General features: G+C 49.0%; 48 protein-coding genes (1 of these 48 only partly in view). 39 read left to right on the top strand and 9 right to left on the bottom strand.

Going from position 1 to position 57,671, the window contains the following annotated elements; genetic code table 11:
* The first annotated feature begins 34 nt into the window (after positions 1-34).
* Positions 35-436, top strand: coding sequence for a hypothetical protein (locus ACIFQN_RS29980; RefSeq protein ID WP_429836705.1), 402 nt, complete (start codon positions 35-37; stop codon positions 434-436).
* A 60-nt stretch (positions 437-496) separates the two neighbouring features.
* On the opposite strand, the gene ACIFQN_RS29975 is transcribed toward ACIFQN_RS29980, so the two are convergent.
* Positions 497-1,429, bottom strand: a complete 933-nt coding sequence (locus ACIFQN_RS29975; RefSeq protein ID WP_429836704.1) for an LCP family protein — start codon at positions 1,427-1,429, stop codon at positions 497-499.
* 212 nt (positions 1,430-1,641) lie between these two features.
* On the opposite strand from ACIFQN_RS29975, the gene ACIFQN_RS29970 reads away from it, so the two are divergent.
* The 20 genes from ACIFQN_RS29970 (at position 1,642) to ACIFQN_RS29875 (ending at position 26,051) form a co-directional block, all read left to right on the top strand.
* Positions 1,642-2,379 carry a YveK family protein gene (locus tag ACIFQN_RS29970; RefSeq protein WP_429836703.1) on the top strand — a complete coding sequence of 246 codons (738 nt, stop codon included), beginning with the start codon at positions 1,642-1,644 and terminating at the stop codon, positions 2,377-2,379.
* Complete coding sequence (locus ACIFQN_RS29965; RefSeq protein WP_429836702.1) at positions 2,348-3,040, top strand: CpsD/CapB family tyrosine-protein kinase; 693 nt, start codon at positions 2,348-2,350, stop codon at positions 3,038-3,040. Before ACIFQN_RS29970 ends, ACIFQN_RS29965 begins: the two co-directional genes overlap by 32 nt.
* 9 nt (positions 3,041-3,049) lie before the next feature.
* Positions 3,050-3,817 carry a tyrosine-protein phosphatase gene (locus tag ACIFQN_RS29960; RefSeq protein WP_429836701.1) on the top strand — a complete coding sequence of 256 codons (768 nt, stop codon included), beginning with the start codon at positions 3,050-3,052 and terminating at the stop codon, positions 3,815-3,817.
* Between the two features lie 23 nt (positions 3,818-3,840).
* Positions 3,841-6,165: a nucleotide sugar dehydrogenase gene (locus tag ACIFQN_RS29955; RefSeq protein ID WP_429836700.1), complete on the top strand. Its 2,325-nt coding sequence runs from the start codon at positions 3,841-3,843 to the stop codon at positions 6,163-6,165.
* Positions 6,162-7,490, top strand: coding sequence for a lipopolysaccharide biosynthesis protein (locus ACIFQN_RS29950; RefSeq protein WP_429836699.1), 1,329 nt, complete (start codon positions 6,162-6,164; stop codon positions 7,488-7,490). The genes ACIFQN_RS29955 and ACIFQN_RS29950 overlap by 4 nt, the downstream gene beginning before the upstream one ends.
* A 14-nt stretch (positions 7,491-7,504) precedes the next feature.
* Complete coding sequence (locus ACIFQN_RS29945) at positions 7,505-8,869, top strand: phenylacetate--CoA ligase family protein (RefSeq protein ID WP_429836698.1); 1,365 nt, start codon at positions 7,505-7,507, stop codon at positions 8,867-8,869.
* Positions 8,870-8,883: 14 nt separating this feature from the next.
* Positions 8,884-10,227 carry a phenylacetate--CoA ligase family protein gene (locus ACIFQN_RS29940; RefSeq protein ID WP_429836697.1) on the top strand — a complete coding sequence of 448 codons (1,344 nt, stop codon included), beginning with the start codon at positions 8,884-8,886 and terminating at the stop codon, positions 10,225-10,227.
* Positions 10,228-10,234: 7 nt separating this feature from the next.
* On the top strand, positions 10,235-11,485 hold the full coding sequence (locus tag ACIFQN_RS29935) for an O-antigen ligase family protein (RefSeq protein ID WP_429836696.1): 1,251 nt from the start codon (positions 10,235-10,237) through the stop codon (positions 11,483-11,485).
* Positions 11,448-12,587 carry a glycosyltransferase gene (locus tag ACIFQN_RS29930; RefSeq protein WP_429836695.1) on the top strand — a complete coding sequence of 380 codons (1,140 nt, stop codon included), beginning with the start codon at positions 11,448-11,450 and terminating at the stop codon, positions 12,585-12,587. Before ACIFQN_RS29935 ends, ACIFQN_RS29930 begins: the two co-directional genes overlap by 38 nt.
* The gene (locus ACIFQN_RS29925) at positions 12,584-13,720 is read left to right on the top strand and encodes a glycosyltransferase family 4 protein (protein ID WP_429836694.1); all 1,137 of its coding nucleotides are present in this window, start codon (positions 12,584-12,586) and stop codon (positions 13,718-13,720) included. The genes ACIFQN_RS29930 and ACIFQN_RS29925 overlap by 4 nt, the downstream gene beginning before the upstream one ends.
* A 6-nt stretch (positions 13,721-13,726) precedes the next feature.
* Positions 13,727-15,616: an asparagine synthase (glutamine-hydrolyzing) gene (gene asnB / locus ACIFQN_RS29920; RefSeq protein ID WP_429836693.1), complete on the top strand. Its 1,890-nt coding sequence runs from the start codon at positions 13,727-13,729 to the stop codon at positions 15,614-15,616.
* A gap of 80 nt (positions 15,617-15,696) precedes the next feature.
* Entirely contained in the window at positions 15,697-16,977 is a 1,281-nt protein-coding gene (locus tag ACIFQN_RS29915; RefSeq protein ID WP_429836692.1) for a glycosyltransferase family 4 protein, read from the top strand.
* Entirely contained in the window at positions 16,967-17,866 is a 900-nt protein-coding gene (galU, locus tag ACIFQN_RS29910) for a UTP--glucose-1-phosphate uridylyltransferase GalU (RefSeq protein WP_429836691.1), read from the top strand. The genes ACIFQN_RS29915 and galU overlap by 11 nt, the downstream gene beginning before the upstream one ends.
* Complete coding sequence (locus ACIFQN_RS29905) at positions 17,863-18,456, top strand: sugar transferase (protein WP_429836690.1); 594 nt, start codon at positions 17,863-17,865, stop codon at positions 18,454-18,456. Before galU ends, ACIFQN_RS29905 begins: the two co-directional genes overlap by 4 nt.
* A gap of 44 nt (positions 18,457-18,500) precedes the next feature.
* Positions 18,501-19,664, top strand: coding sequence for a DegT/DnrJ/EryC1/StrS family aminotransferase (locus ACIFQN_RS29900; protein WP_429836689.1), 1,164 nt, complete (start codon positions 18,501-18,503; stop codon positions 19,662-19,664).
* Positions 19,665-19,668: 4 nt separating this feature from the next.
* Positions 19,669-20,934 carry a diaminopimelate decarboxylase gene (locus ACIFQN_RS29895; RefSeq protein ID WP_429836688.1) on the top strand — a complete coding sequence of 422 codons (1,266 nt, stop codon included), beginning with the start codon at positions 19,669-19,671 and terminating at the stop codon, positions 20,932-20,934.
* A gap of 16 nt (positions 20,935-20,950) precedes the next feature.
* On the top strand, positions 20,951-21,910 hold the full coding sequence (locus ACIFQN_RS29890; RefSeq protein WP_429836687.1) for an ATP-grasp domain-containing protein: 960 nt from the start codon (positions 20,951-20,953) through the stop codon (positions 21,908-21,910).
* Positions 21,911-22,012: 102 nt separating this feature from the next.
* A complete protein-coding gene (locus ACIFQN_RS29885) occupies positions 22,013-23,887 on the top strand; it encodes a polysaccharide biosynthesis protein (RefSeq protein ID WP_429836686.1) in 1,875 nt (624 codons plus the stop codon).
* A 200-nt stretch (positions 23,888-24,087) separates the two neighbouring features.
* Positions 24,088-25,566, top strand: coding sequence for a glycosyl hydrolase family 28-related protein (locus ACIFQN_RS29880; RefSeq protein ID WP_429836685.1), 1,479 nt, complete (start codon positions 24,088-24,090; stop codon positions 25,564-25,566).
* Between the two features lie 119 nt (positions 25,567-25,685).
* Positions 25,686-26,051, top strand: coding sequence for a YmaF family protein (locus ACIFQN_RS29875; RefSeq protein ID WP_429836684.1), 366 nt, complete (start codon positions 25,686-25,688; stop codon positions 26,049-26,051).
* Between the two features lie 98 nt (positions 26,052-26,149).
* Here the strand turns inward: ACIFQN_RS29875 and ACIFQN_RS29870 are convergent, their stop codons facing one another.
* A complete protein-coding gene (locus ACIFQN_RS29870) occupies positions 26,150-26,812 on the bottom strand; it encodes a CPBP family intramembrane glutamic endopeptidase (protein WP_429836683.1) in 663 nt (220 codons plus the stop codon).
* A gap of 248 nt (positions 26,813-27,060) precedes the next feature.
* Here ACIFQN_RS29870 and ACIFQN_RS29865 point away from each other — a divergent pair, with 248 nt between their 5' ends.
* The 7 genes from ACIFQN_RS29865 to ACIFQN_RS29835 all read left to right on the top strand — a co-directional run bounded on the left by ACIFQN_RS29865 (position 27,061) and on the right by ACIFQN_RS29835 (position 35,725).
* The gene (locus ACIFQN_RS29865; RefSeq protein WP_429836682.1) at positions 27,061-27,474 is read left to right on the top strand and encodes a VOC family protein; all 414 of its coding nucleotides are present in this window, start codon (positions 27,061-27,063) and stop codon (positions 27,472-27,474) included.
* An 81-nt stretch (positions 27,475-27,555) separates the two neighbouring features.
* Positions 27,556-29,346, top strand: coding sequence for a sigma-54-dependent Fis family transcriptional regulator (locus tag ACIFQN_RS29860; RefSeq protein WP_429836681.1), 1,791 nt, complete (start codon positions 27,556-27,558; stop codon positions 29,344-29,346).
* 121 nt (positions 29,347-29,467) lie between these two features.
* Positions 29,468-30,025, top strand: coding sequence for a signal peptidase I (lepB, locus tag ACIFQN_RS29855; protein WP_429836755.1), 558 nt, complete (start codon positions 29,468-29,470; stop codon positions 30,023-30,025).
* 90 nt (positions 30,026-30,115) lie between these two features.
* Positions 30,116-31,612 carry a helix-turn-helix domain-containing protein gene (locus ACIFQN_RS29850; protein WP_429836680.1) on the top strand — a complete coding sequence of 499 codons (1,497 nt, stop codon included), beginning with the start codon at positions 30,116-30,118 and terminating at the stop codon, positions 31,610-31,612.
* A gap of 161 nt (positions 31,613-31,773) precedes the next feature.
* Positions 31,774-33,444: a urocanate hydratase gene (gene hutU / locus ACIFQN_RS29845; protein WP_429836679.1), complete on the top strand. Its 1,671-nt coding sequence runs from the start codon at positions 31,774-31,776 to the stop codon at positions 33,442-33,444.
* Positions 33,445-33,449: 5 nt separating this feature from the next.
* Positions 33,450-34,724: an imidazolonepropionase gene (hutI, locus tag ACIFQN_RS29840; protein ID WP_429836678.1), complete on the top strand. Its 1,275-nt coding sequence runs from the start codon at positions 33,450-33,452 to the stop codon at positions 34,722-34,724.
* Complete coding sequence (locus ACIFQN_RS29835) at positions 34,721-35,725, top strand: agmatinase family protein (RefSeq protein WP_429836677.1); 1,005 nt, start codon at positions 34,721-34,723, stop codon at positions 35,723-35,725. Before hutI ends, ACIFQN_RS29835 begins: the two co-directional genes overlap by 4 nt.
* 150 nt (positions 35,726-35,875) lie before the next feature.
* Here ACIFQN_RS29835 and ACIFQN_RS29830 read toward each other — a convergent pair whose 3' ends face one another.
* Complete coding sequence (locus ACIFQN_RS29830) at positions 35,876-37,342, bottom strand: protein adenylyltransferase SelO (RefSeq protein WP_429836676.1); 1,467 nt, start codon at positions 37,340-37,342, stop codon at positions 35,876-35,878.
* Positions 37,343-37,585: 243 nt separating this feature from the next.
* Here ACIFQN_RS29830 and ACIFQN_RS29825 point away from each other — a divergent pair, with 243 nt between their 5' ends.
* From ACIFQN_RS29825 to ACIFQN_RS29815, 3 genes are all read left to right on the top strand, one after another.
* Entirely contained in the window at positions 37,586-38,224 is a 639-nt protein-coding gene (locus ACIFQN_RS29825; protein WP_429836675.1) for a pyridoxamine 5'-phosphate oxidase family protein, read from the top strand.
* A gap of 220 nt (positions 38,225-38,444) precedes the next feature.
* Entirely contained in the window at positions 38,445-39,269 is an 825-nt protein-coding gene (locus ACIFQN_RS29820; protein ID WP_429836674.1) for an aldo/keto reductase, read from the top strand.
* A 348-nt stretch (positions 39,270-39,617) separates the two neighbouring features.
* Positions 39,618-40,361 carry an IclR family transcriptional regulator gene (locus ACIFQN_RS29815; RefSeq protein ID WP_429836673.1) on the top strand — a complete coding sequence of 248 codons (744 nt, stop codon included), beginning with the start codon at positions 39,618-39,620 and terminating at the stop codon, positions 40,359-40,361.
* 159 nt (positions 40,362-40,520) lie between these two features.
* Here ACIFQN_RS29815 and ACIFQN_RS29810 read toward each other — a convergent pair whose 3' ends face one another.
* Positions 40,521-41,642, bottom strand: coding sequence for a glycosyltransferase family 1 protein (locus ACIFQN_RS29810; RefSeq protein ID WP_429836672.1), 1,122 nt, complete (start codon positions 41,640-41,642; stop codon positions 40,521-40,523).
* A 165-nt stretch (positions 41,643-41,807) separates the two neighbouring features.
* Between ACIFQN_RS29810 and ACIFQN_RS29805 the strand changes: the two genes are divergently transcribed.
* Positions 41,808-42,440: a TetR/AcrR family transcriptional regulator gene (locus ACIFQN_RS29805; RefSeq protein ID WP_429836754.1), complete on the top strand. Its 633-nt coding sequence runs from the start codon at positions 41,808-41,810 to the stop codon at positions 42,438-42,440.
* A 9-nt stretch (positions 42,441-42,449) separates the two neighbouring features.
* The gene (locus tag ACIFQN_RS29800) at positions 42,450-42,923 is read left to right on the top strand and encodes a DUF4188 domain-containing protein (protein ID WP_429836671.1); all 474 of its coding nucleotides are present in this window, start codon (positions 42,450-42,452) and stop codon (positions 42,921-42,923) included.
* Positions 42,924-42,943: 20 nt separating this feature from the next.
* Here the strand turns inward: ACIFQN_RS29800 and ACIFQN_RS29795 are convergent, their stop codons facing one another.
* Together ACIFQN_RS29795 and ACIFQN_RS29790 are read right to left on the bottom strand one after the other, a co-directional pair.
* Positions 42,944-44,536: an alkaline phosphatase family protein gene (locus tag ACIFQN_RS29795; protein ID WP_429836670.1), complete on the bottom strand. Its 1,593-nt coding sequence runs from the start codon at positions 44,534-44,536 to the stop codon at positions 42,944-42,946.
* Positions 44,537-44,689: 153 nt separating this feature from the next.
* Complete coding sequence (locus ACIFQN_RS29790) at positions 44,690-45,013, bottom strand: DUF3892 domain-containing protein (protein ID WP_429836669.1); 324 nt, start codon at positions 45,011-45,013, stop codon at positions 44,690-44,692.
* Between the two features lie 152 nt (positions 45,014-45,165).
* Between ACIFQN_RS29790 and ACIFQN_RS29785 the strand changes: the two genes are divergently transcribed.
* The 3 genes from ACIFQN_RS29785 to ACIFQN_RS29775 are packed head-to-tail and all read left to right on the top strand — an operon-like array spanning position 45,166 to position 49,482.
* A complete protein-coding gene (locus ACIFQN_RS29785) occupies positions 45,166-45,825 on the top strand; it encodes a TetR/AcrR family transcriptional regulator (protein WP_429836668.1) in 660 nt (219 codons plus the stop codon).
* A gap of 28 nt (positions 45,826-45,853) precedes the next feature.
* Positions 45,854-47,584, top strand: coding sequence for an ABC transporter ATP-binding protein (locus ACIFQN_RS29780; protein WP_429836667.1), 1,731 nt, complete (start codon positions 45,854-45,856; stop codon positions 47,582-47,584).
* A complete protein-coding gene (locus ACIFQN_RS29775) occupies positions 47,581-49,482 on the top strand; it encodes an ABC transporter ATP-binding protein (RefSeq protein WP_429836666.1) in 1,902 nt (633 codons plus the stop codon). Before ACIFQN_RS29780 ends, ACIFQN_RS29775 begins: the two co-directional genes overlap by 4 nt.
* A gap of 192 nt (positions 49,483-49,674) precedes the next feature.
* On the opposite strand, the gene acnA is transcribed toward ACIFQN_RS29775, so the two are convergent.
* Positions 49,675-52,407, bottom strand: coding sequence for an aconitate hydratase AcnA (gene acnA / locus ACIFQN_RS29770; protein WP_429836665.1), 2,733 nt, complete (start codon positions 52,405-52,407; stop codon positions 49,675-49,677).
* A gap of 304 nt (positions 52,408-52,711) precedes the next feature.
* Between acnA and ACIFQN_RS29765 the strand changes: the two genes are divergently transcribed.
* From ACIFQN_RS29765 to ACIFQN_RS29755, 3 genes are read left to right on the top strand one after another with little or no spacing between them, the layout of a single operon-like run.
* Positions 52,712-54,466 (top strand): ABC transporter ATP-binding protein, encoded by a 1,755-nt coding sequence (locus ACIFQN_RS29765; RefSeq protein WP_429836664.1) that lies wholly within the window; start codon positions 52,712-52,714, stop codon positions 54,464-54,466.
* A 4-nt stretch (positions 54,467-54,470) separates the two neighbouring features.
* Positions 54,471-55,145, top strand: a complete 675-nt coding sequence (locus ACIFQN_RS29760; protein ID WP_429836663.1) for a response regulator transcription factor — start codon at positions 54,471-54,473, stop codon at positions 55,143-55,145.
* Positions 55,142-56,227, top strand: coding sequence for a HAMP domain-containing sensor histidine kinase (locus ACIFQN_RS29755; protein ID WP_429836662.1), 1,086 nt, complete (start codon positions 55,142-55,144; stop codon positions 56,225-56,227). The genes ACIFQN_RS29760 and ACIFQN_RS29755 overlap by 4 nt, the downstream gene beginning before the upstream one ends.
* Positions 56,228-56,286: 59 nt before the next feature.
* Here ACIFQN_RS29755 and ACIFQN_RS29750 read toward each other — a convergent pair whose 3' ends face one another.
* Positions 56,287-57,312 carry a ThiF family adenylyltransferase gene (locus ACIFQN_RS29750; RefSeq protein WP_429836661.1) on the bottom strand — a complete coding sequence of 342 codons (1,026 nt, stop codon included), beginning with the start codon at positions 57,310-57,312 and terminating at the stop codon, positions 56,287-56,289.
* A gap of 4 nt (positions 57,313-57,316) precedes the next feature.
* Positions 57,317-57,671: the 3' portion of a molybdenum cofactor biosynthesis protein gene (locus ACIFQN_RS29745; protein WP_429836660.1), read on the bottom strand. The gene runs 353 nt beyond the window's last position; 355 of the gene's 708 nt are visible here — the last part of the coding sequence; its start codon lies beyond the right edge, outside the window — the gene reads right to left on this strand; it ends in the stop codon at positions 57,317-57,319.

The following is a 57,671-nucleotide window of genomic DNA, read 5'->3' as shown; positions in this document are numbered from 1 at the left end:
ATAGGGTAGATTGAGTAGTTAGCAGAAGGGAACGATGATAATGAATCCGTTAGCCAAGAAGTATCAGGAAATTGATGACAAAATCGTATTGTTCAATGAAGAATACTATTTGAGCGTGGAGAAATTCGATATCACGTCATTGCCTTTGGAAGAGAAGGAAACGCTATTTAACCACCTGTATGATTTTGACAGTAAGGATATGGAACTGGAAATTGATGTGTCTGAGGAAGAAAAAGGAATATGGTATTTGCAACTCCTTGTGCCACACGTCCTTACTCTGCCTGATGCGGCAAAAAAGCGTATTGAAAAAGGTGTTGAACAGCTTGCTACGCATCTTGCTAATCAAATGGATAACCTTGCGAAAAAGCGCTTGCAGGGAGAGGAAATCTATGAGTATGTGAAGCGTTACAATCCTGAATTGGAGAGAACTGCCTGATCGTAGGCTCCTCTCCCAAGAAACAGCCGCCCAATCCAAAGAGAGGGAGGCTGTTTTTTTTCACCCATGGTGCACGGGATTAGTGTTGTCCAATTGTTCTTTTAAGAGTGTCTCGATTCGCTTGCGTTCTTCCGGTGTGACTATGTAGTAATACACGCCGTTCATTAACCGATTGGACCCTTTGATCTCCAACACTTGTAAATGTTGCGTGGTTGGTTTGTAATGAAGGGCAAGATCCTTCAATTCGTCAAAAGTCATGTTTGTTTTCACACTGGTTGCAATATTATCAAAGATGCTCTTGATGTTCGTCAACACCTCGGGTTCTTCTCCTTTGTTAATCAATGAGCGGACGACCTGCCGCTGCCTTTCATTTCTGCCTAGGTCACCACGGGGGTCATCGTACCTCATCCGACTGTAGGCAAGTGCCTCTTCCCCGTTCAGAAGCAAGGAGCCTTTCGCAAATGAATGCTCTTCATAGTGGAAGGCTGCTTGGTTCTCTACTTGAACGCCTCCCAAAATATCAATTACTTTCACAAATTCCCTCATGTTCACTTTCACGTAATAATCAATAGGGATCTGTAGAAAAGATTCTACTGTTTTGACGGACATCTCGACTCCGCCGAATGCATAGGCATGGTTAATTTTGTCCATGGTTCCTCTACCAATTAATTCGGTCCGCGTATCACGGGGAATGCTGAATAGTAGAGTAGAGTTTTTTTCAGGATTGATGGTCAATATGATAATCGTGTCAGATCTCCCTTTGTCTCCAGGAGTTTCATCCACTCCCAGTATGAGCAGGGAAAAGGGGTCTTTCTTTTGGGTCGATATCTTTATCTCACGCAACTCCGATTTCTCCAATCTTGTCGCTCGTATAGGCTCGTATGTTTGCTCGATGACAACCTTCACTGAATGATAGAGATACCAGGCATAACCACCCGCCGCCAGGCATATGGCGAGCAGAGTAATGAGCACCCATTTTACCCAAAGCTTCATTTTGTTTTCTCCTCGTTCTTGAAGTAAGCCTGCTTGAGATTACAGGTATGATCCTGAGGGACAAATAATGCGTTCTGATTACTTGTGAATATTCACCTTTTTATGAGACGATCCTCAGTCATACTGGGAGAGGGTTGGCCATATGGTTTTTATTAGGATTTTATTTAGCAATGTGAACATAAACTTGACGACAGATAAGGGGTATCGCCGCTATGGAAACGTTGGATATTTCTGCAATCGGTCGGGTCCTCAGGAAGCGAGCTTGGTTGATTGTCGTTTGTGTAATGGTGGCTGTGGCATGTAGCGGTTATGTAAGTTATTACGTTTTGGTTCCTGAATATGAAGCTACAGCTACCATCGTTGTTCAGAGCAGTGGAACTGCCAGTTTGGAGTCGCTTTACAACGATGTCCGTGCTAACCAGGAACTAATCAAAACGTATGGAGCCATTATCAAAAGCCGGAAAATAGCCGAAGATGTACAAGCACAGCTGCAATTACCGTTGACGACCGAGCAACTGCTGAAAAAGGTGATTGTTCGGGACACCAACGAGTCGCTCGTCACTGCAATCAGCGTAGTGGACCCTGATCAAGAGAAAGCGGTTTTGATTGCAAACAGTTTTGCAAAGGCGTTCCAATCCAATTTGAATTCCATCATGAAGGTGGACAATGTCTCCATTCTGGACGAAGCGCGTCCCGTGGAGTCACCGAGCCCCATCCGTCCAAAGCCTTATATCAACATGGGCATTGCCTTTATTGTTGCGATGCTAGGCAGTGTCGGAATCGTATTTTTCCTGGAGTTTCTCGACAAGAGTCTGCAGTCGGAAGAGCAGGTAGAACAGCTCCTCAACCTTCCTGTGCTGGGAGTGATAACGACTATCGACTATAGAAAGACAAAACCACAAGAGAGAACGGAAAGGAGTGTCCAGTTTGAGGGACAAGAAAACGGTTAGCAAGCTGATTTGCTATAGCAATCCACGGTCGCAGGTTGCCGAGGCGTATCGGACACTTCGAACGAATATTCATTTTTCCGCATCCAATCTGAAAACAATGATTGTTACCAGTGCAGAGCCAGGGGAAGGCAAGACAACGACAATAAGTAATTTAGCGATTGTGTTCGCGCAATCTGGGAAGAAGGTTCTCCTGTTGGACGGTGATTTGCGAAAGCCTTCTGTACATCGTGTGTTTCGACTATCCAATACAACCGGACTCTCCGATTTACTCCTTGGACAGATTGATGATGTTGCAGAGGTCATTCAACGGATAGATGAAATTGGGATTGATATCATCCCGGCCGGAAAGAATCCGGATACCCCGACAGAACTGATTAGTTCACCCCGAATGAGGGAAGTGCTTGTTTGGTTGACCATGAGGTACGACTTGGTTTTGATTGATACGCCACCGCTGCTGCCTGTCACTGATAGTCAGGTGTTTTCGTCTTTTGTGGACGGAGTGCTTTTGATTATTCGAAGTGGAAAAGCAAGACGGGAACATGCAAAAAAAGCAAAGTCGCTGCTCGACCATGTGGGAGCGAAAGTGATCGGTGTCGTTTTGAACGACAAGAAGAGGGGCAGGGAAGATAAGGCCTACTATGAATACACGGAAAAAGAATGAGGGACGGACATGGTGGATATTCACTGTCACATTCTTCCAGGAATAGATGATGGAGCGAAAACGTCAGAGGAAGCGGTTGAAATGGCGAGAATCGCCGTCAGTGATGGAATCACCGACATCATCGCCACTCCTCATACCTACGATGGACTTTATTCGCAGCGGACCGAAAATGTTTTGAAGTCTGTACAAGATCTTCAACAAGCTTTGGGGCGGGAAAAAATTCCTGTCCGTATTCATCCAGGCTCCGAGGTACACGTTCATTCAGAACTAATAGACCACTTGTATTCCGGACAAATTCTTACCCTGGGAAATGGGATGAAGCACGTGTTGTTGGAATTTCCTTCTGTTCATTTCCCTCTATTTTCCAAAAGGGTAGTCAGACAACTTCTGGATCGTGGAATCACTCCCGTCATTGCGCATCCTGAAAGAATAGAGGTGTTTCGTCTCAATCCCTCGTTGCTCCGAGAATGGATAGAGCAAGGAGCCATTGGGCAGGTGACGGCTGGTAGTCTGTTGGGGCTTTTTGGACGTACCGCACGAGGGTGCGCCATTGACTTCGTGCAGCAACATCTGGTACACGTGATTGCCAGTGACAGTCATCATGTGAGGTCCCGTAGGCCAGAATTGTCCCAGGCGTATAAAGCTCTCGCGACAATTATTCCTGAAGAGGAAGTGGAAATGTTTCGGTACAATGCGCAAGCCATTTTACACGGGAAAGCCTTGCAAATCCTTACTCCGCTAACCAAGAGCAAGCAGAAGCGCTGGATTTTCTTTTAATGAAAGGAACAGGGGGCAGATTTATGAAGGTATTGGTTGTGGGTTGCGGATACGTGGGATTGACGACTGGCTGTGTACTAGGGTATCTGGGACACGATGTGATGATGCTCGATGCTGATCCGAAAAAAGTGCAAATGCTACAGCAAGGTAACATCCCAATTTTTGAGCGAGGACTGCAGGAAGTACTTCACCAGGCTGGTGATCGAATTCAATTTACTGCGGATTGGGACGAGGTGGATTTTTCCGTCGATGCCATCATGATCGCCGTGGGTACACCCTCTCTGGACAGTGGGGAGGTGGATTTGTCGTATGTGGAGCAAGCGGTTGTCCAAGTGGCGGGCCGTCTAGAGGCAGATCATCGTCCCTTGCTGGTTATCAAATCAACGGTTCCGATCGGTACAGGCAAGAGGATGAGACAGATCGTCGAACAGGAGCGGGCCAAGAAGGGGAAAGCAGGCAGGGTGATACTTGCATCCATTCCTGAATTTTTACGAGAAGGAGAAGCGTTACATGACACGCTCTATCCGGATCGCATCGTTGTGGGATTGGAGTCACGGGATGGACATTCAGTCATTCAAGACATCTTTTGTCCTCTATTGGAGCAGAGCTTTTTGCCGCTATCCTCTGTTCCTCGGCCAGAGATGCTCTCAAAACCCGAATTATTGCTGACGGACATAGCCAGCGCGGAAATGATCAAGTATGCTTCCAACGCTTTTCTAGCGATGAAAATATCTTTTATTAATGAATTTGCAAATCTGGCTGAAAAAACAGGTGCTGATATTGTGGATGTGGCCTATGGAATCGGATTGGATAAAAGGATTGGACCGCGTTTCCTACAAGCAGGCATTGGCTGGGGAGGAAGCTGTTTCGGAAAAGATACGCAGGCCGTCCTGCAAATGGGAAAGCAGCATCAGTGCGAAATGGTACTGGTAGATGCGGCTGTCCAAGTGAATCAAAGACAGCGGGAATGGGTCTTGCAGAAGCTGAGAGCGCGGTTACGTACCATCGAGGGGCGGACTGTTGGCATCCTAGGTCTGGCTTTTAAACCCAACACAGATGATTTACGGGATGCCCCTTCCTTGGACATCATCAGAAGGCTTGTCGATGAAGGTGCACGAGTGAAGGTATACGATCCTGTGGCCATCGAAAATTGCCAAAGGCAGTTTCCCAACCTGGGGGTGACGTACAGCCTTAGTGCGGAGGACGTGTTTAAGGGTGCTGATGCGATCATCCTCGTCACGGAGTGGGAAGAGTTTCGCCATTTGCCCTATGAGAGATTGGCCATGGATATGAACAATCCGTTGCTCATCGACAGCCGTAACTTTTTGGATCGATCCAGGTTATCCTCATACGGATATGAGGTAGCGGGTATTGGCCGAAAACTGGAGCAGCCGATAGCGCGTGTGTTGGTGACAGGAGGTGCGGGATTTATCGGAAGCCATCTTGTAGACAGTCTACTTGCTGAGGGCTTCGATGTGATGGTCATAGACAATTATGATCCGTTTTACAGCCAGACCCTAAAGGAACGCAACATACGGACACACCAATCATATAGCCATTACCGGTTTGTGGAAGCTGATATTGCCGATCGGGATGCTATGGAGAAGGTCTTTCGGGATTTTCGGCCTGACAAGGTGATTCATTTGGCGGCAAAAGCGGGTGTACGTCCCTCTGTTCAAAATCCACTGGCCTATGTTCAAACAAATGTTGTCGGTACTACGCATCTACTTGACCTGTCCATTGCCTGGGGGGTAAAAAAATTCATTTTTGGATCTAGTAGTTCGGTGTATGGGGTCAATGAGAAGGTCCCGTTCTCTGAGAGGGATGCTATCAATCGGCCAGCATCGCCTTATGCGGCGACCAAGGTAACAGGTGAAGCACTGTGCCAAAGCTATCAAAACTGCTATGGCTTGCCCGTGATTGCATTGCGATTCTTTACGGTATTCGGACCAAGGCAGCGGCCCGATTTGGCCATCCAGACATTTACTCGAAAAATGTTGAATGGCGAACCGATTCAATTGTTCGGAGATGGAACAACCAGCAGAGATTATACCTTTGTGGAAGATATTGTGGCAGGCATCCGTATGGCTATGGACTACGAAAGTGACAACTTTGAGGTTTTCAATCTGGGCAACGACAGGCCGACGTCACTGATGGATTTGGTATGCCTTCTGGAAAAGCTACTGGACAAGAAAGCCCAAATTGATTGGCTGCCAATGCAGACAGGAGATGTACCGATCACGTGGGCTGACTTGGAGAGGAGCAAACGTCTTTTGGGGTATCAGCCGCAGACATCGCTGGAAGCAGGGTTGAAACGGTATCTGGCCTGGTACCAGGAACAGGAATGAGCCGGATTTCCACCTTCGTAACCGGACTTGCGCAAAGGCAGTTTCTCAGGCAAGTGGTCATTCTCATGACAGGAACTGGAATGGCGCAGGCGCTGACGATAGTAGCGGCCCCATTTTTGAGCAGGTTGTACGAACCTTCTGCATTTGGCTTATTCTCACTCTACACTTCTATCGTCAGTGTGCTTGCCGGTGTCTCTGCATGGCGGTATGAAGTGGCAATCGTCTTGCCCGATGAAGAGGAAGAGGCAGGTAGTCTCCTGATTATCGCAATGCTTGCTGTCATTACGATGGCAACTGTCGTTTTTTTGGTTGCTCTCGGATTCGGAATATCGGGCATGGTTCCGTTTCCCCAAGGAGAGATCTTGCACGTAATCGGGTGGATATCTCTCAGTGTGCTAGCAGTGGGCATATACCAAACTCTGACTTATTGGTGTACACGGAGGCAAGCATTCGCTCGGTTGTCGGCGTCACAGGTATTTCGTTCTGCCGGCGTAACAGCGACGCAGGTAACGGGGGGGGTCCTTCATACGGGAGCTTTCGGACTGATTGGAGGGCAAATTTTAGGGCAGGTGTTAGTTTCATTTGTTCTGGGAACACAGGTGTGGAGGGAGGACAGACATCTCTTCCGCCGTTCACTATCAATGCCAGCCATACGGAAAGCGGCGAAACAATATGCTCGGTTTCCTATGTATAGCGCCCCACAAACCCTTTTAAATGCCATTTCTCAAAACATTCCATCCTTTCTGCTTATGAAATCGTATGGAGCTACTGTCGTGGGGTGGTATGCGCTAGCAGTCCGCTTGATTGAAATGCCACTCGGTATTATTGGACAATCGCTTTCCCAGGTTTATTATCAGCGGGCTTCCCAGGGGCAAAGACGGGGAGAGTCGTTGTATGCCTTATGGAAAAGGGCCACACTCGGCCTTGTACTTATAGGTTCTGTACCTGCACTAGCCGTGATCAGTTTTGGCCCCTGGTTGTTTTCGGTGGTGCTGGGCGATTCATGGGATGCAGCGGGGGAGTACGCACGGTGGATTGTCGTCTGGCTCTTTTTCGGTTTCATTAATTCACCGTCCATCGCTACCGCTCAGGTATACGGGCTGCAACGTTTTCTTCTGGGATATGAGATTTGCCTGTTTGTCGCGAGAACGTTGGCTCTTTTATTAGGAGTAGCACACCTGGACGCTCTCGGCAGTATCGCGATTTACTGTTTGACTGGTGCTGCATTCAACCTCTTGCTGATTGTTGCCATCATGCTCTACGGACGCAGGAAGCAAATAGAAACTAAAGTTGTTTCTACCATGAGCAGTCAACCAGTCGACTAAGGGGAGAGATTCACGTGATCAATTTAAAGGAAATCGCCTGGAAAAGGAGGATCTCGCTTCAGGGACCGATCCTGGAGCATGTGAGGACGCTACAGCGAAGGCAATGGCTTCCTTATGACCAGCTCTTAAATCTCCAGCAAAAGAAATTGGCAAGACTATTGCGTCACGCTTACGAGCACGTCCCCTATTTCCGTTCGCGTTTGGAGGAAGCGGGAGTGGTCTCCCCGGAAGGTAGCGTTTTTCTGGATAAGTTCACCAAGCTACCCTTGATGGAAAGGGGAACCTTTTATCCCTTCTATGAAACGCTGAAATCAGATGATTTGGGTCGAAGAAAGTGGTATGAAAACTGGTCGGGAGGCTCAACAGGGGAACCTATCCGGTTGATTCAGGATAACGCCTATTTTCAATGGAACCAAGCAGTGAAAATCATGTACGACCAATGGAGCAGCAGGGAACTTGTTGACAAGCAGATCGTTCTTTGGGCGTCCGAGAGGGATCTCATGGTAGGAAAAGAAACGTGGAAAACATACATGGGGCGCTGGATGCGCAACGAGCAATGGTTGAATACCCGCAAAATGTCTGAGAGCTGCTTACAAAACTATGTGGAGAGAATTAACCGTTTCCGTCCTGTGCAAATACTAGCTTACGTAGAGAGTTTATATGAATTAGCTCGATATGCAGAAGATCGAGGGCTGGCCGTTCATTCTCCCCGTTCCATCATGACGACAGCTAGTATGCTGTATCCGCATATGCGTGGAAAAATTGAACAGGTTTTCCAGGCACCTGTGTTTAATCGGTATGGCTCTCGCGAAATCGGAGCCATTGCCTGTGAATGCGAGCAACATACAGGGCTGCACGTCTCCATGTTCACTCATTATGTGGAGATCGTAGCTCCTGACGGCAGACCGGTTTCACCAGGGGAAACCGGAGAACTGGTCATCACCTCTCTCCACAATTATGCGATGCCAATCATCCGCTATCGAATCGGCGATACGGCAAGTTGGGCGGTAGAATCCTGTTCCTGTGGACGTTCACTACCGATGCTGAAGGAGATAACAGGGAGGGTCAACGATTGTTTCGTCAAACCCAATGGCGAGCTGGTGGATGGCAGGATGTTTGTGATCCTGTTGGGGACACAATCGTTCGTGAAAAAATTTCAGGTTATGCAGAATGAAGTGGGACAGCTTGACATCTCGATCATCCCGATTCAAGAAATGCATGACCCCCATTATTTCTATCAGGACGGTATTGAGAAGATCGTTGCCAAGTGCCGGGACTTAATGGGGGAAGAAGTCCACATTCAACTCCATTTCGTTCAGGATATCCCGACGACAGCCTCTGGAAAGTTCCGGTTTACGATATCCAACGTCAAACGCTAAAAGAGGAGTGCGAAATGAGCCTTAAGCAATTCATGTGGGAGAAACGGTTATCCTTTCAAGGAAAAACGTTGGTTTATCTCGATATGCTACGCAAATGGCAATGGCTGGACAAGGAAAGTTTGCATCAGCTGCAGCAAGAGAGGTTGAAGACGTTGCTTTCACACGCCTTTCACAACACGGCCTATTACCGCGAGATTTTTCGTGAAAGCGAAGTAGTTGATAGGTTCGGTAATATCCACTTGGAGAATTTCGGTAATCTTCCCTTGCTGGATAAGGAGTTGATTCGCTTCCGTTTCGAGGAACTGCTGTCGAGTGATATGTCCGAGCGCAACTGGTACGAAAATACATCGGGTGGATCGACTGGTGTCCCCGTTCGATTTATCCAGGATGAGGAATATTTCTTCTGGAATCAGGCGATCAAAGCATTGGATGATGAGTGGACGGGGCGTGCCATCAACGACAAACAGGTTAGGCTCTGGGGGTCAGAGCGAGACCTGATGGCAGGTCGCGATAGCTTTCGGACTCAGGTGGGGCGTTGGCTGCGCAACGAAAGATGGCTAAACTCACTTCGTATGACTCAAGCGACCATGCGTGAGTATATCGATCAGATCAATCGATTCCGCCCCGTGCAAATCCTCGCCTATGTGGAGAGCTTGTACGAACTTGCCCGCTATAGTGAAAGAGAAAAGATTCCCCTCTATTCACCACGAGCCATCATGACATCCGCAGGTACACTCTATCCCCATATGCGTGAAACCATCGAACGAGTGTTCCAGACAAAAATGTTTAATCGTTATGGCTCGACGGAAGTAGGGGATGTTGCTTGCGAATGCGATCGGCATAAAGGATTGCATGTTTCTACTCCGACTCATTATGTGGAAATATTGCGGCCGGATGGGACCCAAGCAAGACCCGGTGAAGTGGGAGAGATCGTAATCACGCTGCTGGTTAACCAGGTGATGCCGTTCGTTCGCTATCGAATCGGTGACATGGGCGTATGGAGTGCAGATACATGCGATTGTGGACGTGGCTTGCCCCTGTTACAGGAGGTTATCGGCAGGAGAACGGATATGTTCATTGATCAACAGGGACGTTGGATTGATGGCAGGGTTTTTTTATTCATCCTGGATCCCAAGCCGTATATCCAAAAGTTTCAGGTCATACAGGAAAAGAGAGACATGCTTCGTGTATTGATCGTTCCCGTAGATCGTGCCGTGGGATATCAAGCGGAGATGGAATCCATTAGACAAGATATTCAGAAGATCATGACGTGCAATGTCCATTTCGAATTTTGTAATGAAATCGAGCCAAGTCCTTCGGGCAAGTACCTCTATACGATTTCCAACGTCCGACGATGAAGGGAAGATGACAGTGGAACAGGACCGTGAACATGCACGTGTACTGAATTGGCTCGTCTTTTTGTATATCTTCAGTACCATGGTGTTTCCAGCTGTCCCTCTTCTCTCCCGTCTCAGCTTGTTATTCGCCATTGGACTCGGTGTGGTCATTATCATCCGATATTTGCAAGGCAGACCTTTGACGGTGTCGCCTTGGATGGCGTTGCCTCTTCTGTTCATGATTTATGCGCTCGCGTCTATATGGTGGTCGACCGATCCGCAGGTAGCTTTGCAATCTTCAATTAGCCTCGTGTCCACCGTTATAGGGGCGCTGCTGCTCTGGTTAGCATTGCTTTCTGGGGCTTCTTGGAGTGCTGTGGTTGCAGGCAGTCTGTGGAGCGGGACTGCGATTATTGCCTCGACACTTCCAGAGATGTCTGATGCAGGGACGAACATGAGATTGGCAGGTATTCTCGGGAATCCCAATGCGATGGCCATTCACTTGACGACGGTGGCATTTGTTCTGATGGCCGCGCCTCGTCGCCAATGGCAATTAGGTGCCTGTGCTGTGGGATTCATCCTGTTTGCAACTATTTTTTCGGGAAGCATCAAAATGCTTTTGTTCTGGGCAGTATTTTTGGGGTACGCCGCGTATCAATTGCATAGGTGGTCGAGAAGGTCCTACTTGAACAAGGCGCTTCTCATGGGGCTCTATTTTCTTCTGATTATGGTGCCTCTAGTCATTGGCGGCCTCTTGATCGATAATCTGGAATCGATAACGGTCAGCAAACGGTTCGTCGCCTTATTGGAGGGTGAAAACACGAGTGGTACGACTAGACTTGATATGTTGCAGCAAGCACTAGGGCTATGGATGGAGAAACCAATGCATGGCCATGGAATCGACCAGTTCAGGGTACTCGGTTCATATGGAACATACTCTCACAATAATTACGTAGAAATGCTCGCCGATTTTGGTGTTATAGGGACTGCACTCTTTTATCTGACCGATGTGATCATTCTGGTGCTGTGTTTGAAAGGGATTTTCTCGGATAACAAACTTTACAGGCTTGTCTTCATCATAACGATAGCTTCGTTGCTGTGGGATGTTGGATTGGTTAGCTATGTGGAAAAAAGTGCGTGGATTACGGTGAGTCTTTCTTTTTATTTGCTGCAAAGGGCTGACAGGGAGGGACAACAGCGTTTTGTTCGCACAGACAATTTGAGCATGGGAGTAGTGCACAATGCCAGATCGAAAACGAGTGGTGCTTATCGTTCCTAACTTGACTGGAGGTGGAGCGGAACGAGTCGTTGTCCATCTCCTTTGTCATCTGAATCGTGTCCGGATCGAGCCGATCCTCATGGTAGTAGATCTGTTCGGCCCGTATGTTTCCAAGTTGCCGTCCGACATCCAGATTGTGAATCTTAAAGCGAAACGTGTCCGGTATGCGCTGCCCAAGCTCATTCGGCAAATCAACCGACTCGAGCCGGATGCGATCATGTCTACGCTGGATTATATGAATCTGGCGCTGCTGGCAGTGAAACCATTCTTGGCCGGGAACCCTCGTTTGATCGTGAGGGAGGCAAACACACCTTCCAAATCAATCCAGACCCTTTCGTCGCTCGGCCAGAAATGCTTTACCTGGCTGTATCGTCTGCTGTATAAGCGCTCCGATGTGATTGTCACTCAATCTGACGGGATGAGGAAGGATTTGTTGGCCTTTTTGCCGGGGCTCGATCCTAACAAGGTGGTGAGAATTTATAATCCACTCGATGTAGAGACCGTGAAGCGGGAATCCTGCTTGTTTCATCCCTTTGCACACGATGAAAAGAAAATAGCGATCGTCGCAGCAGGGCGGCTAACCTACCAAAAAGGGTTTGATCTGTTACTCCAGGCTTTTGGCAAGGTACGGAGTGTGCACGAAAATGCCCAACTGTACATTCTGGGAGAAGGACCGTTGCTTGAGGAGCTGACTCAATTGGCCGAAGAATTGGAAATTACGGATCACGTGAACTTTGCAGGGTTTCAAAGCAATCCTTATCCCTATTTGAAGCAAGCAGATTTATTTGTCCTCTCCTCACGTTGGGAGGGTTTCCCTAACATCCTTCTGGAGGCCATTGCAAGTGGTTCTCGTGTAGTAGCTACGAGATGTCCCAGTGGGCCAGATGAAATACTGGAAGAAGGTAGATATGGAGTGCTGGTCAAAACCGACTGTGTAGATTCATTGGCGGATGGGATGTTGGCTGCACTTAACAAAGAGGCTGTTTTTGATTCTGGAATACAAAAAGTCCGTCAGTACTCTGCCCCCTATATTGTAGGGCTGTACGAACAAATTTTTACGAATGAAAACGAGCTTAGGGACACTCAGGAGGGATTGGCATGAAAAGAAATGGTTCGAGTGGACGGTTTCTTGCTGTAGGGCCGCTTCCTCCACCGATAGGGGGCGACACCGTATCTTTCTTTCGGATGGTGAACAGCCGCGTGCTGAAGGAGGCAGGATTCGAGCTGGAGATACTCGATACATCGCGCAAAGAGAAGGAGAGCAAGCTAGGGCGACGACTGGATATCCAGGATGTAGCCCATGCCTTATCCTTTTTCATTCATGCCTGGCGGAGAAAGAGGCATGTGGACGGCATATTGATTTGGGCAAACAATCGTTTTGCCTACACGCTGGGCCTACTCCTCATCCTACTGTATCAACACTCCGGCAGGAAAGTCGTGCTCAAATTGTTTGGTGGTGACTTTGAGGAGGATTATGTCAGACTTCCCAAGTGGTACAGGTGGGTGATCAGACGAATTTTTGAAAAGGCACATTATTTGCTCCCGCAAACAAAAGGACTATGTCGATTTTTTATCGATCGGATGGGGATTCCGCAAGAACGGGTGATTCATTTCCCCAATTTCCTCCCGTTTCAGCCGCTACCTCTACATACAAGCAAAGAGAAGGGCTCTGTTTCTGCTGTTTTTGTAGGACAAATCCGGGAGGAAAAGGGCGTTTTTGACATTTTGGAAGCAATGAGGCAGGACCAAACGATGACATGCACCTTTCACGGCCCCATTTTCGCTGGCGATCAAGAGCGTTTCCGACAGTTGCTAGAGGAACTGCCAGGTGCCCGATACGGTGGAATTTTGGATTCTGACCAGGTACTGCAAACGATCGCGGGCTATGATGTTTTGCTGCTGCCTTCCTACCATCTGGGTGAAGGCTATCCGGCCGTTATCGTGGAAGCTTTTTTTGCTTCGGTTCCTGTAATTGCCACCGAATGGCGCATGATACCTGAATTAGTCCTGCAGGAGGAAAATGGGTATCTTGTCTCGGTAAATGCTCCTGACCAGATTGCTGCTTGCATAAAGCGTATGAGCCAAGATCCAGAACTTTATGAACGGATGAGAATGGCTGCGAACCGAGCAGCTAGTCAGTTTACAGAAGAGCGGGTAGTAGGTCACATCCTGCTGCCGTTGTTGCGTCCAAGTGTAGGAGAGAAACAGCCGTCCATACGATTACAAAGGGGGTAAGCAGACATGTGCGGAATTGCAGGAATCGTGACTAAAAATCAGGTTGATACCTTAGTGCATCGCTTGCGTCAGGCAGAACAAATCCAGATTCACCGCGGGCCGGATGCCCAAAGGACTGGCCTTTACCAATCAGGAGAGTGGAGCGTAGGATTGGCACACCAACGCCTATCCATCCTGGACGTAAGTGAGATGGGGACACAGCCAATGGTCTATGGGACAGACCAAGGCATCCTCATTTATAACGGTGAAGTCTACAACTATCAGGAGATTCGCCAAGAGCTAGAGGGTCTGGGCTATCGTTTCTTTAGTGACACGGATACGGAAGTCGTATTGACCGCTCTTCACCAGTGGGGAGTGGATGATGCCTTAGCCCGATTCAACGGGATGTGGGCATTTGCCTGGTTGGATCAGAGAGTACGAAAGCTCTATCTGTGTCGAGACCGATTTGGCGTCAAACCGTTGTACTACGCAATCAGCGATGGGGAGCTGGTTTTTTCATCTGAGTTGAAAACAATCTTGGAGTTGGTCAATCAGCCATTCTCTTTGAATTATCAAAGAATTGGCGAATACATCCAGCAGTCCCTCTTGGCAACGTCCGAAGAAAGTTTTTTTGAAGGGATTCAAAAAATTCCTCCTCATCATACTCTTTGTTTTGATTTGAAGGAAGACAGCCTGTCTGGTACCTTGCGCGCTTTTTGGTCCTTTCCTACCCATGACACCTACAAACAGTCAGACGAATCGGAACTGGTGGAAGAGGTCAGGGGATTATTTACGGATGCTGTCAGGCTCCGAATGAGAAGTGACGTGCCAGTCGGTGTACTGCTGTCCGGTGGTGTGGATTCATCCTCCATCGCTTCAGTCATGGACACATTGACCCAAAGAGATGGAACTCTGCACATGCTGTCGGCAGTTAGTAGGGATTCGCGTTTTGATGAAAGTCCGTTTATCGATATGATGAGCAGGCATCTCAAGCGGCCCGTAGACAAGGTAGTGCTGGATTTTGCGCCAGAACAGGCTTTCGCGTATTTGGAACGAGTGACCTGGTACAACGACGAGCCGATTAGCAGCTTTTCCACGATTGCTCATTATTTGCTTATGGAACAGGCCAAGAAGATGGGAATCACGGTGATCTTGAGCGGGCAGGGGGCAGACGAGCTTTTATGCGGGTATCGCAAGTACCTGGGATTTTATTTGCAATCGCTTCTTCGTCAGGGACAAATTGCTCAGGCCCCCATCGAGTTTTTCCGTTTCTGGAAACAAGGGACCATATTGAATCAGTTTTCTATGTCGGAAGCAAAACGGTATTTGCCTAGTGTGTTGAAACCAAAGGAGATCGAGATCGCGGGAGAGGCGCTACATCAGTATCGATGGATTCCGCTTGGGCTCGCTTCAGGAATGAGTGTGGAAGAGCGTCAAGCCTTGGATATCCGCCACTTTTCCGTACCTGCCCTGACGCATTATGAAGACCGGATGTCGATGGCTTGGTCCCGAGAGGTGCGGCTTCCTTTTCTGGATTATCGGCTGATTGAAAAGCTGTTGCCGCTAACCCCCGCTTTGAAAATGAAGGACGGGTGGACGAAGTATGTATTCCGCAAAGCGATGGAACCGTTGCTACCGAAGCAAATCGCGTGGCGCAAGGATAAACAGGGATTTGTCAATCCACAGAGTGAGTGGCTGAAAAGAGAATTACGGGAGGGTGTGCTGCGTTACTTTCAGGAAGATAGTCTGATTTTTTCTACTGGCATTATTGATCGGAAAAAACTTTTGGCTAAATATGAACAATACTGCAAACAGTCACCGGGAAAAGGGGTCATCTGGTTCCGGGACATCTTTAACCCGCTCGCGCTCGAAATATGGCTCCGCCGTTTTTATCGTTACCGACTGACTGGTTACTAAGTTCTATTACTGGGACAAACGGAATAGATCTGTATTAAGGGGGGGCCAATGGACCTGTTCGTCGGAGGGGGGTGCCAAATATGAAAATTCTGTATATCCATCAGTACTTTACGACTAGGGATGGAGCACAGGGGACGAGATCTTATGAATTCGCCAAACACCTCGTAAAAGAGGGGCATGAAGTGACCATACTTACCGGTGATTCTGCACTCCAATCCCTAGAACCGACAGAGGAGGGGACATTTACCCGGCGGTATCTGATCGATGGAATACACGTGATCGCCGTGCATAACAGTTATTCCAATTACATGAGCTTCTTTCGCAGGGCACTTTCCTTTTTTTACTTTGTCCTGTTTTCATCGATTATCAGTCTTACTTTGAAAAAACAGGATATTGTCCTGGCTACCTCTACACCTCTGACGGTTGTCATTCCCGCACTGCTCATTAAAAAGCTAAAGCGTGTTCCCTTTGTGTTCGAAGTGAGGGATTTATGGCCCGAGGCGCCCATACAAATTGGCGCGATTCGTTCCCCTCTTTTGATCTTTCTGCTACGATTCCTTGAAAAGAAAGCGTATAAAGAAGCGGAACATGTGGTGGCGCTCTCGCCGGGCATGGCAGAAGGGGTACGCCAAACAGGAATCCATCCGGACAAAGTGAGTATGATTCCCAACTGCTCCGATCTGGACTTGTTTTCACCTGATAAGGTGGACCCTTCAATGGTAGCCGAGTTTACTTCACGTCATGGTTTAGAAGGAAAGCTAGTCATTACGCATGGAGGTTCGATGGGCATTGCCAACGGCCTGGAATATGTGGTGGAGGCTGCACGTTTATTGGCTGAACAGCAGGAAACAACGATTGTTTTCGTGCTGGCAGGTGATGGTAAAACAAAGCCTGAGCTAGAGGCGTTTTGCAGAATGCATGCATTGTCCAACGTCATGTTCATTGGTTCCATCCCGCGTAAGGAAATGCCTGTCCTGCTGTCGGCTTCTCATCTGACCATTACTTCCTTTCAAGATTTGCCAATTCTGACTACGAACTCACCAAACAAGTTTTTTGATTCTTTGGCCGCAGGCAAACCCATCATTGTGAATTCTGCGGGATGGACCAAAGAGATCGTGGAGAAGCATGGAGCAGGTTTTTTTGTTGACCCGAAAAAACCGGAGGAATTAGCCAGCCTGCTGATTCAAGTGAAAAATGGCTCTTATGACCTGACAGCTATGGGTGTCCACGCACGCGCTCTGGCACAGGATACGTATGAGCGGATCAAGCTGGCTACGCAGATGGAAGCCATCCTGGGTAAGGCTGTTTCTCGATTGCGTGTGGTGAGTCCAAACAGGAGAGTGTCCCGCAATGAAGGTTAAAAAAGCGATCATCCCGGCGGCAGGTTTGGGCACCCGTTTTTTACCTGCAACCAAGGCACAGCCTAAGGAAATGCTACCCGTCGTGGATAAACCAACCATTCAGTACATTATCGAAGAAGCCGTATCATCGGGAATTGAAGATATCATCATTGTCACAGGCAGAGGCAAACGGGCTATCGAAGACCATTTTGACAAGTCGTACGAATTGGAAGCTACCCTATCGGCCAAGCATAAGCAAGCAGAACTGGAAGAGATCGAGCGGATTACCAATCTAGTAGATATTCATTACATCCGTCAAAAAGAGGCAAAAGGCTTGGGACATGCCGTTTGGTGTGCTAGAAAGTTTATCGGCGATGAGCCTTTTGCCGTCTTGTTGGGTGATGATATCGTTGTGTCGGATAAACCTTGCCTGAAACATTTGATGGAAATGTATGAGCATTTCCACTCTACGATCATTGGTGTCCAAGAGGTTCGAGAGGAAGAGGTACAGCGGTATGGAATCGTGCAAGCAGACTCATTGATCGGGAGTAGAGGGATGTACCACATCCGGGATTTGGTGGAGAAGCCTTCTGTACAGGATGCCCCTTCCCGTTTAGCCATTATGGGCAGATATGTGCTTCGTCCGGAAATTTTCAGTATTTTGGAAATGCAGGAAGTGGGCGCCGGCGGTGAAATTCAGCTAACCGATGCTTTGCGTACCTTATCCAAGCGGCAGGCGGTCATGGCATGTGAATTTGATGGCCGACGCTATGACGTGGGAACCAAGCTCGGCTTTATAGAAGCTACGATTGATTTTGCTCTGAAGCGGCCGGATTTGCGGGAGGATGTGCTGGAGATCCTATCCGAACGTTTGGCCATGTTTCAAAAAGTGGAGCAGGTCGTTCGATGAAAAGGATATTTGATCTGGCTGTTTCGTCTTGCCTGCTCTTCATACTCTCACCAGTTTTTATGGTGCTGTTCCATCTCATTCGAAAAAAAATGGGCACCCCGGTCCTTTTTTCGCAAGAGCGGCCGGGTCTTCATGGCAAACCGTTTGTCATTCATAAATTTCGGACCATGACCAATCAAACCGATGAGAATGGAAAGCTGCTTTCTGACGAGGAAAGAACCACACCGTTCGGCAACTTCTTGCGAAAGTATAGCCTAGATGAGCTTCCGCAATTATGGAATGTACTACGCGGAGAGTTGAGTCTCGTTGGACCTAGGCCATTGCTGATGGAATATTTGCCGCTCTACAATGCAAGACAGGCGAGGCGGCACGTTGTAAAGCCGGGAATTACCGGTTGGGCTCAGGTGCATGGGCGCAATTCTATTTCCTGGGAAGAAAAATTCGAGCTTGATGTGTGGTATGTGGACAATGCTTCCTTTACCTTGGATTTGAAAATTTTGTGGTTGACGGCCTGCAAGGTCTTTCGTCAGGATGAGACGACACGTGAGGGAGCTTTGTTTGTGAAAGACTTTACGGGCAGCGAGCAGTAAGAAGACCGCGATAAAACCATATGCTAGCGGGAGTGGAACAGGGGATGCCCAATCAGCAAAACAAAATCTTTTTGTCCCCGCCCCATATGGGCGAGTGGGAGCAGCCTTTCCTACAGGAAGCGTTTGAATCCAATTGGATCGCTCCTCTGGGGAAGCATGTCGATTCTTTCGAACAGGAAATGGCTGCCTACTTGGGCGTGAGGGGAGCTTTGGCGCTTGCTTCGGGGACTGCAGCAATCCACCTGGCACTTCGCTTGTTGGGGGTTGGGCAGGGTGATGTTGTTTTTTGCTCCAGCTTGACGTTTGTAGCAAGTGTCAATCCCATTCTTTACCAGGGGGCCTCCGTCGTATTGATCGACTCCGAACCGGACACATGGAACATGTCACCCTTGGCATTGGAGAGAGCATTGAGCGAGGCAACAATAATGGATCGATTGCCTAGAGCGGTCATTGTGGTGCATCTCTACGGCCAGAGTGCGCGCATGGAGGAAATCAAAGTGTTGTGCGACCGATATCAGGTTCCGATCGTGGAAGATGCCGCTGAATCGCTAGGGGCAATCCGGCATGGGAAGGCTAGCGGTACTGTTGGGAAGTTTGGGGCACTTTCGTTTAATGGCAATAAAATCATTACGACATCTGGCGGAGGAATGCTTGTCTCAGATGATGTGGAGGCTTTGAAAAAAGCACGTTATTGGGCGACGCAGGCAAGGGACTTGGCCCGCCACTATCAACACAGTGAAATGGGTTACAACTACAGGCTCAGCAATCTCTTAGCGGCAGTAGGAAGAGGGCAACTGCGTGTGCTGGATGATCGCATCCGTGCCCGGCGTTCCGTTTTCGAGAGGTATGAGCAGGCGTTGAGCGGTGAACCTGGGATCAGGTTTATGCCCGAAGCGGAAGGAGGCTTTTCTTCCCGTTGGCTGACGGCATTAACAATTGACGAGGAGAGAAGTGGATTTTCTGTCCTGCGACTTCTGGAAGCGTTGGACGATGAACGGATTGAGGCGCGTCCGGTTTGGAAGCCAATGCATTTGCAGCCGCTTTTTGCCGACTGCGCCTATTATCCGCACCGACCCGAAGAAAGCGTCTCTGATCGACTTTTTGCCAATGGGGTGTGTCTGCCATCTGGTTCCAGCTTGACGGAAGAAGAGCAGCAGCGTGTCATTTCCTGCATACAAAGGTTGTTGCAAAGACGCGGCGAAGGGTGAGGACATGTACGAACAAGAATGGTTAAAACGTTGGTCAGATCAATTTCAGTCCCCGTTTTACGTACTGGATGACAAGCGACTGGAAGATAATTACCAACGGATGGAGCGCGCATTCTCATCCCGTTACGATAGGGTGGTGATTGCCTATTCCTATAAGACAAATTATCTGCCATATCTTTGTCGGAAGCTGCATGAATTAGGCGCTTATGCAGAAGTCGTATCGCGTTTGGAATACGATCTGGCATGTAGCTTAGGAGTCGAGCCCAAAAATATTGTGTTTAATGGCCCTATCAAGCGGGAGGAAGACATTATCCTCGCCTTGGACGGAGAGGGCATCGTGAATCTTGATTCTTTTTCGGAAATTCCCAGTGTGATTCAGTATGCCAAACGGCATGTTCAAAAAGAAGTAAAGATCGGTTTGCGTGCCAATTTTGATCTGTCTGTCAACGGCGAAAGTCCATTGCAGAACGGATATGAAGTAAGCCGTTTTGGTTTCTGTGTGGAAAACGGGAACTTCGAGCGAGCTGTCCGAGAGCTCTCCCAATCACCCAACATCCGTATCGTTGGCTTGCATGGTCATTTTTCTACGAATCGCAGTCTTGGCGTGTATGAACAAATTACGCAAGAGTTATGCTTTTTAGCGAGAGAGTACCTAAAGGATTCTTTGGAATACATCGACGTGGGAGGAGGAATGTACGGCGAGCTACCCGCATCCTTCGGGAACAAAATAACACCATCCTTTGAGGATTACGCCGATGTGATAACGGGTGTTATGAAGAAAGAATTGCTTCCCTGCGGCTTGCACCCACTATTGATTGTGGAGCCTGGGATTTCTATGGTGGCTGATACTGTCCATTTTGTCTGCAGAGTGGTGGATGTGAAAGAAAATAGAGGGGTCCGCTTTGTCTTGGTGGATGGAAGTGTGCACAATGTCAAGCCGACCATGCACAAGCACACCCTGCCCGTAGAGCTGATCAGCGCCAGAGAAGACGATCACGATCCTGTCGGAACCTTTCATGTAGTCGGATATACCTGTATGGAAAAGGACTACCTGGTGGAAAATGGCCGTGGGAGGCTGCCGCAGCCAGGGGATTTTCTAGTTTTTGGACACGTGGGTGCGTATACGATCGTCTTTCAACCACCTTTTATACAAGTTCGACCACCAATTATCGCTTTGAGCCATCAAGGAGTGGTAGTTGCTCGGGAAAAGGAAACCTTGGACCAGTTTTGTCCAGAGCCTCCCTATCGGTTTACGCCTTTCAAAGAATGAATGGAGAAGATCAAAAATGAATCTCATGTTGACTAGTGTGGGGAGACGTGTCAAAGTAGTTCGCTATTTTCGTCAGGAGTGGAAGGAACTGGGGCACGTGATCGCGGTCGATTGTGATGAGACAGCTCCGGCATTGTACGCAGCCGATGCCTGGGAACAGATACCTCGGATGGATGACCCTCTTTATATCAGTACGTTGCTGGATCTGTGCCGCCGTTATCAGATCCACGGTATTCTCTCTTTGATCGATCCGGAGCTAAGTGTGTTGGCAAGCCACGCCGATCGATTTCGCGAACATGGCGTTACGGTGATCCTCTCTTCCTCGGCCGTTATCGAGATGTGTCTGGACAAACAAGCTACTCATGACTTTCTTGTGAAAAATGATATCCCCTGCATTCCCACATTTTCCACCTGGCAGGACATCCAAGACGCTTTGGCAACAAACAAGATTTCATTTCCGCTACTAGCCAAGCCGAGGAAAGGGAGTGCAAGTCTGGGAATCAGAAAAGTGGAAGACGAACAGGAGCTGGAGATGCTCTTCTTTTCCCAGCCTAATTTGGTAGTTCAACCATTTGTCGACGGAGTGGAGTTTGGCGTAGATGTTTATGTCGACATGATTTCAGCTGAGCCGGTTTCCATTTTCAGCAAGAAAAAGTTGCGCATGCGGTCAGGAGAAACGGATCGCTCTATCGCAATCAAGGATGAGCAACTAACAGACCTTGTTAGACGGTTATTGGCTGCATTACCGCTTGTAGGTCCAGTTGACATGGATTGCTTTTGGACGAAGGGCGGTTTTGTTATCTCGGAAATCAATCCTCGATTTGGCGGTGGATATCCGCATGCCTATGAAAGCGGAGAGAATTTCATGAAGTATGTGAGGGAGAACCTGCAGGGACGTCTAAATTGTCCGAGAATCGGCCAATATCGGTCGGGAAGCACGTTGGTCAAATTTGATGATCACCTTCTTTTGGAGTGAGACAGGATTTGAATTCATGATTGCGGGCGCAGGGACATAGAGTGCAGATGTGCTCAAAAAATAGACTTCCAGAGGAGTCATGTTCGCTTCGGGGGAGTAAAGATGGATCAAAAACGGAGAATGTTATTATACTGGGGATTGGATGCGATCTTACTATCCTTTTCAGTATTCGTTAGCTATCTGATCCGATTTGGCGGTGAGATTCCCGCTGCTTTTGGGTCTGGAATCCCATATGCGATTTTGATCACGACAGGAACTACTTATTTATCGTTTACCTTTTTGAAAGTATACCGGTGCTCATGGCGGCAAGCAAGCGTCGGTGAAATGCTCCTGATTGTCAAAGGGACGATAGTAGCGCATCTGATGTCGTTTTCCCTATCGTACGGATATCGGTTAGTGGATGAACAGGTCGTGATACCTACTAGTGTGCTGATATTGATCGGCATGACCTCTACGGCGAGCATTGGTCTTTCCAGATTTGTCTGGCGGTTGTTTCATGTACAGACGCTCAAATTACAACCGCATCATCGAAAAGCTCTCATTGTGGGAGCAGGATCAGCAGGAGGCTTGGTCGTCAAAGAATTGCTGCAGGCGGAGGAAGTAGACCTCTATCCAGTGGGATTTATTGATGATGATCCGAAGAAATTGCAGTTACGGATTTTGGGGATACCCGTGGTAGGCAATCGGAATAGCATCGGCCGTGCTGTCAAGACTTTTGGAGTGGATACCGTGATTATTGCCATGCCTTCTGTGGCAAGGGAAGAAGTGGCAAAGATCATTAACATGTGCAAAGAGACCGGAGTCCAGACCATGCTACTTCCTCGCGTGAGTGACGTCATTGATGGGAAGGTATCGATTAGCCTGATCCGGGACGTCCATGTGGAAGATTTGCTGGGTAGGGAATCTGTTGATGTGGACTTAGATGAAATATCAGGGTACATCACAGGCAAGACCATACTTGTCACGGGGGCAGGAGGAAGTATCGGTTCTGAGCTTTGCCGTCAAATATCCACGTTTTTCCCTAGCGTATTACTTCTCTTGGGGCATGGGGAAAATAGCATCTACGCTATTGAAAATGAATTGAGACGGTCATTTCCTCGTGTGGTCTTCCGTCCCATCATTGCGGACATTCAGGATCGCAATCGGATCGAGTCCATTTTTGACGAGTATCGCCCAGCTATCGTCTTTCACGCTGCGGCGCACAAACACGTTCCACTAATGGAGCAAAACGTAGCGGAAGCTATCAAAAACAATGTGCTTGGCACAAGGAATCTAGCAGAATGTGCACACATCTTCGGGACAGAGAGGTTTGTCTCCATTTCGACCGACAAAGCAGTCAATCCGACCAGCGTCATGGGGGTAACCAAGCGGATCAGTGAAATGATGATTCAAAGCCTGGACCCAATCAGCTCCACCAAGTTTGCTGCCGTCCGGTTCGGAAACGTGCTTGGTAGCAGAGGGAGCGTGATTCCTTTGTTCAAGGAGCAGATACGTAAAGGAGGTCCTGTTACCGTTACCCATCCTGACATGGTCAGATACTTCATGACCATCCCCGAAGCTGTACAGCTTGTGATTCAGGCAGGGGCACTGGCCCAAGGAGGGGAAGTCTTTATTTTGGACATGGGTAAGCCGATGCGGATCTCCGACTTGGCTCACGATCTTATCCGAATGTCAGGATTGAGGCCGCAGGTAGATATCCAAGTAGTATATACCGGTATTCGTCCAGGTGAAAAGCTGTTTGAAGAAATGCTAACGAGTGAGGAAGGGGCCACTGCATCCAAGCACAACAGAATCTTCATTGGAAAGCATAGCCCTTATTCCTACGAAGAACTAGGATTCGTACTTCGAAAATTGGAGCAGGCTGTCCAGATGAAATACACCTGTTCCTCTGAGAAAGAGCTGTTGTCCTTAATGCATCGGATCGTTCCCACTTATCAAACCTCCCTGGAGAAGCCTCGCGAAATGATAAAATCATAGACATACGTGTACGATTGTGAGACTTATGTATCTGATGGTAATGGAACGCCTCGACTTTCTTGTCGCAGGCGTTTTTTGTACACCGATTTCCACGAGTAACTACACACTTTTGCCTCCTTTCTGAAATAGTTTGAGAGTACGAGCAAGACTAAAAAAGTCTTGAATAACGTTCCCCAATAGGGGGAGAAAGGGGGAGTCCGTTGGGGATTGATCTGCATTTGAACGTGAGAGATTATGGGGCAAAAGGTGATGGGGTGGCAAACGATACCTCAGCAATACAAGCAGCACTGAATGATGCTGTGAATGGAAAAGGTGCGGTGGTCTTGTTTCCGCTTGGGACCTATCGAATTACAGCTGCGCTCACCATTACCGGAGGAAATCAGATTTTTATAGAGGGGGATAGTTCTGTAATCCAGGGTGGGCGAGAGGACCTGTTCCGTGTGCTAGATACCTCATATTTTCAGGTAAGCCACCTCACCTACGATACGCCCGCAACCCAAGGTGTGGCTCGTTTTTTCAGGGGGATAAGAATATCCTATATTACACTGTTTGACTGCCACATGAAAAACGGTGCGCTCGCCTATTTTTTAGGTACCTACGACGGTGACCCGATCGATTATACGGACAAAACATTTTGGAATAGTTTCATCCGTTTGGAGAAATGTACGGCGACAGGATCTTATCTGGTTGATAATCTGGTGATGTGCCAGAAAACCAATAACATCGTGATTGATCAATGTCTTTTAGAAAAGGGAACCGGAGATGGGGTCAAATTTAATGGTGGAGACAGTGAAAACCTGTATCTCACACATAACGAAATCCGCTACATGAACGGCGATGGAGTTGACATGTTTGGTTCCGGAAGGTACTTGCATATTAACGACAACTACATTCATCACGTTCGTGGCTATCCGGCCAACCTGAAGCTTTCCGGTGATCAGGCCAACCAAGACGGATCGACTTTCAAGGCATGGTTTGTGAACAATCGAGTAGAAAATAATGCGCTCGGGCTCGGACTTGCCAACGGCAAAAACATCTTGGTGCAGGGGAATATTTTCAAGCAAAATGGCGTCGATCCGGTTGACGGGACAAAATACTCGCACATGGTCATGGTGGACGAGAGTGCGGAAGACATCCGCTTTATCGACAATGATTTCTTCCAAAATGACACGAAACAGGCAGTACTCACCTTTGAACAAATGGGGCAGGGGATGAATCTGTACACTTTGGTTCTGGGAAACCGCTTCCGTGGCAATTCTGCGCCCACCCTTATTTCAATCGGAAAAAGTGAATCCACTGCCAATCGGATGATCGATATCGAGGGAAACCTGTTTGACGGAATGACAGGACGTGCTATTCAAGTCCAAATAAACAATGGCTCGGTAGCCATCAAAAACAACCGCTTTTTGAATGGACCCGAAGCCATCCGGATATCTACCTTGGGTGTTAACGCAGAGGTGATTGTCACCGGAAACAATTCAAAAGTAAGTGGAGCCCCTTTAGTAAACAGCACAGCGACTGCACAAGTTGAACAAGACAATTCGTGGAATTACCCATTGAGTGGTCCGACATCCAAGCGCCCGCTCTACCCTTATCTCGGACAACTTTACTATGATACCACCCTGGGAAGAATGATGTACTGCCGATCTATATCTCCTCGCCAGTGGACCGCGCTGTAAACCTAGCATAACGATAGACAACAGCCTGTTTTCCAAGAATCAAGCACTTGTCTAGCTCTCGTCCTTCTAATTTCTTCATAAGATAGCAACAGCTTGAGGAAGAAAGGATGAGGAACTGGATGAAAAAAAGAGCGAAGAATCATTTGAAGTGGAAGTTGAAAAAGAAGAGTACCGGAACAAGACAAAGACATGTTCACGAATTCTTAGGCAGCACGAGACTGGCAGAAGAAGGCGATGAAAGGCACAATCATCGTTTTGCTGGAGTGACGGGTCAAGCGATCCCGAGAGGAAACAGCCACGTGCACATTATTCGAACGAACACAGACTTCTTCGATCATTTTCACCAGGTTCGTATTGTCACTGGACCTGCGATCCCTGTGGGAAATGGGAAGCACGTCCATTTTGTAAAAGGGTCAACTACATTTGAGGATGGACATGTTCACGTCTTCAGGTTCGCTACGCTGATCCAAAAGCCATTGCTGTAGAAAAAAAGCCGATCTGAGTAAGAAAAACGCCTTTTTGCGAAGAGGAGCCTGCGGACGCAGTAGCTGCCAACAAGCTCTTCTTCATAAAAGGCGTTTTTTTATGCGATAAACAATAGATAAATCCCCATAATCCCGACATCAGCTAAGATATGGCTGATGATTGAGCCAACTAGCGAGTGCTGCTGCTGTCGCATGTACCCCCAGATCACCCCTGCGAGAAAGACGGGGACAACCATCAAAACATTGTAAGGCCAAGCAAACAAAGGAACGACAGAGAGAAAATGGTACAGGCTGTAAAACAAAGCGGTCATGAGAATGACTGCTCCAGGCTTATGTTTTCCTGACAGCTTTTGATGCATATAGCCACGCCAATAGACTTCTTCCAAGATCGGATTGACAAGCATCAGAATGGCGATCAGTCCCGCGATGAGATTACCGGAAAAATTCCAGCGGGCAAGCAATTGCAAGAGATCGTTCTTATCAAAAAAGACGGTATGAAAAAAAGAGCCCACTATCAAAATGCAGAGAAGAAAGACTGCGCCAAAGGCCAATCCCAGAAGGACATTCTTGCGATGAAGATGGATCCCGAGAGAATGAAGAATATCCCGGCGGCTCCCTTTTTTCACAAAGTAGAAATCTGCAAGGGGAACGAGGAAGAGCCAGCTGTAGAACAGCAAAAAAGTAACAGGTACACTGCCTATGACTTGTAAACCGAGAAAAATCAGTAAGGTCGGACCGAGCAATAATAATAGAATGGTCATAAGATCGCCGCCAGCTTTTCATATTGGCATTTGCTGCCTATTCACATGGTAGCTGGTAGGACGGAATGATTATAGTACCAAATTTGCCTGGTACCTGTGTAGCCTTTGGAAAGGAAGGAAAGGGGACACTCCCGCATCTTTCAGATTGACATCTACCAGTCATTTATTAACAATAAATGTGTAATTTGGCTAATCTCGGAGGGTTTCATGCACGAAAAATTCCACATCGGAAAAAAGGAGTGAAAAGAATGGTTGCTCGCATACGTAATTTTGCTGTCATTCAGTTGCCCGTAAAGGATTTGGAAGTGTCGGTGAAGTGGTATCGAGATGTTTTGGGGATTCCGTTTACTTTTGAATACACACCGGGTGATACGGAAGCATGGTTGAATGTGGGGGGAGTAGGACTTGGTCTAGTTCGTAGTCCGAATGTTCCAGGGCTGGATTTTACCGATATGGCGGGACATGAACAGCCGATCATTTCTCTGCTAGTAGATCAGATTCATGCAGTCTATGAGGACTTGCGAAGCCGGGGAATTGAAACGAGTGAAATGCGCTACAAAAAAAGCGGCGGCTACAGCTTTACGCTGCGTGATCCGGATGGACATTTATCTAATTTGTGGGGCGGATGGCCATCCGCTGAGGACGAAGCAGCCAACGCATAAAGAATTGGTACGTAAGGACTGGGTTCCTCTGACGATCACGGTATAATAGAGACAACAGAAATGACAGAGAGGGGAATCCCAATGTCCTTGCGTGAAATACAAGAGAGTGTTCAGCAGATTGCTTGGGCGGTTGCATCCGTTCTGCGGGTAGAGGTGGAGATTGCTGACGCGGATTTGATGCGGATAGCGGGGACAGGGCGCACGCAGGCTGGTGTTTTGCGGACGATGGCTGGAGAAGACCATATTTACCGTACGTCTTTGTTTGCGGGACAACCTGTCGTCATTACAAGTCCCGGAGAAGATGAGAGATGTCGTCCCTGCATCCATTTTGGCAAGTGTGCAGAGACTGGCGAGATCTGCTGCCCGATTATGCTGGATGGACAAAAGGTGGGTGTCATCGGCCTGCTTGCCTTTGATCAGGAGCAAAGAGAACGATTGTTCTCCGATGTAAGCTCTATCCTTCATTTTTTGCAAAAAATGGCAGAGCTGATTGCAAGCAAGCTCAAGGAACACAGCATGTATGTGGAGCAACAGCTGGCATTGGAAAAACTGCGCATCGTGATGGATGACCTGGACAAGGCGATGCTGACGGTGGACCAGACAAATCGGATTGTACAAGTCAATCAACGTGCAAGGCAGTATCTGGAGCTGGATACAGAAGATAAGGAAAGAAAGATTGACGCTGCAGCTTGGATAGCGGCAATCAGGCAGGCAGACGAGTCACAGGTAACTCCGAAAAAAGTAGTCTTACAGGTAGGGAAGCAAGAGAAGGAGTTTTTATTTACGATCAAGCCTATCGAGCTGGATGGCACGATTCGAGAATGGGTCATCACCCTCGATGATGTGAGGGAAGTGGTGGAAATCGCCAGACAAGTCGGCGGCTATGATCGGGAAGATGCTTTTTCGGTCATTGTCGGAAGCAGTCCAGCCATCCTGCGTGCCAAAGAACTGGCGAGACGGGTCGCTCACAGTGATTCTACCGTACTGCTGCAAGGGGAGAGCGGAACCGGTAAAGAGCTGTTTGCCAAAGCGATTCATCAAGCGAGTCAGCGAAATCCCCACCCCTTTATCTCGATTAACTGTGCGGCAATTCCTGAGCATCTGTTGGAAAGCGAGCTGTTTGGATATGAAGAAGGGTCGTTCACAGGTGCGCGGAAGGGTGGAAAGCCGGGGCTCTTTGAAATCGCAGGCAAAGGTACGCTGTTATTGGACGAGATCGGTGATTTGCCTATTCATCTGCAAGGAAAGCTGCTTCGCGTTTTGCAGGAAAAGGAGCTGCAGCGGGTAGGGGGAACGGGAAAAGCGATCCCCGTCGAGGCCCGGATCATTGCGGCCACGCATCTGGATTTGCAAGAGCGAGTCGCGCAAAGCTTGTTTCGAATGGACTTGTACTATCGTCTTCACGTCATTCCGATTCATTTGCCTTCGCTTCGGGATCGTCGGGAAGATATTCTGACTTTGGCCAATGTGTGTCTAGAGAATTGCGCCACACGACTGGGCAAATCCATCATTGGATTTTCACAAGAGACACAGACGCTCTTGTTTCATCATGACTGGCCAGGCAACGTCCGTGAATTGGCGAATGTCGTCGAGTATGCTGTCAACATGGAGATGACGTCTTGTATACAAGCTGCCAGTCTGCCAGCGGGGGTTAGCAAATTAAGAGATCGCGGCGACCTAACTGCGGCCCCCGGGCTGTCATTTTCAGATGAAGAGATGATTCCCCTCAAGGAAATGGAACGATTTGCCATAGCGAAGGCTCTGCGGCGTGTCCAGCAAAAGAATGGGCGAAAAGAAGAGGCGGCCGGGATGCTAGGGATTAGTCGGGCAAGTCTTTTCCGAAAATTGAAGGAGTACGGATTGTCTAATTGACGGCTTGGTAAAAGGTCAGCTCTGGCAAGCGGGGCTGGCTTTTTGTCGTCTGCCTATACTTTGTGGTATCATGTTGGGGTAGCAAGTAGTGAACAAGGAATGAGAGGAGTGTCAGATGAGAGTGAAAGAGATTATGGGATGGGTTCGTTCGATCGCCTTTGCTGTAGTTTTTGCCCTGGTCCTAGGAATCTTTGTGTTCCAGCCGTACAAGGTTGATGGTCATTCCATGGACCCTACCTTGCAGGATCAACAACGAATTTACGTGTCCAAACTTTCACATACGTTTTCCTATCTCCCTAACTACGGGGATATCGTCGTCATTGACAGTCGCGTGCAAAGAGAGCGTTCCTTGATGGACGACCTTACAAGTCATCCATTGGTTTCCATGTTGACAGGAGCACAAGAAGATCACTCGATGTACGTCAAGCGTGTAATTGGCAAGCCAGGAGACGTGCTGGAGTTTAAAGATCACAAAGTGTACCGAAATGGTACTGCATTGGACGAGCCGTACATCAAGGAAACCATGCAGTTTGTGGCAGACGGGAAGCTGACTGTACCAGACAATCACATCTTTGTCATGGGGGATAATCGCAATCACAGTACGGATTCGCGGGAAATCGGGTTTATTCCGGTTGATCACATCATGGGAACGATGATTGAAAATCCTTTTACATCGTAAAAATAAACGAGGGTTGTCCAATTGCGGGCAACCTTTATTGTTAACGAGTAGTTTCTAAATCTTCTGCCATTGAAAGGAGGACTGCTATTCATGCCCAGCATCATGATTGCCGACCGTGATCCGAATGAACGGACAGGAATTGGCTGGCTCGTGTCCAGCTGTGCCATTCCCTATGAAAAAGTTCTTTCGGCCGGTACGATGGCAGAAGTATTCCAACTGATGGAATCACAAACGCCCGACGTGATCTGCCTTGAGCTGGATATGGTCGGAAAAGGGCAGTGGGATCGACTCAAGCTGCTAGTAGATCAGTACAGGCCAACCGTTCTCGTCACGACGGCAGAAGCTACCTTTGAACGAGCGATGCAAGGAATTGAGCTGAATGCCCGAGATTTATGGGTAAAACCCCAAACGCCGGAATACATCCGAAGAGTTTTGACCCGGTGCTGTCAGGATCAAAGCTATCGCATGCAAATGAGCCAAGAGACGACAGGTGTGACAGGGAGAGCGGGGGAGGTCTCCTATCTCGATCTCTTTTTTCCACGTCCTCTCCATGGGAGAACGTACCCGATCATGCTCGCTCAACTGGAGGATCCCAAGCATCACCCGGAGCTTTTGCGTTTTTTTGAGGACTATCCATTTCGAGACAAGCCTGTCTTACTTCCGCTCGGTGATGTGATTGTTGGCGTGTTTCCTGACGATACCCATGAGCCGCAGACTCTTTTCCATCAGACAGGCAAGCGCCTCCTGATGGACTGGGAGGCGATGAGTGATGCACCGCTCTTTTTGGTCATGTACGACTCTAAAGAGAGGGAACAAAGTCTGAACGAGAAGTATCTGGATGCAATTCAAGCCTTGCACATCCGTTTCTTCAAAGGGTACAGGCAGCTCACCATCGTCGAACGTCAGGTCAACTGGACAATGATTGATCCTTTTTTGACACCCTCGGAACAACGGCTGTGGGTAGACATGCTGCATGGCGGTGATCCGGAAGTACTGAAGCAATGGATGTACAGGCACTTCTCTTATAAGGAAGAGCCTTATCCTGAGCCGGGTCTTTTGCGCATTCGATTGACCAGTATTTTGGCGCAGGTACGGCGGTACATGAAGTCGCACGGATTGGACAATGGGGATTTGGAACAAGAATATCACCGAGTGTTTGAAACGATTCTTTATTCCCCGATCCTGTACCGGATCGTGGCCGAGATGCTGTTGTTCATTCAAAGGCTCATGGACTTGGTCCAAAACCAGCGTGAAGAGGTCAGAGTGGATGTGATCGAACAGGCGATTCGCTATATGGAAAGGCGCTTTACCGATTCTGGGCTGCGCCTCGAGGATGTCGCACGCCATGTAGATCGCAGTCCTGCCTATTTCAGTACACTCTTGACGCAAAAACAGGGAACGTCTTTCCGCCAGTTGCTGACATCTTTGCGCGTAAAGGAAGCGCAGCGACTGCTTTTGGAAACGTCATTGTCGGTTGGTGAGATTGCCGAGCGCAGTGGGTTCGTTAACGCCAATTATTTCAGCAAGATTTTCAAGGAAAAGACGGGGACAACGCCACGTTTATTGCGAAATCAAAAGAAAAGATAGGAATCGAAAAAAAAGAAAGTTTTTTGGGAAAAGCAGTTCTTTCATTCGATTTCGACCGAAAGAAGAGGCATCAATTCGAAAGACTGGTGCCTTTTTTGCATTGTTCTGTTTTTTTATACTGAAGCTAAGCAAATCAATCTGGAGAAAAGCAGGTGGGAATCATGACGAAGACACAAACGATTGAGCAAATGATTCAGACGTATTCCGGTACCGAATTGCATACAAAAGGCTGGGTGCAGGAAGCGGCGCTCAGGATGCTTTTGAATAACTTGAACCCCGATGTAGCTGAGCGCACCGATGACCTGGTGGTATACGGCGGAATCGGTAAGGCGGCACGCAACTGGGAATGTTTTGATGCGATTGTCGAAACATTAAAAAAACTGGAGAGCGACGAGACACTGCTGGTTCAATCCGGCAAGCCGGTAGCTGTATTTAAAACGCATACAGACGCACCACGAGTCCTTTTGGCAAACTCCAATCTGGTACCTGCGTGGGCGAACTGGGAGCACTTCCACGAGCTCGATAAAAAAGGATTGATGATGTACGGACAAATGACAGCGGGAAGCTGGATTTACATCGGCAGCCAAGGCATCGTGCAGGGGACGTACGAGACATTTGCTGAATGTGCGCGCCAGCATTTTGAAGGTACACTGGCAGGGACGATCACGGTGACTGCCGGTCTGGGCGGCATGGGTGGGGCACAACCATTGGCCGTATCGCTCAACGGTGGTGTGAGTATCAACATCGATGTAGATCGCACGCGAATCCAGCGCCGATTGGACACGCGATATTTAGATGTAATGACGGAAAGTCTCGATGAAGCCATTCGACTGGCAGAAGCCGCCAAGCGTGAGAAAAGAGGCATTTCCATCGGCCTCTTGGGCAATGCAGCGGAAGTATTAAATGAAATGCTTGCGCGTAACTTTATTCCAGATGTTCTGACGGATCAGACATCTTCGCACGATCCGCTGAATGGATACATTCCGATTGGCATGAGCTTGGAGGAGGCTGCCGAGCTGCGCGCGCGTGATCCTCGGGAGTACGAGGTACGCTCGAAGTCAAGTATTGCCGAGCACGTCCGTGCCATGCTCGCTCTGCAGGAAAAAGGAGCAATCACATTTGACTATGGCAATAACATCCGCCAGGTAGCAAAAAATGAAGGTGTAGAAGATGCGTTCCGTTTCCCTGGCTTTGTACCCGCGTATATCCGTCCGCAATTTTGCGAAGGCAAAGGGCCTTTCCGCTGGGTAGCCCTCTCTGGCGATCCCGAAGATATCTACAAAACGGATGAGGTCATCCTCCGGGAGTTTTCCTACAATATGCATTTGTGCAACTGGATTCGGATGGCGCAGGAGCGTATTCAGTTCCAAGGACTTCCATCACGTATTTGCTGGCTGGGCTACGGAGAGCGTGCGCGTTTTGGCCAGATCATCAATGATATGGTCGCTCGCGGCGAGCTGAAAGCACCGATAGTTATCGGACGCGATCACCTCGACTCTGGTTCAGTAGCGTCGCCAAACAGGGAGACGGAGGCAATGAAGGATGGAAGCGACGCGGTAGCTGACTGGCCGATCCTCAATGCGATGGTAAATGCTGTAGGTGGTGCGAGCTGGGTATCTGTACACCATGGAGGCGGTGTCGGGATGGGCTATTCCTTGCACGCGGGGATGGTCATCGTTGCGGATGGTACGCCAGAAGCAGCCCGTCGTCTGGAGCGTGTATTGACGACCGATCCGGGTATGGGTATCGTCCGTCACGTGGATGCCGGTTACGATCTGGCTATTCAGACAGCCAAGGAAAAAGGCGTAAATATTCCGATGATTAAGGAGTGAGAGCTATGACCAAACCTGTATGGATTCGCCATGCCAGCCAGCTCGCTACGCTGGCCGGCGGATCAGCGGCACCTGCCCGCGGCGAAGGCATGAATCAGTTATCCATCATTGAGAACGGCAGTGTCTGGCTGGAAGATGGAGTCATCCAGCGCGTAGGCACAGATGCGGACCTGGCTGAAGCTTACAGTGAACGTGGCCATGAAGCCGAAATAATCGACGCTGCGGGCAAGCTGGTCACTCCCGGTCTGATTGATCCGCACACGCATCTGGTGCATGCGGGCAGCCGGCAGAACGAATTTAATATGCGGCTGAACGGTGCTACTTATATGGAAATTATGAACAATGGCGGCGGGATTCACTCGACCACTGCGGCGACGAGAGCGGCGAGTCATGAGGAATTGTTCACCCAGAGCAAGCGACGTCTGGACCAATTTCTGCTGCATGGTGTCACCACCGTTGAGGCAAAAAGCGGGTACGGGATGACGCTATCAGACGAGATCAAGCAGCTGGAGGTTGCCAAAAAGCTGCATGAAGAGCATCCGATTGATATCGTCAGCACCTTTATGGGAGCGCATGCCGTTCCTCGCGAATATCGAGAAGATCCGGAAGCCTTTATTGATCTGGTCGTAAACGAGATGATTCCAGAGGTGGCACGCCGCAAGCTTGCTGAGTTTAACGACGTATTTTGCGAGCGCGGTGTGTTTACGCCCGAGCAATCCAGACGAATCCTCGAAGCCGGGATAGCGCATGGCCTCCTCCCGAAAATTCATGCGGATGAAATCGAGCCGTATGAGGGGGCGGAGATGGCAGCGACGATCGGAGCCGTATCAGCCGACCATCTGCTCCGCGCATCCGATCGGGGTATCCAGATGATGGCAAAAGCGGGTGTCATCGCCGTGTTGCTGCCAGGGACGGCCTTTTTCTTGATGGCGGAGTCAGCGAATGGACGCAAAATGATTGACGCGGGCGTAGCAGTGGCGATCTCGACGGATTGCAATCCAGGCTCCTCGCCGACGGTATCGCTTTCGCTGATCATGAATCTGGGCTGTCTGAAAATGGGGATGACCCCGGCGGAGGTATTGTCAGCAGCTACGATTAATGCCGCTCACGCTATTCGCCGTGCACATGAGATCGGGAGCATCGAGATAGGGAAAAAAGCGGATGTGACGATCTTTGACGTTCCTGACTTTATGACCCTTCAATATCGTTATGGCATCAATCACGTAGATACGGTAGTGAAAAACGGCACCATCGTAGTACGGGGAGGGAGACTCACGTGAGCGGCTATCCTTATCCATTATTGAAACCGCCAAGCTTTGCGTGGGATAGGAGTGCTGCTCCTGCCGAGCCTAAAGTAAACGAATGGATTCAGACGTTGGAAGTCAACTCTTCCGTAAGCACTGACTGGTCAGGGTACGATGCGGCGATTCTAGGCGTGCCGCTTTCCCGTTCCTCCATCTCTGCTTCAGCAGCCAGTGAAAACCCGGATGCGATGCGCAGAGCGTGGAAGTATTTCACCACGTACAACCTGGATCATGATGTGGATTTGCGTGACTTGCGCGTCGTCGATCTCGGAGATGTGAGACAGCATGTAACGGACATCGCCCAGTGTCACCGCAATATCCGAGAAGCCATGCTGCAAATGCGCACCCATCATCCACAGGTGCTGCCGCTTGCAATGGGTGGCGACCATTCGATCACGGCGATGCTGATCAAAGGCTACAAGGATGCTCATCCCACAGAACGCGTAGGAATATTGCAGCTGGATACACATTTTGATCTGCGTGACTTGGCGGACAACGGACCGTCGAACGGCACCCCCATCCGCAATTTGATCGAGAGCGAGACCATCCGGGCAACGGACGTTCACAATATCGGCCTGCACGGTTTTTTCAATGCACGCTCGCTCAAAACCTATGCGGATGAGACAGGCGTAAACTATACGACGCTCCGTAACGCTCGGAAAAAGGGCGTTGCCCAGACTGTACAGGAAGCGCTGGAACAGCTCGGACAACAAGTCGATACGATTTATCTCACTGTGGATATGGATGTACTGGACAGCAGCTACGGACCAGGTGTGCCAGCTTCGACACCAGGTGGAATGCAGAGCGATGAGCTGTTTGAAGCAGTACATATCGCCGGCTTGTTCCCCAAAGTAAAGGCGATGGATCTGGTCTGCCTCGACCCGTTCAAGGACCGAGGGGAAGCAACCGTCAAGACGGCTGTACATGTGATGTTGTCGTTTTTGACAGGGTATAGTCAGCGAATACAGGAAAAATAAGATACTCGTGCTTATTGAAAACTGCCTGATACGGGCAGTTTTTCTTCGTAATCTGATTTGCCAGCTAACACAGCAAGGCTGCCGTTCATAATGAACAGCAGCCTCGACTTGAGTTGTACTTTGAGCGTGTAAACCATTGGTGCTTCTCAATCAGGTACCGCAATAGGTGCGATAGGGTCGGTTCGACAGTGCAGGTAGTGTGCAGTACTCAACCTGTTCCGGGGCGTGCGCATACGGTCTCGATAGAACATCAACAAGCCGCTCCATGAAACTGTAGTCTCCTTGTTCCACCGCTGCTTCAAGAGCTTCTTCTACCCGGTGGTTGCGAGGAATTACGCCGGGATTGCTGCTGCGCATCAACTGCTGTGAGGAGGCGATTGTTTCCTGCTGCCTGCCAAGTCTCGCCTGCCACCTCTCATGCCATGACGCAAATTCTGAGGTCCCAAACAGGATTGTTTCCTCCGATGTATCAATCGTTAATGCGCGGAAGGTATTGGTATAGTCCGCACGATACTTCTGCATCATACTGAGCAGCTCGCTCGTAAGGGATTCATCCTCCGATTCTTCGTTAAAGATGCCCAATTTTGCCCTCATACCGGCGAGCCAATTATGTTGATATAGATCCGGAAATTCTGCAATCGCATCCTCGGCCAGTTTGATAGCTTGCTCCTCGTCGTCATGCAGCAACGGCAACAGAGTTTCAGCAAATCTCGTGAGATTCCACGCGGCGATATACGGTTGATTGCCATAGGCATAGCGGCCTTGCGTGTCAATGGAACTGAAGACCGTTGCTGGATCATAGGCATCCATGAAGGCGCAAGGACCATAGTCAATAGTTTCTCCACTGAGGGCCATGTTGTCAGTGTTCATCACCCCGTGAATAAAGCCGACTAGCTGCCATTTGGCGATAAGCGCAGCCTGACGCTTGATTACTTCCTTAAGAAGGGAAAGATAACGGTTTTCCTCAGCACAAGCTTCAGGAAAATGTCTATGCAAGGTGTAATCAGCCAAGGCGCACAGTTCCTCGGAAGTGCCCCATGCTGCGGCGTATTGAAAGGTCCCGACGCGTATATGACTGGCAGCCACGCGGGTCAGGATGGCACCTGGTTGCTCGGTTTCGCGGTAGATGGACTCTCCGGTTGTCACCACTGCCAGGCTGCGGGTCGTAGGAATACCAAGTCCATGCATGGCTTCGCTGATGATGTATTCGCGCAGCATCGGTCCAAGTGCTGCTCGCCCATCGCCTCGGCGGGAGTAAGGCGTTCTACCTGAGCCCTTGAACTGAATATCAAAGCGCTCACCTCGTGGGGTGATCTGTTCGCCAAGCAGCAGAGCCCGGCCGTCACCTAACATGGTGAAATGCCCGAATTGATGCCCAGCATAAGCTTGAGCCAGAGGCATTGCGCCTTCGGGTATCAGGTTGCCGGCAAGCATCGCTACGCCATCATTGCTTTCCAGCGCTTGGATGTTCAATCCTAGGGAGGTTGCTAGCGGACCATTGAGAATGATTAGCTTCGGTGAGGGTACAGGGGGGGAGTTCAGCCTGGAAAAAAATGTTTTCGGCAGCCGCGTATAACTGTTGTCAAAATTCCAGCCCGCTTCTATTTTCTCTGTCATTGTATCTCCTTTTTAGACATTGTGAAATGTAGTGGTAATCTATTTCAAAATCAATCCAAGTCAGCTTTTTTTAGCGTTAACTTCTGCTCATTTATTATACCCTTTCCACGCATGGATGGCGTCCTTTTTTGTAATCCGATTGCACGTTCTTCTCTCCTCAACTAGTACTTCTCACAGTCGTAGACCCAAAAATATGTTATCATGAGTGTAAGACTTTGATTCCATGAAATTGAGGTGCCTGCCATGTCTGGATTCGGAATATTTCGCGAAGTAATCTCATCCGAGAGTGAACTTCGAGATTTGTACGGTGAACCTAGCCGATTGGTACAAAACAAAGCAATCTCCCAGATTGATGATCATGTCCGCAGCTATATCGCGCAAGCCCCATTTCTCATTCTGGCAACAGCAGATGAAAATGGAAATTGCGATGCCTCCCCGCGCGGAGATGCCCCTGGCTTTGTGCATATTATCGACGACCACCATCTCGTCATACCGGAGCGACCTGGAAACAAGCGGATGGACTCGATAACAAACATTTTGTCCAATCCACAGGTCGGGTTGATCTTTTTGATTCCGACTCTCGAAGAAACATTGCGCATCAACGGACGTGCTTGCGTCATCCGGGATGTTGAACTGCTGGAGAAGATGGCGGTAAAAGGAAGGGTGCCTGCACTCGGAATAGGTGTTCACGTCGAGGAGTGCTTCATCCATTGCGCCAAAGCATTTATGCGCTCGGGAATGTGGAAGCCAGAGACCTGGCCAGAAGAAGGAACGATTCCGAATGCCGCTCAAATTCTAGCGGACCATGTGAAGCTTCCGGACGTCACAGTCAAGTCAGTTGCGGAGGGTTTACAAGAAAGTTATACCAAGCGTCTTTACTAGGTGGATATGCTGCGAACCTTTTTTGAACGTGTAAGAAAGTTTAAGTGCCACGCCGTATGAAAGCAACATCGCTTAAACTTTCTGGAACGCATAAAAACCTTCTACTAAAACGCGGTCGCTCCTCCTTGAGGAGGCCTCGATAGAGTTTTTTTACAAGGCCATTTATGCTAAAATTTGAAAGGTACGTACATATTTAGGGCGTGAGGCGGGAGGAGATCGGATGGCAACACATATCACAGATCATTCAGTATTGAACAACGGCGTCAAGATGCCATGGCTAGGTCTGGGTGTTTGGAAAGCAAAAGAAGGCAATGAAACACTGGCAGTCCGCTCGGCGATTGAAGCGGGGTACCGCAGTGTAGACACAGCGGCAGTCTATGGAAACGAAGAAGGTGTAGCCGAAGGTATCCGCCAATCCGGAATTGATCGCGATCAACTGTTCATCACGACAAAGGTATGGAATGCGGATCAAGGCTACGAGAGCACACTTGCCGCTTTTGATGTGAGCATGAAAAAATTGGGGATCGATACCCTCGATCTCTACCTCGTTCACTGGCCGGTAAAAGGCAAGTTTGTGGAGACGTGGAAAGCAATGGAGAAGCTGTATCGTGACGGTTACGTACGTGCGATCGGGGTGAGCAATTTCCAAATCCATCATCTGGAGGAATTGCGCCAAAACAGCGAGGTCACACCTGTGGTCAACCAGGTGGAATACCATCCGCTGCTTACCCAAAAAGAATTGCATGCTTACTGCAAGGAAAGCCATATCCAGCTGGAAGCGTGGAGTCCACTGATGCAAGGAAATCTGGACCACCCACTCCTTATAGAGCTGGGGCAAAAATATGGCAAGTCTCCAGCACAGATCGTGATCCGCTGGGATTTGGAGAATCAGGTCGTTACGATCCCGAAATCCATTACGCCCGAGCGCATTCGCCAAAATGCTGATGTGTTTGACTTCTCACTTAGCGCAGAGGATGTAGAAAAAATCAGTGCCTTGAACGAAAATAAACGAGTTGGACCAGACCCGGACAACTTCGATTTCTAGGAAAAACCGATTAGAAAACCTGGCTACGCCATGCCTTTTGGCGGAGCCGCGGTAGCACTTATACTGGATAGGAATTTTATAAATTCCTATCTGTATGAAAAAAGGGAAGCCGCTCGGAACGGCTACCCTTTTTTCGTATAAAATAGAGGTCATTCCCCCAATCGCGATGTGAAACAGATTTTGTTTCAGCGCTTGTGGGAATGTCCTATGTCAAAAAAATAGGTAGGATTTGTATACTCCTACGGATTCGCTCTTTACTATGTTTTATTTTTTCGTATACTGAAAAGTAGCATATTTGTTTCATCAGATGAAACAAACGGATTCATGAGGAAGCAGGTGTAATGAAAGATGGAAGAACAAAAAGCAAACGTTCGAGCCGTCGAACGGGCTTTGGATATCCTGCTCTGTTTTACGGATTCCACGGATTTAGGCCTAAGTGAGATATCCAGCCGACTCTCCCTGCATAAAAGCACTGTGCATCGGTTATTGGCAACATTGGAAAACAAGGGTTTTCTTATCCGGGATATCCAAACGGAGAAATACCGCTTGGGATTTCGAATCTGGGAGCTGTCGGCAAACCTGACTCACAACGACGACCCTGCTACATTGCTATTGCCAGAGATGGAACGGCTACGGGATTTGGTAGAAGAAACAATCAGTCTGTATGTACGTGATGGTAGTGAGCGGATACGGATACAGGCTGTACAAAGCAAGCAGCCCATTCGCAGGGTAGCCCCAATCGGCGCACGTATGCCACTTGCAGTAGGGGCATCTAGTAAAGTATTGGTGGCTTATGCGGAGCCCTATTTTTTGAACGAGCTATTGAGCGACCCGGACTGGCCTGATTTTGTCAATCAAGAAGTCTATGTGGAGCAGTTGGCTCAAATCAAGCAACAGGGCTTTGCCACCAGTGTGGAGGAGAGGGAGCTGGGGACTGCGGCAGTCGCTGCACCTATCTTCAATCGGAATGGACAACTAGTTGCTTCGATCGCAGCTTCGGGTCCTTCTAATCGCCTGACTCCGGAAAAAATGAAAGAATACGCTCCCTATATCATGGAGGCAGCGTATCGGATGGGAAAAATGATGAAATAAGAAAACCAAAAAGCCAACGCTCCTGGATGAAAAAGGGCGTTGGCTTTTTTACTGAATCAGAAAGTATAATCTCCTCGTACATACTTCTTGGTTCAGCAAGAATAACCTTCAGCTAAAACGCGGTCGCTCCTCCTTGAACAAGCCTCGATAGAGGTTTTCTTAACGTGTGTACTCATGCTGCAGTGTAGTCCAAAACGATTGTACAGCGTTATCGGCGAGGAATCGTTCCCCACGGCTGGACACGTACTGGCTCATCTCCTGGTAGAAAGCGGGATCAGACAGCCTTTTGTATTGATATGCAATATCGTGTGCATCCAGTACGAACAAGGGGTAGTTATCTCCGAGCAAAGCCACGTTTCCAATCGTTCGAGTAGTCAAGACAGGAACACCCAAAGCCATATATTCTAGCACGCGGGATAAGTAGGAATGCGATGGGTTTTGATCATTGGTTTTATCGTAAAGCAAAGCAATGCCTATCCCGCTTTTTAGGATCATTTTTTTAGTAGCCCACATCGATTTTTCTCCATGGTCTACTACACCTCGGGTACGGAGCATTGCTTTTGCCTGTTTTTTGTATTTGCCGACGATTGAGGGATACACAACATGCAGCCTGGCTTTCGGGTATTTTTTTCGGATGACACGAATGGCATTTGTAGCGACTCCCAGCCCGTAGCGAGGTCGGATGACGCCGGCCAAAATCAGGTCAAGTGGATCAGATGGCAGAATGTCCCTAAGTGAATCCTTCGGAGGTTCGACGAACTGTGGAAGAACTTGAATTTTACGATCGAGCTCCTGACTCGAGTAGTCGCCTCTTTGGAGCTGATAAGTGCGATATCGCTGTGCATTTGGTTCCGTTTGGAAAAATACCAACCGTGCATGCTTAAAGATACGGTTAAGCCTACGCATGATGTATGGATCGTTCAAGTTGTATTGAATGGCTAAAAATAGCAGCTTGGGGCCGAGAGAAGCTTTTTGATCTAAAAGCTGGATAGCCTCATTGCGACCACGGATAAAGATGAAGTCGTACTTTTTCGTTTCATCCCGGCGAATGATTCTATTGATCGGATGATCTGACTTGTAAAACTGGACATGCTGAAACGTAAAACCGCCCATTCCATTACGGAACTGGAACGGGAGGACGCAGTCTAATAAATAATGATCCCTCTCGCTTGCTGGCAGTTGTGCCACTTTGCGGTCAAGTGCCCGTAGCAGAATGAAGAACTGCAAAACGTTCCCTTTTGGCTTGAATTCGATGAGATTGCAATGAAAACAAATTCTCATGTGATTCTCTCCTTCGCAGGGCTCTTCACTATGTTATGGAGTTGGGGGCTAAAGGCTACTGGAATGAATGAAATAAAAAAAGAAAAAAACAAAAACTTTACTTGAGTTAATTTATTTACTAATATAAACTTAAAGTGAGTTCCAACGAAAGGAAAAGAAAAAATGATGGCAGAAAATATTTCACTGCGCGAGAGGAAAAAAGCAAAAACGAGGCTGGCTCTTTTGAAGGCCTGTCTTGATTTGATCGGGGAGGGAAACTTTCGCAATGTTCTGGTCGAAGATATATGCCAGCGCGCAGAAGTATCCAAGGTTACGTTCTTTAAGTTTTTTCCAAAAAAAGAAGACCTGTTGATTTACTTCATGAGCATTTGGCAGGCGGAGTGCTACGTAGAGCTATCGTCCTCTTCCAAGCGTGGGTGGGATGCGGTCCGCCATATATTTGCCAAGGTCACGGAAGAAGGCAAGAAGTATCCTGGTATCATGCTTAGTCTCATCAGCTTTTTATCCGAACAAAAAATGCATCCTTGCGTTCCTGTGTTGTCTCATGCCGAGCTGTCTTTGCTGTTTCCCGATCGCGAGGAGAGAGCTGCGATTGCTGAAGTCGCTCTCGATGATATTTTTCGCCAATGTGTGATCGAAGCAAGGGAGGATGGACAGCTTTCTCTGCAGGTCAGCGATGAAGAAGCTGTCATTTTGCTCTTTTCCATGTTTTATGGAGCGTATTTGTCGGCTCATCTGTTTCGCTCAAGCGACTTCTTAGCCTTTTATGAAATGCATCTCAAATCATTAATCAGGTAGGTGGAAGAAATGGGAAAAGTGATGCCAGGTCGGTTTACAGCGGAAATGGAAGGATCATTCGTCGTCTTTATCATTGGAATGCGCATCAATCGACTGTTTGCTGTGCACAAGTGGGCACCGGTTGCGGCGGCGATGGGAGGGATGATGAAGGAATTGTATCAGCACCCGGAGCTGGGCTTTTTAGGGCATAACGGCAGCTTCAACATGCGTACGATTACTCAGATTCAATATTGGCGCTCCTACGAGCATTTGGAGCACTACGCACGCCACAGTCACAATCATTTGTCGGCTTGGAAGAAATTTAATCAATCAGTAGGATCAGATGGCACGGTGGGGGTCTTCCACGAGACTTATCTCGTGGAAGCCGGCAAATACGAAAGTGTATATGTCAATATGCCCGCGTTTGGATTGGGTAAAGTGGGGGAGATTGTTTCCGCGACCGGTAAACGGGAAACGTCAAGGCAGCGTCTAACCAAACAGTAGGCGAGACAAAACAGCTTCTTCTACTCATTCACCATTCGCAGCAGCCATTCTTTCATATCGACGATTCGCAAAGTGCGGGGGCGTGTACTGGTTCCGGCTACGAGTACGGGAACGAGGGAATCTGCTTCGTGCAAGGAGCCATGGGCAGCACCGCCGATATGGGTAGGAGAGCTTTCGGTGATCAGCTCATAGCCGGGCGCTGCGGTAACGATCACATATCTCCCCTCGTGGGAGTTCATTGCTCCGTACAGCCTCGCCATTACGTCTGGATACTTTCCGTACTTGATTCGATTGTTTGTTACTGTTAGGTCCAGCAGTTTGGGCTCCCCACTGATCGTCCAAGATTGACCATATTCATCGGTTTCCGGCCCACCTGGATAAAAGGCCACCATGCTATTGCTTTTTCCTGCTGTAACGACAATACGCTGCCCGTCTTTTCGTGCGATGATGTCGAGCCGCTTTTCTTGCTGCAAATGCCGGACGATATCATCTAAGGACAGTTTAGCATCAAGATCGTATAGATAGGCCATCCGTTCATTGGCAGCAAGCACGATTTGGTCGCCTGGCTCTACGTGGCGACTGATGTCCGCGATTCGGTAGGTGCTGAGCAATGTCCGCAGATCAATGGTAGCGGCTTTGCGATTATCCAGAACGGCGGTTTGACCGCTGTCACCCATGACAATCCATTTGGCCTGATTTAGAGCCTTTTCCCAGGAGCCAAAAGCATTCAGCACAACTTGCAGTGCCTTATCCGCCTTTACAATCCCCTCTATCGTCGACGGTCCCTTTCTGTGCACTTCCATATCATTTTCGGGGAAGTACGTGATCGTTAGAGGGGGGAGCTTTTTTTGAGAAATGAGATAGGCTGCTTCCTCTGCGGAAAACTCGTCATTCATGCCGTATTTGCGCCAAATCCGCTTCTGTTTCTTTTGATTTGGGTCAAGCTGTGCAAATGCTGCGTACGATAACAAAGCAGGGCCTGTCACCTTGACCTTCTTTGGCAAAGGCGTACTCAGGGAAATCAGCGGAGGGATTTGCAAGACGTGCTTCGTTTTTCCCCGCCAGACAATCGCATTGATCGAAGCTGAATCCTTTCCTTGCCCCGCAAGTGCTTCATGGACGGTTTTTGTTGCCTTGTTCAACTGGTTTTGGTTTAAATCTTGAATGATGTCGAGCAAGACTTGCGGTTGGTCAATCTTCAAGGCTTCCTTGGGTCCGTAGCCATAGTAGATCATGCGCTTTTCCTTGCCGTTGTACCAAACCAACCCTGGAACATGGTGCTGATTCGCATAAGTTCCGGTGAGCATGGTGCTGTCGATCGTCACAGACATCGTGGGAAATGAGCTCACCACCTGCGGAAAATAGTGTCCGTTGGCAAAGAGATACGCTAAAGCTGGAGCGCGACCTTGCTCAATCGCTTGGCGTAGCGGCTTGTCCATTAACGAATCAATGAGGATGAGAATGGTCGGTTTAATCGATTGGTTATCGCTTGCAGGGAGCGGAGATGGCACGCTTTGCTGGTGGAGCTGCTGGTTTGAATGAGTCCGGCAACCGTAAATCAGCAGGCTGGATAGGATCATGAGAACTATGACGGATGTATATCTTCGCTTCATCGGTTAAGTCCTTTCCTCAAATTCATTCTCTCCTTTTTATGTTTTGTTCTCTTTCTGTAATTATTCCATTCTCAGTAACGCGATGAAGTTTCTTCCAATCAAAACCCACCTTTTCTGCTGCAAGGTGGGCTTCATTCATTAGTTAGCAGGTTTTTAAAACGAAGGCAGGTTATCTAGATTGTTTTCTTTAATCCCGTCAGGCTCGCTTCGCAATATATCACGTCCGTATTTGTGGAAAACGTCAACATGCGCCAGTTTTCCTGCTTTCGCATCCTGCAAGGCAGTGATGTAGTCCAACTCCCGCCCTGCATCTGTCTTGAAAGCGATCAAGTCCCCATCATCATTTTTCCGCACCGCGATAATTTGTTCTTTTCCGGACGCAGACGGGGGGGCCGTCTCACCGTTTTCCTGTATGGCTTGCTGCTCTCCTGCGGCTTTATAGTCTGCGTAAATTTGTTCAAAGCTTTGTTGTTCCAAAGTAATCCCTCCTCATCCATAAGGGTGTGTAAATCATGGGGAGAACATGCATTCGATATGTGGATTCGTGAAAATTCGCCTCTTGACACATTTTTATTAGAGGATTATATTTTGACTGACACGAAAGTCAATTAAAAAGGAGGCGACAGCTCGTGCCTCGCACGAAGGAGCAAAATGAAGAAATTCGCGCACGGAGAAAAGAAGAAATCATGAAGGGCGCACTTGCCGTTTATGTGGAAAAAGGATTCGCAGCGGCTGAGATAGGGGATGTTGCCGAGCACGCCGGAGTGGCCAGGGGATTGGTCTATTACTACTACAAAGACAAGCGATCGCTGTTTCGCGATTTGTTCACGCATATGTTCCATCTGTCCAACAAACATACCCTTGTCCATTTTTCCCAAGAAGGAACGGCTGTAGAGCTGTGCAAAAAGTTTGCTGTTGTGATGTACCACAATTTGTTCGAGCGTTCTCTGCATGTGCGTTTTTTTTTCCGTATGCGCCATGACCTGCATGAGCTGTTCACGGCAGAGGAGGTCAAAACTCTTTTATGGCGTGACAACAATTTGCAAGTCATGGTGGAAACACTCCAAAAGGGGATGGAGGCAGGGGAGATCCGACAGATGTCAGCCGAGCTGCTGGCGGAACAGTTTTGGGGGGCGATGATGCACGCAATGGGTTTTTTGCACCGGAAACGGGAAGCCTTGCTGCAAGCTGGCCATGACCTGGAGGAGGCCAAACATCTTCTTTTGGCTGACATCGAGGCTGCGACCGATTCCTGTGTCGCCATGATCAGTGTACATTTGCTCCCGTAGTTCAAACCATACCGGAGGGTGAATCTAAATGCTTAAGTTACTTCGTTTCTTGCGGCCTTACCGGTATATGGTCGTCATGACCATGGTATTTGTGCTGCTTCAATCGATGGCCAATCTTTATTTACCGACGCTGATGTCAGACATCGTCAACGAAGGAATCGTCAAGGAAAACGCTCCCTATATATGGAAAATTGGAGGTCTGATGCTGCTGGTATCAGCAGTGGGTGCCGCCTTGTCTGTCGGTGCCAGCTATTTGGCGTCACGTGCTGCTTCCGGTTTCGGGATGCGACTTCGCAGCAGTGTTTTCAGTCATATCGAACGATTCTCTCTACAAGAATTTGACAAGCTGGGCACCGCATCGCTCATCACACGGACGACCAACGATATTACCCAAGTCCAGCAGGTGCTCAATATGATGCTGCGTATGATGGTCATGGCGCCAATGATGTGCATCGGCGGGATTATCATGGCTCTTTCAAAAGATGCCAAGCTGTCCCTCGTGATTATTGTGGCGATCCCGATTCTCGCTTTGGCGATCTACTGGATCGGGTCGAAAGGGATCCCTTATTTTAAAGCCATGCAAACCAAAATCGACAGGCTGAATCTAGTCCTGCGTGAATATTTGACCGGAATCCGCGTCGTTCGGGCTTTCAACCGTACCGAACACGAGCGGGACCGTTTTGATCACGCGAATGAGGATCTCACCGCGATTGCAATCAAAGCCAATCAGATTATGGCTGGAATGATGCCTGTAATGATGCTGATGATGAATGTTACCTCGATTGCGATTATTTGGTTCGGTGGCTTGCGCATCAGTACAGGTCATATGCAGGTAGGCGACTTGATGGCGTTTTTGCAGTATGCAATGCAGATCCTTTTCTCGCTCATGATGGCGTCCATGATGTTCAGCATGGTGCCGAGGGCTTCCGCCTCAGCAGTGCGCATCCATGAAGTGCTTACGACTGATCCCGTCATTCTCGATAGTGAAAAAGCAGGGGCAGTAGAAGGAGAAAGCCGGGGAAAAGTCGTTTTTGATCAAGTGACATTCCGCTATCCGGGAGCAGAAAAGCCTGCCCTGTCTTCTGTTTCATTTACAGCTTTGCCTGGACAGGTAACAGCGATTATCGGTGGTACCGGATCAGGCAAAACATCGCTCGTGAGTCTGATCCCGCGCTTCTATGATGTCGAGAGTGGCAGTGTTCGCGTCGGAAATACGGATGTCCGGGATTTGTCCCAAGCCACGCTCCGTGCCAAAATCGGGTTCGTACCGCAAAAGGCGTTGCTTTTTACGGGGACGATCGCGGACAACATCCGCTATGGAAAAGAAGAAGCGACGGATGTGGAAGTCGAGCAAGCTGCACAGATCGCGCAAGCATCGGATTTTATTGCCAGCATGAAGGATGGGCTCCAGTCGGTGCTATCCCAAGGCGGAGCCAACCTGTCTGGTGGACAAAAACAGCGACTCTCGATTGCGCGTGCCCTCGTGCGAAAGCCGGAGGTTTACGTTTTTGACGATAGCTTCTCTGCGCTTGATTTCAAGACTGACGCCAGGCTGCGGGCGGCCTTGAAAAATGAAACAGAGGAAGCGACCGTGATGATTGTTGCCCAGCGGGTGAATACCGTCATGGACGCAGATCAGATCATCGTGCTCGAAGAAGGCGAAATTGCAGGCATTGGTACTCACCAGGCATTAATGGAAACGTGCGACGTGTATAGAGAGATTGTCAAATCCCAGCTAACGGAGGAGGAAATCGCATGAGTCAAGAACAGCGGCGTACACCCCCGGGACCTGGTGCAGGGCCGGGAGCGCAAAGGCCAATGGGTTTTGGTGGACCGGGAATGCTGACGATGCCTGGTCAAAAGGCAAAGGATTTCAAAGGGACTCTGCGAAGGCTGCTCGGTTATTTGAAACCGTACCGCACGAAATTGGTTATCGTGTTTTTGACCGCAGCACTCAGCACCGTATTTGGGATCATCAGTCCGAAACTGCTCGGAAATGCAACGACGACCATTTTCGAAGGCTTTATGGGGAAGCTAAAAGGGGTGCCGGGAGCAACATTTGATTTTGGCGCTGTTTGGCAGATTATCCTGACTTTGATCGGGCTCTATCTCTTTTCCTCGTTGTTCGCCTATATTCAGCAGTATCTCATGGCTAGTGTAGCGCAAAAGACCGTCTATGCGCTTCGCAAGGAAGTAAATGAAAAGCTGGCGAGACTTCCGCTCAAATATTTCGATGGCCGCACCCATGGTGAAGTCATGAGCCGGGTCGTTAATGACGTAGACACGATCAGCGGTACACTGCAGCAAAGCTTGACGCAGATGATTACTTCTGTCATTACATTGGTCGGGGTCATCATTATGATGCTGACCATTAGCCCACTGATGACTGTCATCCTGATGGTGACGCTGCCGCTCAGCTTTGTTGTCATCAAGCAAGTAGCGTCCCGTTCAATGCCTCATTTCAAAGGTCAACAGCAGGCAATCGGTGAGCTAAACGGACACGTCGAAGAAATGTACACAGGGCATAAGATTGTAAAAGCATTCGGACGGGAAAAAAGAGCGATTGAAACGTTCGATTCGATTAATGAGAAGCTGTACCAATCTGGCTGGAAGGCCCAATTCATTTCTGGAATCATGATGCCGCTCATGATGTTTGTCGGAAATATTGGTTTCGTGCTCGTCTGTGTAGTAGGTGGTGTCCTCGTTACACGAGGCAATATTTCCATCGGGGATGTGCAGGCTTTCATCCAATATGCCCAGCAGTTTTCGCAGCCGATCACGCAAACGGCCAATATTGCGAATATCATCCAATCCACGCTGGTGGCCGCTGAACGGGTTTTCGAGATACTCGACGAACCAGAGGAGTCCGCAGATGATAGCTCCCTGACTGCTTCTTCAGAGCTGGAGGGGCATGTGAGGTTTGAAAATGTATCCTTTGGCTACAAAGAGCAAGAGCCGCTCATCCAGAACATGAATATTGATGTGAAGCCGGGGATGACCGTGGCGATCGTCGGTCCGACGGGAGCTGGCAAAACGACCCTCGTCAATTTGCTCATGAGGTTCTATGAGATCGGAGACGGCCGGATCACCATCGACGGACAGGACATCCGCAGTATGCCGCGCAGTGAGCTGCGCAGCCAGTTCGGGATGGTACTGCAAGATACGTGGCTGTTCAATGGCACGATCAAGGAAAATATCGCCTACGGACGAGAAGGAGCGAATGAAGCGGAGCTTGTGCAGGCCGCCCGTGCCGCACATGCAGACCATTTTGTGCGGACATTGCCTGAAGGGTATGAAACGATTCTGAATGAGGAAGCCTCGAATATCTCACAGGGGCAGAAGCAGCTCTTGACGATTGCGCGAGCCTTTCTGGCGGATCCCGCCATCCTGATTCTCGACGAGGCGACGAGCAGTGTCGATACACGGACAGAGCTTTTGATTCAGAAGGCAATGAATGGCCTCATGCAGGGCCGAACGAGCTTTGTCATTGCTCACCGCCTTTCGACGATCCGTGATGCCGATTTGATTCTCGTTATGAACCAAGGAAAAGTCATCGAGCAGGGGAACCATGAAGTACTGCTTGACCAAGGCGGCTTTTACGCCGATTTGTATAACAGTCAATTTTCGAAAGGCAACATGAGTCAGCAGGTAAGCTAATAGCAAAGCGTCCGCAAGCCGAAACCGCCCTCAAATAGAGGGTGGTTTTTATTATAAGGGTAAATGATCTGGTTTCTTGTAGCGAAATGATTGTACCAAGAAAAGAGAACAGGAAAAGGGCAGCCTGCCGATTTCTCGCCAGTCTGCCCTTTTGCCTAGGTGGGTGCTGTTACGAACTTATTTGGGTATGGCTTACTTTGTTGTTACTGGTTTGCCTTCGTCCAGCAGCTGGCGAAGAACAGTTTGCAGAATACCACCATTGCGGTAGTAGTCTACGTCTACCATAGAGTCGAGGCGCACGATTACGTCGAATTCGAAAGTGCTGCCGTCCTTCTTGGTAGCTTCCACTTTTACGCGTTGGCCTGGTTGTACATCGTCGGAGAGACCCAGGATGCTGAAGGACTCTGTTCCGTCAATGCCGAGGGACTTCCAGCTTTGGCCGTCAGCGAATTGCAGAGGCAGAACACCCATACCAACCAGGTTGGCACGGTGGATACGCTCAAAGCTCTCAGCGATAACTGCTTTGATACCCAAGAGGAATGTACCTTTTGCTGCCCAGTCACGGGAAGAACCCGTACCGTATTCTTTACCAGCCAATACAACGAGTGGAGTACCATCTGCTTGATACTTCATGGAAGCATCGTAGATGGACATTACTTCGTCAGTTGGCAAGTATTTGGTTACGCCACCCTCAGTGCCAGGAGCCACTTGGTTGCGGATACGGATGTTCGCAAACGTACCGCGCATCATAACATCGTGGCTACCACGGCGAGCACCGTAGGAGTTGAAGTCTTTGCGCTCTACGCCGTTCGCTTGCAGATACAGACCTGCTGGGCTAGTTGGCGCGATGTTACCAGCTGGAGAGATATGGTCAGTTGTCACAGAGTCACCGAACAGTGCGATGGAGTTCGCGGTTTTGATGTCTGCGATCGCTGCGATTTCGCCAGCCAGGTTTTGGAAGAATGGCGGTTCTTGGATGTATGTTGATTTTTCATCCCACTCATACAGGTCGCCAGTTGGAACGTCGATTTTGTTCCAAGCTTCGTTTTGTGTAAACACTTGGCCGTACTCAGCGCGGAACAAGTCAGGGTTCATTGCTTTACCCATTGCTGCCGAGATCTCTTGTGGAGTTGGCCAGATGTCTTTCAGGAATACGGGTTGACCGTCTTTGCCAGTACCGATTGGCTCTGTAGTCAGGTCGATATCTACAGTACCCGCCAGTGCATAGGCGATAACCAATGGAGGAGAAGCGAGGTAGTTCGCTTTTACCTGTGCATGGATACGGCCTTCAAAGTTACGGTTACCGGAAAGGACAGCTGCAACAGTCAGGTCTTCGTCAGCGATTGCTTTGCTGGTTTCTTCTGGCAATGGACCGGAGTTACCGATGCAAGTGGTGCAACCATATCCAACTACGTTGAATCCGATAGCATCCAGGGAGTCGATCAGACCAGCGTCAGTCAGGTATTGCGTAACTACACGGGAACCTGGAGCCAGGGAGCTTTTTACGAATGGAGGCTTTTTCAGGCCTTTTTCAACAGCTTTTTTCGCCAGGATACCAGCACCCAGCATTACACTTGGGTTAGATGTATTGGTACAGGAAGTGATCGCTGCGATAACGACCGCACCTGTTTTCAGTGTAGCTTTTTCACCGTTGGCATAAGCAACTGGCGCGCTAGCTGCGATTTTCTCTTCGGAGAGACCAAAACCGCCTTTTTCGATTGGCGTACGCAAGCTGTCATTGAAGGATTCCTTCATAGCAGTCAGTTCTACGCGGTCTTGCGGACGTTTTGGACCAGCCAAGCTTGGTACGACAGTAGACAGATCCAGTTCCAATGTTTCGGAGAACACAGGGTCTACAGTTTCGTCAGTACGGAAGAGTCCTTGTGCTTTGGTGTATGTTTCTACCAAGGAGATGAGGTCTTCTTCGCGACCGGTTTGACGCATATAGTTGAGCGTTTCAGCGTCTACTGGGAAGAAGCCCATAGTAGCGCCGTATTCAGGTGCCATGTTGGCTACAGTTGCGCGGTCAGCCAGCGAGATGTTGGACAGGCCTGGTCCGTAGAACTCCACGAATTTACCTACAACGCCTTTTTTACGCAGCATTTGAGTAACAGTCAGAGCGAGGTCGGTTGCAGTCGCACCGGCATTCAGCGTGCCAGTCAGTTTGAAACCAACTACTTCTGGTGTTACGAAATACAGAGGTTGACCGAGCATTCCTGCTTCTGCCTCGATACCGCCAACACCCCATCCAAGAACACCAAGACCGTTGATCATAGTGGTGTGGGAGTCAGTACCTACGAGGGAGTCAGGGAAAGCAACGAGCTCGCCATCTACTTCGCGAGTAGCGATGACAGTTGCCAGGTACTCCAAGTTTACTTGGTGAACGATACCAGTAGCTGGAGGAACCGCACGGAAGTTGTCAAACGCAGTTTGAGCCCAACGCAGGAAGCGGTAGCGCTCTTGGTTGCGTTCGAATTCCAGCTTCATGTTGTTGTCTAAAGCAGCAGCGTTACCGAAATCGTCAACCATAACGGAGTGGTCGATAACGAGGTCAACTGGAACGAGTGGGTTGATTCGTTTTGGATCTCCACCAGCGCGTTTCATCGCGATACGCATCGCAGCGAGGTCAACTACAGCCGGTACACCGGTGAAGTCTTGCAGAACGATACGAGCTGGCATCAGAGGTACTTCTTGGTTTTCGTCGCGGCCTTTTGTCCAGGTCGCCAGTTGTTGTACGTGTTCTTTTGTGATAGCGCGTCCGTCGAACTGACGTACAGCAGCCTCGAGCAGTACTTTAATGGAGAACGGCAGCTTGGAAACATCGCCAAGTCCTTGTTCTTCCAATCCTTGCAGGCGATAATACGCGAAAGACTTGTCGCCTACCTGCAGGGAAGATTTTACTTTGTAAGCATCTTTGTTAGCCAATGTATACAACCTCCCTATTGTCACTTGGAGTTTCATCTGATGAAACATAGTTTCGTTTCTTCATTACGACCCTATTATACTCGATTTGTTTCTCGGCTTCTACCCCAAATTCATCATTTATATACAAAATCATTGAAGAAAAAACGGCAGTGCGTTTTTCATTTTAATACGGAAGAGAAAATTCCCAGACCTCATGTATTATCCCGTTTATATTTCGTTTACATTCATGCAGTATCTTTTCTCTAGCAGGAAAAACGTACCCTCGTGGGGAGAGTTAGAAAACAGGATAGGAGATACAAAACAAATGAAGACAAAACAAAAAGACACATCAGGGAAACTGCGCCCGTTCATTCAATTACTAAAGGAAACAAACCCGTCGAAGCTGATGATTGGTACGGCGCTTTTCCTTGGCATCGCCACCACTCTGGTGAGTTTGATCATTCCACTTTTCACAAAAGACCTCATAGACAGCTTTACGATTTCCTTGATTAGTCGGGGACAAATCATACTTTTGGTTGGGGCATTTATCGCACAAGCAGTTGCCAGCGGGCTGTCCATTTACATGTTGAATCATGTAGGGCAAGACATCGTGGCCTCGCTCCGGGATCGACTCTGGAAAAAGCTGCTCGTCCTGCCTGTACCGTATTACGACAAACATCGGACAGGGGAGACGATCAGCCGAATGACCAACGATACAGGCGTGGTCAAAGGGTTGATTACCGATCATCTGTCCAGCTTTTTTACCGGTACTATCTCTATTATCGGTTCCGTTGTCACTTTGCTTTACCTTGATTGGCAAATGACGCTTACCATGCTGATTGCTGTACCATTGGCGCTCTTGATTCTCGTGCCACTGGGGCGGCAAATGTACAAAATTTCTAAGGGTCTGCAAGACGAGACGGCCAGCTTCACGACCATTATGACGCAGGTTCTATCAGAGATTCGTCTCGTTAAATCGTCGAATGCGGAGCCGCACGAATATGCAAGCGGCAAACAAGGAATCGACAAGCTGTTTCGTTTTGGGGTAAGAGAAGGAAGAGTACAGGCACTGATCGGGCCGCTTATTTCACTCGTGATCATGGTGCTGCTCGTCGTGGTCATGGGATATGGGGGCATGCGCGTTGCGACAGGAGCATTGACGGCAGGGGAGCTGGTTGCCTTCATCTTATATCTCGTGCAGATCATGATGCCGCTCGGACAGTTTACCCACTTCTTTACGCAGTTGCAAAAGGCGATTGGCGCTACAGAGCGAATTATTACGACATTAGAGGCTGAGGAAGAAGACCATACATCCGGCAAACAACTAGAAAAAGCGAATCTGCCTATCCATGTAGAGAATGTGAGCTTTGCCTATGAAAATAAAGAGACCATTCTGGATAACATCACCTTCACGATCCAGGCTGGAGGGGTGAACGCGATTGTAGGACCCAGCGGAAGCGGCAAGACGACACTCTTTTCCCTGATTGAGCGGTACTATCAGCCGCAGCATGGTCACATAAAGCTGGGGGATGAGTCCATTGCTGATTTTACGCTCGCATCGTGGAGAAGCAAAATTGGCTACGTATCCCAGGAAAGTCCCTTGATCGCAGGAACGATCCGGGAAAATATTTGTTATGGAGTTTTCCGTGAGGTCGGTGAGGAAGAATTGCGCAGGGCATCTGAAATGGCTTATGCAGATCAGTTCATCACAGAACTTCCGGATGGCTACGACACGGAGGTAGGAGAAAGAGGCGTAAAGCTCTCCGGTGGTCAAAGACAACGAATCGGCATCGCACGAGCGCTGTTGCGGGACCCGCAAATTCTCATGCTTGATGAAGCAACCTCCAGCCTCGACAGCAAGTCGGAAATCATCGTTCAGAGGGCCTTGCAAAATCTAATGAGAGGACGCACCACGCTCGTCATCGCTCACCGTCTGTCGACAATCGTGGATGCGGACCAGATTCTCTTCATGGAAAAAGGGCGTATTACCGGCAAAGGCACCCATGAGGAGCTATTCCAAAGTCACGAGATGTACCGCGAGTTTGCAACCCAGCAATTGCGGATGAAAGAGAGGGTATAAATTTATGACTAGACTGATGGTGGTTGACGACGATCCGCATATTCGCGAGCTGGTCCGGGTGTTTTTGGAGAAGGAGGGCTTTGAGGTCCAGGGGGCGGCAGATGGGGAGGAGGCCCTCTCCTTGTTTGCCTCTACGCCGGCCGACTTGGTCATTTTAGACATCATGATGCCGAATATGGATGGCTGGGAGCTGTGCCGGGAGCTGCGGAGGTACTACGATATCCCCCTACTCATGCTGACAGCAAAAGCTGAGACATCGCAAAAGATCAAGGGCTTCGAGTTGGGGACAGATGACTACCTCGTCAAGCCGTTTGAGCCTGCTGAGCTGGTAGTCCGTGTAAAGGCTCTCCTGAAACGATATCGAATCGAGGCCTCGCACACGGTACAGATCGGGCAACTGCAATTGAATCGGAAAACGTTTGAGATGACCAAAGGGAACAAGCCGCTGACGATTCCCTTAAAAGAATTTGAGCTGTTGTTCAAGCTGGGCAGCTATCCTGGCAAAACAATCACCCGCGAGCAATTGATTGAGCAAATTTGGGGCTATGATTTTGAAGGGAATGAGCGGACCGTGGATGTACACATCAACCGTTTGCGAGAGCGGTTTCCCCAGGAGGAATTCGGCTTTTTAATTCGGACGGTTCGCGGATTGGGCTACCGGCTGGAGATCCACGTATGAGAAGGAAGCAGGACAGGTCGTGGAAGTCCTTTTTTCTCAAGGTGTTTGCATTGATCGCCTTTTTCCTGGTGATCGCTCTATGCTGGTCATTGGCGTATGGGGCGACGGATTTCTTCTATAATAAAGTTGGCGTCCATCCATCCGATTATCTCAGCGGGATTGTGAACACTGTCCTCAGCTTTCTCTTCTTTTTTCTTTTTGCGGTGATCATCAGAATCAAGAAGCCGAATCAATTCGATCTGTTCGATGCTTTTTACGAGGCTATTAACCGGATTGCCAAAGGCGACTTTAACGTGAATCTCGATATCAAGCTAAAGCATCAGTGGGGAGAGCTGATCGAAGGCTTCAACCATATGGCAGAACAGCTGAACCAGATGGAGCAAATGAAGCAGGAGTTCATCTCCAATGTTTCGCATGAAATTCAGTCTCCTCTGACATCGATCAGCGGATTTGCCCGCGCGCTGCACAATGAGCAGCTCACTCATGAAGAGCGGCTGCATTATCTGGAAATTATCGAAACGGAAAGCAAGCGACTGTCCAAGCTAAGCGATAATCTGCTCCGACTGACTTCGCTGGAAGCAGTGCAGCATCCGCTCCAGCACAAGCGATATCGCCTGGATTTGCAGATTCGGGGGATTATTTTGGCTTGCGAGCCGCAATGGCTGGAGCGAGGGATCGAGATGGAAGTGGATCTCGAAAAAACAGAGATGGAAGCAGATGAAGATATGTTGAGTCAGGTATGGATGAACCTGATTAGCAATGGGATCAAGTTTACACCGGCAAAAGGCATGATTACGATCCGATTGCGCTGTGAGGGAAACGAAGTGGTAGTGCAAGTAGCGGATACTGGAATCGGAATTTCGGAGGAGGATCAGGGACGAGTATTCGAGCGATTCTTCAAGGCAGATAAATCTCGAAATCGCGGAGTAAGCGGCAGCGGGCTGGGCCTTTCCATCGTCCAAAAGATTATAGACATGCATCACGGCAGCATTGCCGTTTCGAGTCAGCTACATGCAGGAACGACCTTTACCGTGCGTTTGCCGAGAGGGACAGTTGCCCAGGTAGGAAAGCGATCGTTGTAAACAAAAGTCCCCTTTCTAAAAAAGAAGGGGACTTTTCTGTTTGGTGCTAAAAAAAGAATTTAAGCACCGATGTATTTCGCATGAAGTGTGCGTGCAAGGCTGCTGTCATCCGTTCCCTGTACGAGCACACGTCCATCTGGAAAAACAACCAGCGTATGCGGATCGACCCGGAAGCGCAGCAAAAATTTATTGCGCTCGACTTGTCCAAGTGGTGTGAGCCGCTCGGCAAGCGCATCGAGATCGAGGGAGATGTGAGCGGATGGAGAGATTTGCACGGTATCGCGTCCACAAAGGGAAACGGCCTGTCCATCTTGGGTGTCTGGCTGCAAAAATGAAAACTCACGCTGTCCACAGGCAGGGCAATCATCGCGTCGTCCGTTGGCTACCTTGATCTGCTGATGACGATTGTGCCAGATTTCAAAGTGCTCCAGATTCGGGTTGAGTGCGCCCGTATCCCCTACCAACAGTTTAAAGGCTTCTGTTGCCTGATAGGAGGCGACGATGTGAATAATCGGGCCAATGACACCGGCTGTATCACAGGTTGCCATTTCTCCCGGATTAGGGGCTTCAGGAAACAGACAGCGCAAACAAGGTGTCGTTCCCGGGCGTATCGTGGTGAATGTCCCAGTCGCACTGACCGCGCCACCGTACACCCACGGAATACCGTGCTTGACGCAAACATCGTTTACGAGATATCGCACCTGAAAGTTATCGGTCGCATCCAGCACCAGATCGACATCAGTTAAATATTCCTCGGCATTGTAGGCGGTGAGATCTGCAACAATCGGCTCGATGGTGACACTGGAGTTGATTTTCGACAGCTTGGCATGAGCGGCGATCGCTTTTGGCAGATGCTCGGCGGCATCAGATTCGTCGTAGAGCATTTGGCGCTGCAAATTGCTGGGTTCAACGAAATCACGGTCGATTAGGCGGACAAAGCCAACCCCTGCACGGACCATATGATTGGACAAGACGGTTCCGAGCGCCCCCATCCCGACGATGGCGACACGGCTTTGCCCCAGCTTTTCCTGTCCACTGCGCCCGATCGGCGCAAACAAGATCTGGCGGGAATAGCGGGTATCCACGATTTTATTCCACCTTTCCTTCTGTCATCTCCAAGGGGTTCCAAGGGCCTTGCTGATGACCTTTCCACTCGCTTCCATCTTCCCACATTTCTTTTTTCCAGATAGGAACGATTTGCTTCAAGCGTTCGATAGCATAGCGTCCTGCTTCAAACGATTCGTTGCGGTGAGCTGTAGCGACAGCCACGATAACCGCTATTTCTTCAACAGCCAAATCGCCAATCCGATGCTGCATCGCGACCTGGGCACCAGGCCAGCGCTCCTCGATTTCCGCTGCAATCTGTTTCATTTTCTCGACTGCCATCGGCGCATAGGCTTCATAGGAAAGATAGACGGTTCGTTGTCCATGGGTAAATTCACGA

The organism is Brevibacillus sp. NRS-1366, assembly GCF_050467985.1.
The sequence above is the reverse complement of the archived record's forward strand: the minus strand, read 5'-3'. Positions and strand labels throughout refer to the sequence as shown.

What these genes read in the sequence shown, in the direction of transcription:
- ACIFQN_RS29780 (WP_429836667.1), top strand. Translation starts at nt 45,854, where the DNA reads ATGCTTAAGTTACTTCGTTTCTTGCGGCCTTACCGGTATATGGTCGTC.
- galU (WP_429836691.1), top strand. Translation starts at nt 16,967, where the DNA reads ATGAAGGTTAAAAAAGCGATCATCCCGGCGGCAGGTTTGGGCACCCGT.
- hutI (WP_429836678.1), top strand. Translation starts at nt 33,450, where the DNA reads ATGACCAAACCTGTATGGATTCGCCATGCCAGCCAGCTCGCTACGCTG.
- ACIFQN_RS29825 (WP_429836675.1), top strand. Translation starts at nt 37,586, where the DNA reads ATGTCTGGATTCGGAATATTTCGCGAAGTAATCTCATCCGAGAGTGAA.
- hutU (WP_429836679.1), top strand. Translation starts at nt 31,774, where the DNA reads ATGACGAAGACACAAACGATTGAGCAAATGATTCAGACGTATTCCGGT.
- ACIFQN_RS29875 (WP_429836684.1), top strand. Translation starts at nt 25,686, where the DNA reads ATGAAAAAAAGAGCGAAGAATCATTTGAAGTGGAAGTTGAAAAAGAAG.
- ACIFQN_RS29970 (WP_429836703.1), top strand. Translation starts at nt 1,642, where the DNA reads ATGGAAACGTTGGATATTTCTGCAATCGGTCGGGTCCTCAGGAAGCGA.
- ACIFQN_RS29765 (WP_429836664.1), top strand. Translation starts at nt 52,712, where the DNA reads ATGAAGACAAAACAAAAAGACACATCAGGGAAACTGCGCCCGTTCATT.
- ACIFQN_RS29895 (WP_429836688.1), top strand. Translation starts at nt 19,669, where the DNA reads ATGTACGAACAAGAATGGTTAAAACGTTGGTCAGATCAATTTCAGTCC.
- ACIFQN_RS29890 (WP_429836687.1), top strand. Translation starts at nt 20,951, where the DNA reads ATGAATCTCATGTTGACTAGTGTGGGGAGACGTGTCAAAGTAGTTCGC.
- ACIFQN_RS29865 (WP_429836682.1), top strand. Translation starts at nt 27,061, where the DNA reads ATGGTTGCTCGCATACGTAATTTTGCTGTCATTCAGTTGCCCGTAAAG.
- ACIFQN_RS29850 (WP_429836680.1), top strand. Translation starts at nt 30,116, where the DNA reads ATGCCCAGCATCATGATTGCCGACCGTGATCCGAATGAACGGACAGGA.
- ACIFQN_RS29955 (WP_429836700.1), top strand. Translation starts at nt 3,841, where the DNA reads ATGAAGGTATTGGTTGTGGGTTGCGGATACGTGGGATTGACGACTGGC.
- ACIFQN_RS29935 (WP_429836696.1), top strand. Translation starts at nt 10,235, where the DNA reads ATGACAGTGGAACAGGACCGTGAACATGCACGTGTACTGAATTGGCTC.
- ACIFQN_RS29900 (WP_429836689.1), top strand. Translation starts at nt 18,501, where the DNA reads ATGCCCAATCAGCAAAACAAAATCTTTTTGTCCCCGCCCCATATGGGC.
- ACIFQN_RS29960 (WP_429836701.1), top strand. Translation starts at nt 3,050, where the DNA reads ATGGTGGATATTCACTGTCACATTCTTCCAGGAATAGATGATGGAGCG.
- ACIFQN_RS29885 (WP_429836686.1), top strand. Translation starts at nt 22,013, where the DNA reads ATGGATCAAAAACGGAGAATGTTATTATACTGGGGATTGGATGCGATC.
- ACIFQN_RS29760 (WP_429836663.1), top strand. Translation starts at nt 54,471, where the DNA reads ATGACTAGACTGATGGTGGTTGACGACGATCCGCATATTCGCGAGCTG.
- ACIFQN_RS29980 (WP_429836705.1), top strand. Translation starts at nt 35, where the DNA reads ATGATAATGAATCCGTTAGCCAAGAAGTATCAGGAAATTGATGACAAA.
- ACIFQN_RS29805 (WP_429836754.1), top strand. Translation starts at nt 41,808, where the DNA reads ATGGCAGAAAATATTTCACTGCGCGAGAGGAAAAAAGCAAAAACGAGG.
- ACIFQN_RS29925 (WP_429836694.1), top strand. Translation starts at nt 12,584, where the DNA reads ATGAAAAGAAATGGTTCGAGTGGACGGTTTCTTGCTGTAGGGCCGCTT.
- ACIFQN_RS29810 (WP_429836672.1), bottom strand. Translation starts at nt 41,642, where the DNA reads ATGAGAATTTGTTTTCATTGCAATCTCATCGAATTCAAGCCAAAAGGG.
- ACIFQN_RS29975 (WP_429836704.1), bottom strand. Translation starts at nt 1,429, where the DNA reads ATGAAGCTTTGGGTAAAATGGGTGCTCATTACTCTGCTCGCCATATGC.
- ACIFQN_RS29950 (WP_429836699.1), top strand. Translation starts at nt 6,162, where the DNA reads ATGAGCCGGATTTCCACCTTCGTAACCGGACTTGCGCAAAGGCAGTTT.
- ACIFQN_RS29755 (WP_429836662.1), top strand. Translation starts at nt 55,142, where the DNA reads ATGAGAAGGAAGCAGGACAGGTCGTGGAAGTCCTTTTTTCTCAAGGTG.
- asnB (WP_429836693.1), top strand. Translation starts at nt 13,727, where the DNA reads ATGTGCGGAATTGCAGGAATCGTGACTAAAAATCAGGTTGATACCTTA.
- ACIFQN_RS29775 (WP_429836666.1), top strand. Translation starts at nt 47,581, where the DNA reads ATGAGTCAAGAACAGCGGCGTACACCCCCGGGACCTGGTGCAGGGCCG.
- ACIFQN_RS29905 (WP_429836690.1), top strand. Translation starts at nt 17,863, where the DNA reads ATGAAAAGGATATTTGATCTGGCTGTTTCGTCTTGCCTGCTCTTCATA.
- ACIFQN_RS29800 (WP_429836671.1), top strand. Translation starts at nt 42,450, where the DNA reads ATGGGAAAAGTGATGCCAGGTCGGTTTACAGCGGAAATGGAAGGATCA.
- ACIFQN_RS29940 (WP_429836697.1), top strand. Translation starts at nt 8,884, where the DNA reads ATGAGCCTTAAGCAATTCATGTGGGAGAAACGGTTATCCTTTCAAGGA.
- ACIFQN_RS29870 (WP_429836683.1), bottom strand. Translation starts at nt 26,812, where the DNA reads ATGACCATTCTATTATTATTGCTCGGTCCGACCTTACTGATTTTTCTC.
- ACIFQN_RS29795 (WP_429836670.1), bottom strand. Translation starts at nt 44,536, where the DNA reads ATGAAGCGAAGATATACATCCGTCATAGTTCTCATGATCCTATCCAGC.
- ACIFQN_RS29860 (WP_429836681.1), top strand. Translation starts at nt 27,556, where the DNA reads ATGTCCTTGCGTGAAATACAAGAGAGTGTTCAGCAGATTGCTTGGGCG.
- ACIFQN_RS29820 (WP_429836674.1), top strand. Translation starts at nt 38,445, where the DNA reads ATGGCAACACATATCACAGATCATTCAGTATTGAACAACGGCGTCAAG.
- ACIFQN_RS29815 (WP_429836673.1), top strand. Translation starts at nt 39,618, where the DNA reads ATGGAAGAACAAAAAGCAAACGTTCGAGCCGTCGAACGGGCTTTGGAT.
- ACIFQN_RS29830 (WP_429836676.1), bottom strand. Translation starts at nt 37,342, where the DNA reads ATGACAGAGAAAATAGAAGCGGGCTGGAATTTTGACAACAGTTATACG.
- ACIFQN_RS29930 (WP_429836695.1), top strand. Translation starts at nt 11,448, where the DNA reads ATGCCAGATCGAAAACGAGTGGTGCTTATCGTTCCTAACTTGACTGGA.
- ACIFQN_RS29915 (WP_429836692.1), top strand. Translation starts at nt 15,697, where the DNA reads ATGAAAATTCTGTATATCCATCAGTACTTTACGACTAGGGATGGAGCA.